General features: G+C 72.1%; 53 protein-coding genes, 1 tRNA gene and 2 riboswitches (2 of these 56 running past the window's edge). Of the genes, 26 read left to right on the forward strand and 28 right to left on the reverse strand.

Features of this window, described 5'->3' with window-relative positions; all coding sequences use genetic code 11:
- The 4 genes in view from hutI to ACFYYW_RS06350 are tightly spaced (at most 33 nt apart) and all read right to left on the reverse strand, a layout consistent with a single transcriptional unit that may run on beyond the window.
- A protein-coding gene (hutI, locus tag ACFYYW_RS06335; RefSeq protein ID WP_387645778.1) for an imidazolonepropionase crosses the window boundary here: on the reverse strand, positions 1-1,049 show its 5' portion. It extends 109 nt beyond the left edge of the window; only the first 1,049 of its 1,158 coding nucleotides appear in the window; its start codon is at positions 1,047-1,049; its stop codon lies off the left edge, out of view.
- A complete protein-coding gene (locus tag ACFYYW_RS06340; RefSeq protein ID WP_352326836.1) occupies positions 1,046-2,368 on the reverse strand; it encodes a formimidoylglutamate deiminase in 1,323 nt (440 codons plus the stop codon). Before ACFYYW_RS06340 ends, hutI begins: the two co-directional genes overlap by 4 nt.
- Complete coding sequence (locus ACFYYW_RS06345; protein ID WP_387645780.1) at positions 2,359-3,528, reverse strand: allantoate amidohydrolase; 1,170 nt, start codon at positions 3,526-3,528, stop codon at positions 2,359-2,361. Before ACFYYW_RS06345 ends, ACFYYW_RS06340 begins: the two co-directional genes overlap by 10 nt.
- 33 nt (positions 3,529-3,561) lie before the next feature.
- Positions 3,562-4,248, reverse strand: coding sequence for an SDR family oxidoreductase (locus tag ACFYYW_RS06350; RefSeq protein WP_387645783.1), 687 nt, complete (start codon positions 4,246-4,248; stop codon positions 3,562-3,564).
- 55 nt (positions 4,249-4,303) lie between these two features.
- Between ACFYYW_RS06350 and ACFYYW_RS06355 the strand changes: the two genes are divergently transcribed.
- Genes ACFYYW_RS06355 through ACFYYW_RS06365 form a run of 3 tightly spaced genes read left to right on the forward strand, consistent with a single transcriptional unit; the run spans position 4,304 to position 6,545 of the window.
- Complete coding sequence (locus ACFYYW_RS06355; protein WP_352326833.1) at positions 4,304-4,837, forward strand: PadR family transcriptional regulator; 534 nt, start codon at positions 4,304-4,306, stop codon at positions 4,835-4,837.
- An 8-nt stretch (positions 4,838-4,845) separates the two neighbouring features.
- Positions 4,846-5,799 carry an ATP-binding cassette domain-containing protein gene (locus tag ACFYYW_RS06360; RefSeq protein ID WP_387645785.1) on the forward strand — a complete coding sequence of 318 codons (954 nt, stop codon included), beginning with the start codon at positions 4,846-4,848 and terminating at the stop codon, positions 5,797-5,799.
- A complete protein-coding gene (locus tag ACFYYW_RS06365) occupies positions 5,796-6,545 on the forward strand; it encodes an ABC transporter permease (protein ID WP_387645788.1) in 750 nt (249 codons plus the stop codon). The genes ACFYYW_RS06360 and ACFYYW_RS06365 overlap by 4 nt, the downstream gene beginning before the upstream one ends.
- On the opposite strand, the gene ACFYYW_RS06370 is transcribed toward ACFYYW_RS06365, so the two are convergent.
- From ACFYYW_RS06370 to ACFYYW_RS06380, 3 genes are all read right to left on the reverse strand, one after another.
- Positions 6,525-7,358, reverse strand: a complete 834-nt coding sequence (locus ACFYYW_RS06370; protein WP_387645791.1) for a MurR/RpiR family transcriptional regulator — start codon at positions 7,356-7,358, stop codon at positions 6,525-6,527. The genes ACFYYW_RS06365 and ACFYYW_RS06370 overlap by 21 nt on opposite strands.
- A 68-nt stretch (positions 7,359-7,426) precedes the next feature.
- Entirely contained in the window at positions 7,427-9,076 is a 1,650-nt protein-coding gene (gene hutU, locus ACFYYW_RS06375) for a urocanate hydratase (RefSeq protein WP_387645794.1), read from the reverse strand.
- Positions 9,077-9,283: 207 nt separating this feature from the next.
- Positions 9,284-10,990 (reverse strand): ABC transporter ATP-binding protein, encoded by a 1,707-nt coding sequence (locus ACFYYW_RS06380; protein WP_352326828.1) that lies wholly within the window; start codon positions 10,988-10,990, stop codon positions 9,284-9,286.
- Between the two features lie 225 nt (positions 10,991-11,215).
- On the opposite strand from ACFYYW_RS06380, the gene ACFYYW_RS06385 reads away from it, so the two are divergent.
- Both ACFYYW_RS06385 and ACFYYW_RS06390 read left to right on the forward strand, forming a co-directional pair.
- A complete protein-coding gene (locus ACFYYW_RS06385; RefSeq protein ID WP_387645797.1) occupies positions 11,216-11,791 on the forward strand; it encodes a PadR family transcriptional regulator in 576 nt (191 codons plus the stop codon).
- Positions 11,788-12,597, forward strand: coding sequence for an SGNH/GDSL hydrolase family protein (locus ACFYYW_RS06390; protein WP_387645800.1), 810 nt, complete (start codon positions 11,788-11,790; stop codon positions 12,595-12,597). Before ACFYYW_RS06385 ends, ACFYYW_RS06390 begins: the two co-directional genes overlap by 4 nt.
- Here ACFYYW_RS06390 and ACFYYW_RS06395 read toward each other — a convergent pair.
- The 9 genes from ACFYYW_RS06395 to ACFYYW_RS06435 all read right to left on the reverse strand — a co-directional run bounded on the left by ACFYYW_RS06395 (position 12,564) and on the right by ACFYYW_RS06435 (position 22,278).
- Entirely contained in the window at positions 12,564-13,256 is a 693-nt protein-coding gene (locus tag ACFYYW_RS06395; protein WP_387645803.1) for a hypothetical protein, read from the reverse strand. The genes ACFYYW_RS06390 and ACFYYW_RS06395 overlap by 34 nt on opposite strands.
- Before the next feature lie 35 nt (positions 13,257-13,291).
- Entirely contained in the window at positions 13,292-14,059 is a 768-nt protein-coding gene (locus ACFYYW_RS06400; RefSeq protein ID WP_387645805.1) for a hypothetical protein, read from the reverse strand.
- A 58-nt stretch (positions 14,060-14,117) separates the two neighbouring features.
- Positions 14,118-14,888: a hypothetical protein gene (locus tag ACFYYW_RS06405; RefSeq protein ID WP_387645808.1), complete on the reverse strand. Its 771-nt coding sequence runs from the start codon at positions 14,886-14,888 to the stop codon at positions 14,118-14,120.
- A 4-nt stretch (positions 14,889-14,892) separates the two neighbouring features.
- Positions 14,893-16,974 carry a right-handed parallel beta-helix repeat-containing protein gene (locus tag ACFYYW_RS06410; RefSeq protein ID WP_387645811.1) on the reverse strand — a complete coding sequence of 694 codons (2,082 nt, stop codon included), beginning with the start codon at positions 16,972-16,974 and terminating at the stop codon, positions 14,893-14,895.
- 72 nt (positions 16,975-17,046) lie between these two features.
- Complete coding sequence (locus ACFYYW_RS06415) at positions 17,047-18,048, reverse strand: hydroxyacid dehydrogenase (RefSeq protein WP_387645815.1); 1,002 nt, start codon at positions 18,046-18,048, stop codon at positions 17,047-17,049.
- Positions 18,045-18,869, reverse strand: coding sequence for a carbohydrate ABC transporter permease (locus ACFYYW_RS06420; protein ID WP_352350487.1), 825 nt, complete (start codon positions 18,867-18,869; stop codon positions 18,045-18,047). The genes ACFYYW_RS06415 and ACFYYW_RS06420 overlap by 4 nt, the downstream gene beginning before the upstream one ends.
- A 5-nt stretch (positions 18,870-18,874) precedes the next feature.
- Positions 18,875-19,771, reverse strand: coding sequence for a sugar ABC transporter permease (locus tag ACFYYW_RS06425; RefSeq protein WP_352324984.1), 897 nt, complete (start codon positions 19,769-19,771; stop codon positions 18,875-18,877).
- Between the two features lie 54 nt (positions 19,772-19,825).
- On the reverse strand, positions 19,826-21,133 hold the full coding sequence (locus ACFYYW_RS06430; RefSeq protein ID WP_364420412.1) for an extracellular solute-binding protein: 1,308 nt from the start codon (positions 21,131-21,133) through the stop codon (positions 19,826-19,828).
- A gap of 107 nt (positions 21,134-21,240) precedes the next feature.
- Positions 21,241-22,278 carry a substrate-binding domain-containing protein gene (locus ACFYYW_RS06435; RefSeq protein ID WP_387645819.1) on the reverse strand — a complete coding sequence of 346 codons (1,038 nt, stop codon included), beginning with the start codon at positions 22,276-22,278 and terminating at the stop codon, positions 21,241-21,243.
- 123 nt (positions 22,279-22,401) lie between these two features.
- On the opposite strand from ACFYYW_RS06435, the gene ACFYYW_RS06440 reads away from it, so the two are divergent.
- On the forward strand, positions 22,402-24,339 hold the full coding sequence (locus ACFYYW_RS06440; protein ID WP_387645822.1) for a DUF2264 domain-containing protein: 1,938 nt from the start codon (positions 22,402-22,404) through the stop codon (positions 24,337-24,339).
- A gap of 15 nt (positions 24,340-24,354) precedes the next feature.
- Here ACFYYW_RS06440 and ACFYYW_RS06445 read toward each other — a convergent pair whose 3' ends face one another.
- On the reverse strand, positions 24,355-25,059 hold the full coding sequence (locus tag ACFYYW_RS06445; RefSeq protein WP_364420405.1) for an FCD domain-containing protein: 705 nt from the start codon (positions 25,057-25,059) through the stop codon (positions 24,355-24,357).
- 124 nt (positions 25,060-25,183) lie between these two features.
- Between ACFYYW_RS06445 and ACFYYW_RS06450 the strand changes: the two genes are divergently transcribed.
- From ACFYYW_RS06450 to ACFYYW_RS06500, 11 genes are all read left to right on the forward strand, one after another.
- Positions 25,184-26,554, forward strand: a complete 1,371-nt coding sequence (locus ACFYYW_RS06450; protein WP_387645826.1) for a glutamine synthetase family protein — start codon at positions 25,184-25,186, stop codon at positions 26,552-26,554.
- 9 nt (positions 26,555-26,563) lie between these two features.
- The gene (locus ACFYYW_RS06455; protein ID WP_387645828.1) at positions 26,564-27,907 is read left to right on the forward strand and encodes an aldehyde dehydrogenase family protein; all 1,344 of its coding nucleotides are present in this window, start codon (positions 26,564-26,566) and stop codon (positions 27,905-27,907) included.
- A 2-nt stretch (positions 27,908-27,909) separates the two neighbouring features.
- A complete protein-coding gene (locus ACFYYW_RS06460; RefSeq protein ID WP_387645831.1) occupies positions 27,910-28,674 on the forward strand; it encodes a 3-oxoacyl-ACP reductase in 765 nt (254 codons plus the stop codon).
- The gene (locus tag ACFYYW_RS06465; RefSeq protein ID WP_387645834.1) at positions 28,671-29,360 is read left to right on the forward strand and encodes a gamma-glutamyl-gamma-aminobutyrate hydrolase family protein; all 690 of its coding nucleotides are present in this window, start codon (positions 28,671-28,673) and stop codon (positions 29,358-29,360) included. The genes ACFYYW_RS06460 and ACFYYW_RS06465 overlap by 4 nt, the downstream gene beginning before the upstream one ends.
- 222 nt (positions 29,361-29,582) lie before the next feature.
- Complete coding sequence (locus tag ACFYYW_RS06470) at positions 29,583-31,877, forward strand: M4 family metallopeptidase (protein ID WP_387645837.1); 2,295 nt, start codon at positions 29,583-29,585, stop codon at positions 31,875-31,877.
- Between the two features lie 71 nt (positions 31,878-31,948).
- A complete protein-coding gene (locus tag ACFYYW_RS06475) occupies positions 31,949-33,322 on the forward strand; it encodes a M28 family peptidase (protein ID WP_352324998.1) in 1,374 nt (457 codons plus the stop codon).
- Between the two features lie 283 nt (positions 33,323-33,605).
- Positions 33,606-33,703, forward strand: a riboswitch (glycine riboswitch).
- Between the two features lie 20 nt (positions 33,704-33,723).
- A riboswitch (glycine riboswitch) is annotated at positions 33,724-33,823 on the forward strand.
- Between the two features lie 34 nt (positions 33,824-33,857).
- A complete protein-coding gene (gene gcvT / locus ACFYYW_RS06480) occupies positions 33,858-34,943 on the forward strand; it encodes a glycine cleavage system aminomethyltransferase GcvT (protein WP_352324994.1) in 1,086 nt (361 codons plus the stop codon).
- Positions 34,940-35,329 carry a glycine cleavage system protein GcvH gene (gcvH, locus tag ACFYYW_RS06485; RefSeq protein WP_352324995.1) on the forward strand — a complete coding sequence of 130 codons (390 nt, stop codon included), beginning with the start codon at positions 34,940-34,942 and terminating at the stop codon, positions 35,327-35,329. The genes gcvT and gcvH overlap by 4 nt, the downstream gene beginning before the upstream one ends.
- Positions 35,330-35,388: 59 nt before the next feature.
- Entirely contained in the window at positions 35,389-36,765 is a 1,377-nt protein-coding gene (locus ACFYYW_RS06490; RefSeq protein WP_387645841.1) for an L-serine ammonia-lyase, read from the forward strand.
- Positions 36,766-36,814: 49 nt separating this feature from the next.
- Positions 36,815-37,075 (forward strand): type II toxin-antitoxin system Phd/YefM family antitoxin, encoded by a 261-nt coding sequence (locus tag ACFYYW_RS06495; protein WP_387645844.1) that lies wholly within the window; start codon positions 36,815-36,817, stop codon positions 37,073-37,075.
- A complete protein-coding gene (locus tag ACFYYW_RS06500; RefSeq protein ID WP_387645847.1) occupies positions 37,072-37,329 on the forward strand; it encodes a Txe/YoeB family addiction module toxin in 258 nt (85 codons plus the stop codon). The genes ACFYYW_RS06495 and ACFYYW_RS06500 overlap by 4 nt, the downstream gene beginning before the upstream one ends.
- 367 nt (positions 37,330-37,696) lie before the next feature.
- On the opposite strand, the gene ACFYYW_RS06505 is transcribed toward ACFYYW_RS06500, so the two are convergent.
- Both ACFYYW_RS06505 and ACFYYW_RS06510 read right to left on the reverse strand, forming a co-directional pair.
- The gene (locus ACFYYW_RS06505; RefSeq protein WP_352329704.1) at positions 37,697-38,209 is read right to left on the reverse strand and encodes a hypothetical protein; all 513 of its coding nucleotides are present in this window, start codon (positions 38,207-38,209) and stop codon (positions 37,697-37,699) included.
- Positions 38,209-38,790, reverse strand: a complete 582-nt coding sequence (locus ACFYYW_RS06510) for a DUF6286 domain-containing protein (RefSeq protein WP_352329702.1) — start codon at positions 38,788-38,790, stop codon at positions 38,209-38,211. Before ACFYYW_RS06510 ends, ACFYYW_RS06505 begins: the two co-directional genes overlap by 1 nt.
- A gap of 185 nt (positions 38,791-38,975) precedes the next feature.
- Between ACFYYW_RS06510 and ACFYYW_RS06515 the strand changes: the two genes are divergently transcribed.
- Positions 38,976-40,169: an amino acid deaminase/aldolase gene (locus tag ACFYYW_RS06515; protein WP_387645851.1), complete on the forward strand. Its 1,194-nt coding sequence runs from the start codon at positions 38,976-38,978 to the stop codon at positions 40,167-40,169.
- Positions 40,170-40,188: 19 nt separating this feature from the next.
- On the opposite strand, the gene ACFYYW_RS06520 is transcribed toward ACFYYW_RS06515, so the two are convergent.
- Entirely contained in the window at positions 40,189-40,521 is a 333-nt protein-coding gene (locus tag ACFYYW_RS06520; protein WP_189648887.1) for a DUF3618 domain-containing protein, read from the reverse strand.
- A 151-nt stretch (positions 40,522-40,672) separates the two neighbouring features.
- On the opposite strand from ACFYYW_RS06520, the gene bcp reads away from it, so the two are divergent.
- The 6 genes from bcp (at position 40,673) to ACFYYW_RS06550 (ending at position 46,747) form a co-directional block, all read left to right on the forward strand.
- Entirely contained in the window at positions 40,673-41,146 is a 474-nt protein-coding gene (gene bcp / locus ACFYYW_RS06525) for a thioredoxin-dependent thiol peroxidase (RefSeq protein WP_352350148.1), read from the forward strand.
- A 104-nt stretch (positions 41,147-41,250) separates the two neighbouring features.
- Positions 41,251-41,333 (forward strand) — tRNA-Leu (locus ACFYYW_RS06530).
- 243 nt (positions 41,334-41,576) lie between these two features.
- Entirely contained in the window at positions 41,577-42,746 is a 1,170-nt protein-coding gene (locus ACFYYW_RS06535) for a sensor histidine kinase (protein WP_387645856.1), read from the forward strand.
- Positions 42,746-43,396, forward strand: a complete 651-nt coding sequence (locus tag ACFYYW_RS06540) for a response regulator transcription factor (RefSeq protein ID WP_352350144.1) — start codon at positions 42,746-42,748, stop codon at positions 43,394-43,396. The genes ACFYYW_RS06535 and ACFYYW_RS06540 overlap by 1 nt, the downstream gene beginning before the upstream one ends.
- Positions 43,397-43,503: 107 nt before the next feature.
- Complete coding sequence (locus ACFYYW_RS06545) at positions 43,504-44,256, forward strand: ABC transporter ATP-binding protein (protein ID WP_352326179.1); 753 nt, start codon at positions 43,504-43,506, stop codon at positions 44,254-44,256.
- 1 nt (position 44,257) lies between these two features.
- Positions 44,258-46,747, forward strand: coding sequence for an ABC transporter permease (locus ACFYYW_RS06550; RefSeq protein ID WP_387645860.1), 2,490 nt, complete (start codon positions 44,258-44,260; stop codon positions 46,745-46,747).
- Between the two features lie 284 nt (positions 46,748-47,031).
- On the opposite strand, the gene ACFYYW_RS06555 is transcribed toward ACFYYW_RS06550, so the two are convergent.
- The 5 genes from ACFYYW_RS06555 to rph all read right to left on the reverse strand — a co-directional run bounded on the left by ACFYYW_RS06555 (position 47,032) and on the right by rph (position 52,456).
- Complete coding sequence (locus ACFYYW_RS06555) at positions 47,032-47,301, reverse strand: hypothetical protein (protein ID WP_352326181.1); 270 nt, start codon at positions 47,299-47,301, stop codon at positions 47,032-47,034.
- The gene (locus ACFYYW_RS06560; RefSeq protein WP_387645863.1) at positions 47,298-49,214 is read right to left on the reverse strand and encodes a toxin glutamine deamidase domain-containing protein; all 1,917 of its coding nucleotides are present in this window, start codon (positions 49,212-49,214) and stop codon (positions 47,298-47,300) included. Before ACFYYW_RS06560 ends, ACFYYW_RS06555 begins: the two co-directional genes overlap by 4 nt.
- 119 nt (positions 49,215-49,333) lie before the next feature.
- Positions 49,334-51,103: a molybdopterin-dependent oxidoreductase gene (locus ACFYYW_RS06565; RefSeq protein ID WP_387645866.1), complete on the reverse strand. Its 1,770-nt coding sequence runs from the start codon at positions 51,101-51,103 to the stop codon at positions 49,334-49,336.
- 46 nt (positions 51,104-51,149) lie between these two features.
- Complete coding sequence (gene rdgB, locus ACFYYW_RS06570) at positions 51,150-51,740, reverse strand: RdgB/HAM1 family non-canonical purine NTP pyrophosphatase (RefSeq protein ID WP_352326185.1); 591 nt, start codon at positions 51,738-51,740, stop codon at positions 51,150-51,152.
- A complete protein-coding gene (gene rph / locus ACFYYW_RS06575) occupies positions 51,737-52,456 on the reverse strand; it encodes a ribonuclease PH (protein WP_352326186.1) in 720 nt (239 codons plus the stop codon). Before rph ends, rdgB begins: the two co-directional genes overlap by 4 nt.
- A gap of 68 nt (positions 52,457-52,524) precedes the next feature.
- Between rph and ACFYYW_RS06580 the strand changes: the two genes are divergently transcribed.
- Positions 52,525-53,763 carry an MFS transporter gene (locus ACFYYW_RS06580; protein ID WP_352326188.1) on the forward strand — a complete coding sequence of 413 codons (1,239 nt, stop codon included), beginning with the start codon at positions 52,525-52,527 and terminating at the stop codon, positions 53,761-53,763.
- Here ACFYYW_RS06580 and ACFYYW_RS06585 read toward each other — a convergent pair.
- The 3 genes from ACFYYW_RS06585 to ACFYYW_RS06595 form a co-directional block, all read right to left on the reverse strand.
- The gene (locus tag ACFYYW_RS06585) at positions 53,748-54,500 is read right to left on the reverse strand and encodes an MBL fold metallo-hydrolase (protein WP_387645870.1); all 753 of its coding nucleotides are present in this window, start codon (positions 54,498-54,500) and stop codon (positions 53,748-53,750) included. The genes ACFYYW_RS06580 and ACFYYW_RS06585 overlap by 16 nt on opposite strands.
- The gene (murI, locus tag ACFYYW_RS06590; protein WP_387645872.1) at positions 54,497-55,321 is read right to left on the reverse strand and encodes a glutamate racemase; all 825 of its coding nucleotides are present in this window, start codon (positions 55,319-55,321) and stop codon (positions 54,497-54,499) included. The genes ACFYYW_RS06585 and murI overlap by 4 nt, the downstream gene beginning before the upstream one ends.
- Positions 55,322-55,406: 85 nt before the next feature.
- The gene (locus tag ACFYYW_RS06595) at positions 55,407-56,198 is read right to left on the reverse strand and encodes a thioesterase family protein (protein WP_364324666.1); all 792 of its coding nucleotides are present in this window, start codon (positions 56,196-56,198) and stop codon (positions 55,407-55,409) included.
- 137 nt (positions 56,199-56,335) lie between these two features.
- On the opposite strand from ACFYYW_RS06595, the gene ACFYYW_RS06600 reads away from it, so the two are divergent.
- Positions 56,336-56,368: the 5' portion of a hypothetical protein gene (locus ACFYYW_RS06600; RefSeq protein ID WP_352326193.1), read on the forward strand. It continues 294 nt past the right edge of the window; 33 of the gene's 327 nt are visible here — the first part of the coding sequence; it begins with the start codon at positions 56,336-56,338; its stop codon lies off the right edge, out of view.

A 56,368-nucleotide genomic window follows, 5' to 3' on the forward strand; every position in this document is an offset into this window, starting at 1 on the left:
TCCGCGCGGGCTCCCTGACGCAGCCACCCCACGTCCGTGCGGCGCAGCGCGCGGGCCCCGCCGTACGTGGCCGCCCGCACCGCCTCCAGCGGCGTCATCCCCATCTCGCGCACCGCCAGAGCCACGCAGAACGGCATCGAGGAGGTGAACGACGAGCCCGGGTTGCAGTCGGTGGCCAGCGCGACCGTGACGCCCGCGTCGATGAGCCGCCGCGCGTCGGGATAGGGCGAGCGGGTGGAGAACTCGGCCCCCGGCAGCAGCGTCGCCACCGTCCCGCTCGAGGCGAGGGCGTCGACGTCGGCCGCCGACAGGTGGGTGCAGTGGTCGGCCGAGGCCGCGCCCAGCTCGCAGGCGATGCGCACGCCGGGCCCCTCGGTGAGCTGGTTGGCGTGCACCCGGGGCTGGAGCCCGGCCTTGATCCCGGCGTTCAGGATCTCCCTGGTCTGGTCGCCGTCGAACGCGCCACGCTCGCAGAAGACGTCGACCCATTTGGCGTACGGGGCGCAGGCGTCGAGCATCTCGCCCGTCACCAGCCGGACGTAGTCGTCGGCGTCGGCACCCTCGGGGACGACGTGCGCCCCCAGGTAGGTGGTCTCGTCGGTGAGGGTGGTGGCGATCTCCAGCGAGCGGCGCTCGTGCTCGGCGGAGAGCCCGTAGCCGCTCTTGATCTCCACGGTGGTGGTGCCCTGGGCGAGCATCTCCGCCACCAGGGCGCGGGCGTGCGTGGCCAGGTCGGCGTCGCTGGCCGCGCGGGTGGCGGCGACGGTCGTCCTGATGCCCCCGCCGGTGTACGGCTGCCCGGACATGCGGGCCTGGAACTCGGCCGTACGGTCGCCGGCGAACACCAGGTGGGCGTGGCTGTCCACGAACCCGGGCAGCACGGCGCGGCCCCCGGCGGCCACGCGCTCGTCGGCGGCGGGCGCCTGGAAGGCGGGGCCGACCCAGGCCACCAGGCCGTCCTCGACGACCAGCGCCGCGTCGGCGATCTCCTCGCGCTCGGGGTCGCCGGTGTAGAGCAGCCCGATCCCGTCGATCAGCGTGGTGGTCATCGCACCTTTCCTATCGCCTCGGAGAGCATGTGCCCGACGTCGCCCAGCTCGTGGCGGCCCTGCGCGACCACCCTGCGGCCGCCGGAGACCACCGAGTGCACGTCGGAGGCCGTCGCCGCGAACACCACGGCCTCCAGCCCGCCGATGCCCGCCGTGCGCACCGAGTCGAGCCGGACCGACACCAGGTCGGCCCACGCACCCGGGATGAGCCGGCCGGCGTCGGCGAAGCCGAGCGAGGTGTGCCCGGCGCCGGTGGCGGCGGTGAGCAGGTCGGCGGCGCTCCAGTGGCCGCGCCGCTCGCTGGTCAGCCGCTCGTCGAGCTCGACCGCGCGGGCCTCCTCGAACAGGTCGATCACGGCGTGGCCGTCGGAGCCGAGCGTGATCGGGGTGCCGCGGTCGGCCGCTGCCCTGGCCGGGCCGACGCCGTCGGCGAGGTCGCGCTCGGTCGTGGGGCACATGCAGATGTACGTGCCGGACTGGCCGAGCAGCTCCACGTCGGAGTCGGTCAGGTGGGTGGCGTGCACCGCGGTCGAGCGCGGGCCCAGCACGCCGCGCTCGTGCAGGATCTGGACCGGCGTGGCGGCGTACGTCTCGGCGCAGGCGGCGTTCTCGGCGCGCTGCTCGGAGACGTGCGCGTGCAGCGGGGCGCCGTGCCGGTGGGAGAACTCGGCCACCACCGGCATCTGGTCGGGCGGCACCGCGCGCACGGAGTGGACGGCGGCCCCGATCTCGACGTCGTGCTGCCCCTCGTAGGCGGCGGCCAGCTCGTCGGCCCTGGCCGCCCAGCCGTCGGCGCTGCCGTCGCTGAAGCGCAGCTGGGTGCCCGACAGCGGCACGCCGATGCCGCCGGACAGGTAGCAGGTGTCGAGCAGCGTGATGCGCAGCCCGGCCTCGCGCGCGGCCTGGACGAGCGCGTGGCTCATCACGTTCCTGTCCTCGTACGGGCGGCCGCCGGGGCCGTGGTGCAGGTAGTGGAACTCGCCCACGCAGGTCACCCCGGCCAGCGCCATCTCGGCGTAGACGGCCCTGGCGAGCTGGAAGTAGGTGTCGGGGTCGAGCTTGCCCGCGACCTCGTACATCTGGTCGCGCCAGGTCCAGAAGTCGCCCTTGCCGCGCTGGGTGGCGCCGCGCAGGGCCCGGTGGAAGGCGTGGGAATGGGCGTTGGCCAGGCCGGGGATGGTCAGGCCCGGCAGCCGCTCGGCCGAGCCCGGCTCACCCCGCCCGATCCGGGCGATCCGGGCGCCCTCGACCTCGATGAGCACGCCGTGGGCGACCCCGTCGGGCAACCAGGCCTGCTCGCACCAGTAGGTCAGCGACACAGATCCTCCAGCACGTCCGCGAGTGCCACCACTCCCGCATGGCAGTCTGCCTGGTCGGCGTGCTCCTCGGGGGAATGGGACACGCCGGTGGGGTTGCGTACGAACAACATCGCGCTCGGGACGCCCGCCGTGGCCAGGATTCCGGCGTCGTGGCCGGCTCCGGTCGGCAGGATCGGCGCGGGCGTGTCGCCGCCGGCCACGCGGGCCAGCCGGTCCCTCAGCGCCGCGCCGAAGGCGACCTCGGGGGTCCACGACTCCTCGCGCACGTCGGCGCCGGCCGCCGCGGACAGCTCCTCGACCAGGGCGCGCACCGCGGGCTCCGCCGGGCCTCGGGCGTCCAGCCAGGCCGTGACCAGGCCGGGGACGGCGTTGGCGTTGCCGGGCGAGACGCGGGTCTTGCCGACCGTGGCCACCACGTCGTGCCGCTCGGCGGCCTCGCGGGCGGCCAGCACCAGGCGGGCGAAGGGCAGCATCGGGTCGTCGCGGTCGGCCAGCCGGGTGGTGCCCGCGTGGTCGGCCCTGCCGTGGAAGTCGAACCGCCACCGGCCGTGCGGCCAGATGGCGCTGGCCACGCCCACCGGGCGGCCCTCGTGCACCAGGCCGCGGCCCTGCTCGACGTGGAGCTCGACGAACGTGCCGACGGTGGCCAGGGTCTCGGCGTCGTGGCCGACGTCCGCCGGCTTGCGGCCGGCCCGCGCCATGACGTCGGCCAGCGTGTCGCCGTCGTCGTCGGTGAGCGCGAGCGCGCGCTCGGGCGTGAGCGCGCCGGTGAGCAGCCGGGAGCCCATGCACGGCACGCCGAACCTGGCCCCCTCCTCGTCGGTGAAGCAGGCGACGCCGATCGGCCGGCCCGGCGTGACCTGACGCTCGCGCAGCAGGTCGAGGGCGGCGAAGGCGGACACCACGCCGAGCGGGCCGTCGTAGGCGCCGCCGTGGCGCACGGAGTCGAGGTGGCTGCCGGTGACCACGCCGGGCCGCCGCGACGGGTCGCCCCACCAGGCCCAGAGGTTGCCGTTGCGGTCTTCCCGCAGGTCGAGCCCGCGGCGCGCGGCCTCGCCCGCGAACCACCCGCGTAGCTCCATGTCGGCGGCCGACCAGGCGTCTCTCACGTATCCGCCGGAGCGGGGATCTCGTCCTATGTGCGCGAGTGGTTCAAGCATGGGTCCACTGTAGTGAATGGATCCATTCAGATGTCAGTTGGCCGGGCCCGCGCTCGGTCTGATGGTCAGTTCGGTGAGGTGGGCGTCGGGTCCGGCGTTGATCGTGGCGAGCACGGCCCGCGCGACGCTCTCCGGGGTGAGGTACTTGTCCGGTTCGTACGCGCCGCCCTCCTGGGCGCGTACGCCGCGCTGCATGTCGGTGGCCACCCGGCCCGGGTAGACGGTGGTGACCCGCAGCTCGGGCTCCTCCAGGCGCAGCGCGTCGGCGAAGGCGCGCAGGGCGAACTTGCTGGCGGCGTACGAGGCCCAGTCGGGGTTGGCCCGCTGCCCCGCGCCGGAGTTCACGCAGACGACGTGCCCCCGGGCGCGGCGCAGCGCGGGCAGCAGCAGCCGGGTCAGCTCGGCGACCGCGACGACGTTGAGCTCCATGGTCGTGCGCCAGTTGGCGGCGGGCTGGTCGGCGATCCGGCCGAGCAGCGCGATCCCGGCGCTGTGCACGAGCACGTCGAGCCGCTCGACGCCGCTGACGTCGGCCTCGGTGAGCCGGGTCAGCTCGACGGGCCAGGGCCGCGCGTCGGGCAGTTCGGCGGCCAGCGCGGCGAGCGCGGACTCGTCCCTGCCGCCGAGGATGACGTGATGCGTGGGGCCCAGCGCCCGCGCCACGGCCTCGCCCACACCACGGGAAGCGCCGGTGACCAGCGCAGTCGGTCGTTCAGTCATGGAGCCGAGTTTATGACCTTGACGGTTATACAAATTTGAGTACAAACTTGAGCACATGTCGGCGTCCACGCGCATCCTGATCCTCGGTTCCCTGCTCGACGGCCCCATGAACGGCTACGGCGTACGCCGCCGGCTGGAGATGATGGGGGCCGACACCTGGGCCAACGTCGCCTTCGGCTCGATCTACCACGGCCTGGGCAAGATGGCCGACGAGGGGCTGCTCGCGGTCGTCGAGGCCGGCAAGGGCGGCAAGGTCGTCTACGAGCTGACCGAGGCCGGCCGCTACGAGTTCCACCGGCTGCTCATGCACAGCTGGTCCGAGGTGAGACCCGTCGTCGACCCCTTCCAGGTCGCGCTGACGTTCATGCACCGGATGAAAAAGCAGGAGATTCTCGACGCTCTGCATGGCAGGATTCGGCAACTGCGACTGAACATCGAGACCATCGACCACGCGTACGGCACCAAGCAGCGCTACGGCGAGCCCCGCCACCTCGACGAGAACCTCCGCCTGACCCAAGCCATGCTCCAGGCCCAGCTCGACTGGGTCGAAGGCGCGATCGGCCGGGTCGAGAAGGACGAACTGCCCTGAGGAGAAAAATGATCATTGAGGCACGTGAGTTACGCAAGACGTTCACCACCAGGAGCCGCAAGGGCTCGCAGACCGTCGAGGCCGTGCGCGGCATACACCTCGACGTCGAGAAGGGCGAGATCTTCGGCGTGCTCGGCCCCAACGGCGCCGGCAAGACCACGACGATCCGCATGCTGGCCACGCTGATCACGCCCGACTCCGGCACCGCGGTCGTCGCCGGCCACGACCTGCGCACGGAGCCCGAGGGCGTGCGCCGCCGGCTCGGCTACGTCAGCCAGGCGGGCGGCGTGGAGGACACCACGAGCGCCCGCGCCCAGATCATGATGGCCGCGAAGATCCACGGCGTGGCCGACCCGAGGCAGGCCACGGCCGACGTGCTCGACCGCTTCGACCTCGCCGACCTCGCCGACCGGCCCGGCCGCACGCTCTCCGGCGGCCAGAAGCGGCGGGTGGCCATCGCGCTGGGGCTGGTGCACGCCCCGCCGCTGCTCTTCCTCGACGAGCCCACCACCGGCCTCGACCCGCAGAACCGGGCGAACCTCTGGGACCGCATCAGGCAGCTCCGCGAGGCCGGCACGAGCGTGCTGCTCAGCACCCACTACCTCGACGAGGCCGACGCGCTCTGCGACCGGCTGGTGATCGTCGACCACGGGCGCATCGTGGCCGAGGGCACGCCCGGCGAGCTCAAGCGCGAGGTCTCCGGCGACGTCGTCACGCTGCGGATGGCCGAGCCCGAGCGGGCCGCCGAGGCGCTCAGGCCCCTGGCCCGCGAGGTCCGCCTGGACGAGGACGCCTTGCGCGTCTACGTCGACGACGGCGAGCACACGCTGCCCGCGCTGCTGCGCGTCCTTGAGGAGCAGGGCATCGGCCTGCGCTCGATCGCGCTCGACCGCTCCACCCTCGACGACGTCTTCCTGGCAAAGACCGGCCGGTCCCTGCGCGACACCGGAGCCGCCGCATGATCCGCCACATCGCCCTGTTCACCGGCTACGAGCTGAAGAAGTCCTTCAGCAACCCGATCTGGCCGCTGTTCGGCATCCTGCAGCCGGTGCTCTACCTGCTGATGTTCGCGCCGCTGCTCAAGGACCTGACGCCGGGCCACAGCACGGTCGACGCCCTGCGCATGTTCACGCCCGCGTCGATGATGATGATCGCCGTGTTCGGCTCGCTGTTCTCCGGGTTCGGCCTGATCGCCGAGCTGCGCAACGGCTCGCTCGAACGGTACGCCGTCAGCCCCGCCTGGCGGCCGGCCATCGTGCTCGGGCGGGTGGCCAAGGACATGGTCGTGCTGGTGTGCCAGGCGGTCCTGGTGCTGGTCGTGGCCGTGGCCATGGGCGTGCGGATCGGCGGCGTCGAGCTGGTGCTGGTGCTGGCGCTCATGGCGGCCACCGGGCTGTTCGCGTCCGGGTTGTCGCAGGGGCTGGCGCTGACCGTGCGCGACGAGAACGGCATGTCGCAGACGCTCAACCTGTTCATGTTGCCGATCATGCTGCTGGCCGGGCTGTTCATCCCGATCTCGTTCGCGCCCGGCTGGATGCGGGCGATCGCGCCGGTCAACCCGCTCTACCACGCGGTCGAGGCCGGGCGGGCGCTGTTCGCCGGGCGGCTCGGCGACTCGTCGATCCCGATCGCGTTCGCGCTGTTCATCGTGCTCGCGGTGCTCACGACGCTGTGGTCGATGCGGTCGCTACGCAGGATCGCCGGGTAGGAACGTGCCGGCCTCGTCGGTCATCCGCTCGTACTCCTCCAGCCTGGCCCTGGTACGCAGCGGCGCGGCGTCGGCCATGGCCTCGACCAGGGCCATGGCCAGGGCCAGAGGGGCCGCGTGGGAGTCGAACACCAGGCGGTCCCCGACCGGGCCGTCGAGCACGACCTCGGCCGGGAAGTCCGGCCTGTCGGTGATGGCGGCGACGCGCAGGCCGAGCTTCCCGGCGTACTCCAGCGCCTGCACGACCTCGGCCGGATAACGCGGGAGCACCACCGCCACCACCCACTCCGCGCCCGCCCGCCGCGCCGCGTGCAGCCCCTCGACCAGCTCCGAGCCGCCGTGGGTGAGCAGCCGCACGTCGGGGTGGATGCGCCTGGCGTAGTAGGCGAAGGTGGTGGCCAGGCCGCAGGAGACCCGCAGGCCCAGCACCGGCAGCGGCTCGGTGGCGGCGAGCTGCTCGCCCAGCTCCTTGAGCGGGAGGGCGGCCAGCCGGTCGCGGACCACGGCGAGGTTGCGGATCTCGCTGTCGATCGCGTTGCGCAGCAGGCTCTCCTGGGGCGCGACCACGCCGCCGCCGAGCACCAGCGGGCGCAGCGCCTGGCGCAGCTCGGGATAGCCGGCGAAGCCGAGCACCATGGCGAACCTGGTCACCGACGGCTGGCTGACCCCGGCCCGCTCGGCCAGCTCGACGCTGGACAGGAAGATCGCCTCGTCGAGGTGCTCGCCCAGGTAATGGGCGATCCTGCGCTGCACCGGCGACAACCTCCGGCCGTCGAGCAGCACGCCGAGCCCACCGTGATATCCGTCAGCCACGCCACCTCCAACACTTCGCCACCGGCATTCTCATCCCCCGCGCCGCGCGGGGGACGGCGACGGCGGCGTCAGGACTCGCGCATGGGGATGCGCACGCCACGGGCCTCGGCCACCTCGGCGGCCTCCTCGTAACCCGCGTCGACGTGCCGCATCACGCCGGTGCCCGGGTCGTTGGTGAGCACGCGGTTGAGCTTCTCCCCGGCCAGCGCGGTGCCGTCGGCGACCGTGACCTGCCCGGCGTGGATGGACCGCCCGATCCCCACGCCGCCGCCGTGATGGATGGACACCCAGGCCGCGCCGGAGGCGGTGTTGAGCATGGCGTTGAGCAGCGGCCAGTCGGCGATGGCGTCCGAGCCGTCGGCCATGGCCTCGGTCTCCCGGTACGGCGAGGCCACCGACCCGCTGTCCAGGTGGTCGCGGCCGATCACGATCGGCGCCTGGAGCTCGCCCGAGGCCACCATGTCGTTGAACCGCTCGCCGGCGACGTTGCGCTCGCCGTAGCCGAGCCAGCAGATGCGCGCGGGCAGCCCCTGGAAGTGCACCTTCTCGCCGGCCTGCGCGATCCACCTGGCCAGCGGCTCGTTGTCGGGGAACAGCTCCAGGATCGCGCGGTCGGTCGCGGCGATGTCGGCCGGGTCGCCGCTCAGCGCGGCCCACCGGAACGGCCCCTTGCCCTCGCAGAACAGCGGCCTGATGTACGCCGGCACGAACCCGGGGAAGTCGAAGGCCCGCGTGTACCCCGCCAGCTGGGCCTCCCCGCGGATGGAGTTGCCGTAGTCGAACACCTCGGCCCCGGCGTCCTTGAAGCCGACCATGGCCTCGACGTGCCGGGCCATCGACGTGCGCGCCCGCTCGGTGAAGCCGGCCGGGTCCTTGTCGCGTTCGGCGCCCATGTCCTCGAAGGCGACGCCGACCGGCAGGTACATCAGCGGGTCGTGCGCGGAGGTCTGGTCGGTGACGATGTCGATCTCGGCGCCCGCGGCCAGCAGCTCGGGCAGGGCCTCGGCGGCGTTGGCCACGACGCCGATGGACAGCGGGCGGCGCGCGTCGCGGGCCTCGTAGGCCAGTCGCAGCGCCTCCTCCAGGGAGGCCGCCTGCACGTCGAGGTAGCGGTGCTCGATGCGGCGGGTGACCGAGCGGGGGTCGCAGTCGATGCAGATCGCGACGCCGCCGTTCATGGTGACGGCCAGCGGCTGGGCGCCGCCCATGCCGCCGAGGCCGGCCGTGAGGGTGATCGTGCCGGCCAGCGAGCCGCCGAACCGCTTGGCGGCGACCGCGGCGAACGTCTCGTACGTGCCCTGGAGGATGCCCTGGGTGCCGATGTAGATCCACGAACCGGCGGTCATCTGGCCGTACATGGTGAGGCCGGCCGCCTCCAGGCGGCGGAACTCCTCCCAGTTGGCCCAGTCGGGGACCAGGTTGGAGTTGGCGATGAGCACCCGGGGGGCCCACTCGTGGGTGCGGAAGACGCCCACCGGGCGGCCCGACTGGACCAGCAGCGTCTCGTCGCCCTCCAGCGTGGTCAGGGTCCTGACCATGGCGTCGAAGGAGGGCCAGTCGCGGGCGGCCCGGCCGGAGCCGCCGTAGACGACGAGCTGCTCGGGGTGCTCGGCGACCTCGGGGTCCAGGTTGTTCTGGAGCATGCGGAGCGCCGCCTCCTGCGGCCACCCCTTCGCGGTGATCGTGGTGCCTCGCGGTGCGCGCACGCTGCGGCTCATGGTGACCCTCCTGAATGAACACATTCACCTTTGTCACCCGAAGACTACGGTGGACCGCGTCCAGCGGTCCACCGCAGGCAGCAGGCAAAGCCTGCGCCTACGGTCCCCAAAGCGTTAAGCGGCCCACCGCAGGCGTCAGGCGAAGCCTGCGCCCACGGTCCCCGTCAGTGTCCAGCGGCCCACCGCTGGGTTGAACGTGAGGCTCCCCTAGCTCGTGAGGAACTGGGTGGCCGCCAGTTCGCGGTAGAGGTCGTCGCCCGCGACGAGTTCGGCGTGGGTGCCGACCGCCCGTACGCCGCCCGCCTCCATCACCACGATGCGGTCGGCGTTCGTCACGGTGGACAGCCGGTGGGCGATGACCAGCACGGTCGTCTCGGCCGCCACCTCGGCGATGACCTCGCGCAGCCGCAGCTCGTTGACCGCGTCGAGCTGGGACGTGGCCTCGTCGAGCAGCAGCAGCCTGGGCCTGCGCAGCAGCGCCCTGGCGATGGCGACCCGCTGCCGCTCGCCGCCGGACAGCAGCACGCCGCGGTGCCCCACGGCCGTGTCGAGCCCTTCGGGCAGCCGGGCGACCAGGTCGTCCAGCCGGGTGCGGGTGACGGCGCGGCGCAGCTCGTCCTCGGTGGCGTCCTGGGCGGCGAAGAGCAGGTTCTCGCGCAGCGTACCGGCCAGGACGGGGGCGTCCTGCTCGACGTAGCCGAGCGCGGCCCGCAGCTCGCCGAGCGGCCAGTCGCGGATGTCCCGGCCGCCGATGGAGATCAGGCCGTCCTGGTGCTCGTAGAAGCGTTCGAGCAGGGCGAACACCGTGGACTTGCCCGCGCCCGACGGCCCGACGAGCGCCGTGAGCCCGCCCGCGGGCACCTCGAAGGTGACGCCGTCGTGCACGGCGGGACGGTCGTCGCCGTACCGGAAGACGACGTTCTCGAACCGCAGGCCCACCGGCGTGCTCGCGGCCGGGACGGCGGCGCTGACCGGCTCGCCGGGCAGGTCCTCGATCTCCTTGATGCGCCGCATCGCGGCCAGCCCGTTCTGGAGCTGGACGGCGCCCTGCACGAGCTGCCCGATCGGCGGCACCAGGTAGAACAGGTAGAGCAGGAACGCGATCAGGGACGAGACCTCCAGCACGCCCGACGCCACCCGCGACCCGCCGACGGCCAGCACGCACAGGAAGGCGATCTGCACGGCCATCCAGGTCGCCACGCCGGCCAGCGACGTCCAGCCGGCCACCTGCAGCCCGCGGTCGCGGGCGCGCTCGGCCGCCTCCCCGACGACCGCGATCTCCCGCTCCTCCGCGCCGCTGGCCTTGACCGTCCGGTACGCCTGCAGCGCCCGGTCCAGCACGGCCCCCATCTCGCCGACGGCCTCCTGGGCCTGCGTCTGGGCCCGCTGGATGCGCGGCATGATGAGCGCGACCAGGCCGCCGATCACCACCACCACGAGCAGCGTGACCAGCAGCAGCACGCCGTCCATGGTGGCCATCATGACGATCGCGCCGACCAGCATGAACACCGCGCTGACCGACTCCACGATCCCGTTGGTCAGCACCGCGCGCAGCAGCGTCGTGTCACTCGTCACCCGCGACATCAGGTCGCCGGGCTTGAGCCGGTCGACGTCGGCGACCCTGAGCCGGAGCATCCGGTCGACGAGCCTGCGCCGGGCGCCCAGCACGACGCCCTCGCCGGTGCGTTCCATCAGGTAGTTGCCCCCGGCCGAGACGACGGCTCCGACGAGCACCGCCACGGTCAGTCCTAACAGCGGCGCGGCCAGCGACTGGTCCTCGCCGAAGGCGTCCACGACGTACTTGGCCAGCAGGGGCATCGCCAGCCCCGCCACCGAGCCGATCAACCCGAGCAGACCACCCGCGATCAGGACTTTCCGGTGCGGCTTGATGTAAGCCAGCAGCTCTTTGAGCACCCCAACTCCTCTCACGACATTTCTCGAAATTTCCCAACGAACGGCGCAGCGCGATCCGCACCGCCGCGCCAGGGTCAACTTAGATTGACGACCAAAGTATGTCAACTTTCATTGACGCCTCCTCCTTGAGAAGGAGGAGCACGGACGCTCACCGCCCCCTGGCACCCGGATCGGCGGCGGCCCTATAGTCATGTCCATGAGTAGTCATGTTCTTGAGCGTCGCTGATGGCGTTGCGGCATGCCGTGCTGGCGGCGCTGCTCGACGGCGAGTACAGCGGCTACCAGCTCACCAAGATCTTCGACGTGGGCGTCTCCAACTTCTGGTACGCCGCCCCCCAGCAGCTCTACGCCGAGCTGACCAGGCTGGAGGCCGACGGCCTGGTCACCGGCCGGGAGGTGGTCCAGCGCGGCCGTCCGAACAAGCGTCTGTTCTCGGTCACCCCGGCCGGCCTGGACGAGCTGGCCGCCTTCGCCGCCGCCCCGGCCAAACCGCTGCTGCTCCGCGACGACCTGGCCGTCAAGGTCCACGCCGCCGACCGGCTCGACCCGGCGACGCTGATCGCCCAGCTCCTCGACCGCGCCGGGGAGGCCGCCGCCAAGCTGGCGTTCTTCGAGAAGACCCTGCTGCGCCTGCGCGGCGACCGCGACGAGGAGTCGTTCCTGCGCGAGGGCGAGCGGGTCGGCCCCTACCTGTCCTGCCTGGCGGGCTGCCGCCTGGAGCGGGAGATGCGCGACTGGTGCCTGAGCACCGCCCGGACGCTCGGCGAGCGCGCCGCCCGCACCCCCGAGGAGAACCCGTGACCTTCACCCGTTACGTCGCGCTCGGCGACAGCCAGACCGAGGGCCTCGGCGACGGCGACGACGTCCTCGGCCACCGCGGCTGGGCCGACCGGCTCGCCGAGCACCTGGCCCGCGGCAATCCCGGCCTGCTCTACGCCAACCTCGCCGTGCGCGGCCGGGTGGCCGCCGAGATCCGCGCCGAGCAGCTTCCCGCCGCGCTGGAGCTCCGTCCCGACCTGGCCACGGTGATGGCGGGCATGAACGACGTCATCCGTCCCGGTTTCGACGCCGCCGCCGTCGCGGCCGACCTGGAGCACATGTTCGCGGCGCTGACCGGGGCCGGCGCGCGGGTGGTGACGGTGACGTTCCCCGACATCGGCCGCATCGCGCCGCTGGCCAGGCCGCTGCTGCCGCGGGTGCTCGACCTCAACGCCCGCGTCCGCGAGGCCGCCGCCCGGCACGGCGTGACGCTGGTGGACACCTTCCCCGACACGGCGGTGACCGACGCGCGGCTGTGGAGCCCCGACCGGCTGCACGCCAGCCCGGCGGGGCACGCCAGGTTCGCCGCGTCGGTGGCGTACGCGCTGGAGCTGCCCGGCAGCGACGACGGCTGGAACCTGCCGCTGCCCGTGCTGCCGCCGCCCGGCCGCCTGCGCACGGCGGCGGCCGAGGCCCGCTGGCTCGGCTCGTTCGCCGGGCCGTGGATCGCCCGGCGCCTGCGAGGCCGCTCGTCGGGCGACGGCCGGGCGTGCAAGCGCCCGGCGCTCGCGCCGGTGCTCCCGGGCCTGCCGGATCAGTCGACCTCGGGCAGGTCGGGGTCGTCGTAGTCGGCGTCGCCGTCGTCGGCCCTGCGCAGCTTGATGTCCTCGGCCCACTCCCGGGCGAAGGCGCGGATGTCGGCGATGTGCCGCTCGTCCAGGCCGTGGGCCTCGAAGCGTTCGTCGCTCATCAGCTCGACGAACTCCAGCCGCATGAGCAGCTCCTGCGGCGAGAAGTCGTCGAGGTGGACGGCGGCGAGGCGTTCGAGGTCGCGGAAGGAGAACACGTGCGCCGCCGAGGCCGCGTCGGCGACGTCGGCGGGCAGCCCCCGCTCGTGCAGGTCGCGCACCCGCAGCCCGATCACGTCCGCCGGGGCCGCCACCGGCACGCCGTCGCACACGACCGGGGGCTCGCGCAGCGCCTCGCGGGTGAGGACGATCTCGGCGTCGCGCCCGCTGGACGGGTCCGTGACGGCCAGGCGGGCCGCCCACGCGGTGCTCTCGGCGACCTCGGCGACCAGCCCGCCGGCGCGCAACGCGGCCACGACGTCGCCGGCCGCGGACGGCAGCGGCCGTTCGGCGGCGGTCACCAGGTCGAGGCCCTCGACCAGGCGGTCGGTGAAGCCGTGGGCCCGCAGGGCGTGGCCGCCCGCCAGCAGCAGCCCGTGCCGCTCGCCGGCCGGCGACAGGGCCCGCAGCAGGCGCTCGGGGAACGGCGGTAAGCGCATCAGAGCGCGACGGGGGACGCGAGCGGTGTCATGGGTCAAGTATGCCGACGGCCGCGCCGGCTGGAGGGCAGGTCGTGCCGCCCCGACAGGAACTCCTGGAACGCGATCTTGGCCCTGATGACCGGACGCCGCCAGCGTTCCTCACGGTGGACGGCGGTGGCCAGCTTGCGGGGCGAACGTCCGCCGCGGAAGAACCAGCGGGCCCACGGCGAGCCGGGACGGGCCAGGCGCACGGCGCCCACCACGAGCAGTAAAGGCAGGAACAGCCCCGCCATCCCGGTCCAGATCTTGCCCTTGAGCAGCGTGATCACCGCCAGCGCGAGGTTGGCCACGATCAGCGCCGCCGGGTTGACCGGCGTGCCGTAGTCCCAGGTCAGGGGGCGCAGGCCGATGAGCAGCAGGCCGGTCACGGCGACGGCGATGAAGACCGCGTCGACCGAGGTGCGCCCCTCCTCCTCCCAGTAGACGTCGTGCAGGTGCAGGATCAGCGCGAACTCGTCCAGCACGAGCGCGGAGCCGACGCCGAACACGCAGGCGGCGACCACCTGACCCACCTGCCCGACCTGCCCGGCGCCGTTGACGATGAGCCCGGTCACGCCTCCGATGAGCATGAGCACGACGCCGAACACGACGTGGTGGATGTGCATCTCGCCCACGTTGACGTTGCGGAACCAGCCGACCTTGGCCCTGATCAGGCGGACGTTGATGCGGGTGGCGATGAACGCCACGATGAGCGTGACGAAGTAACAGAACAGCGGCAGCCGTCCCGTGGTGACGATGTTGTTCTGGAACCAGTTCCCCATGACCTTAGAAGTCGATGGTACGAGCCGGAACAGCCTTGTATGTCCGCTGCGGGAGGGCTCATGAGGCGGCTCTCGCCTGGAGGGCCCGTTCGTAGCCCTCGATGACGAGCTGCCGCCTGATGGTGTCGCGTACCTGGTCGAAGGGCGGCGCGCCGGGGGCCGCGGTGCGGGCGTACCGGTCGCGCAGGCGGCGTTCCGACAGGTCGAGGGTGGCCGCGTGCAGCTTGCCGAGCGCCGAGTCCAGCTCGGCGGCCCGCACCTGCGCGTAGGTGTACTGGTCGTAGGAGGGCACGCCCGGGATCGGGCGGCCGGAGCGCGCGGCCTGCGCGCGGCGGGCGTTCTCGGCGGCCAGCTCGCGCTGGAAGCCCTGCTCGCTGACGTCGGCGAGCAGGCCCGCCTCGCGGGCCCAGATCCGCCGCGCCTTGTCCAGCACGGCGGCCCGCACCGCCCGCTCCCTGAGCCGCCGCGCCGGGGTGACGCCGTCGCGGGGACGGTCCCAGAAGCCGGGGCCGAGCCCCTGGGCGGCGAACTCGGAGATCACCTCGGCGCGCACGGTCTCGGCTGCCCTGAGCACCTCGGCCCCGCTCACCGGCTCCCCCTCGAACGTGACGACCGTGTCCCCGGGACGCATCCCGAGCACCTCCGCCACACCCGCGGACGCGGACCGCGCGGGCACTTCGCCCCCGGCCTGTCTCCCCGACACCGCGATGCCGAGGACGAGCACCCCGGCCAGGACGAACGCCGCCCACAGGACCCGCCCGCGCGCCGGGAACCCCGGACGCGGGCCGGACGCCCGGCGCGGCCGTCCGGTGGCCTGGGTGCTCGTCACGGCGTCAGCTCGCGATCTTCATGTCGAAGACGTGGAGCCCCGCGTTCGCCAGCGGGCTGCCCGCCGGGAAGGTCACCGTGGCGACCGTCCTGGACGCGTCGAGCGGCACCGCGTAGCCGAACACCGACACGCCCGACTCGCGCGTCTGCCCGGTGGCCGGGTTCTTGTAGCTGGTCTGCGTCATGTTGTGGTAGTCGGCGCGGGCCACGAGCACGCCACCGGCGGGCGCGGTCGCGTCCCACTGGTCGCCGAACCTGACGGTCCTGTCCTCGGTCGTCCCGTCGGTGTAGGTGACCTTGAACACGCCCTCGCGCGCCTTCAGGCCACCGGCTCCGAGCAGGACCAGCCTGGCGCCCTGCCCCGGCAGCGCGACCGTCTGCCCGGCGGCCTTGACGTTGTCGGTCATGCCGTACGGGCGCGGGTGCCAGACGAAGTCGGCGCCGAGCACGTTCACGGTCCGGCCCGGCGTCAGGCCGGCCTTCTCCAGCGCCTGGCCGGAGTAGCTGCGGCCGCTGGTGGAGAAGCCGCCGGCGTTGGGGTTGAGGTCGGAGCTGACCGCGACGTTGTTGTAGGCCTCCTCGACCGAGCCCGCCACGACCGGCGCGGTGGCCGGCCCGTTGTAGGCCCCGCGCGAGACCGTGCCGGCGACCTGGTTGCCGAAGTAGTCGCGGTCGCCGAGGCCGTCCACGACCGCGCCGGACGCGAGGGCGGGCGAGCCTTCGAGCAGCTTGTAGCCGTCCACGTCGGCGGCGCCGTCGGCGGTGCCGGGGGCGGCGAGCCCGGGGTCGGCCGTCACCGCGCGGGCGTCGCCCGCCGGTACGGCCACGCCGCCGTGGTAGACGTTGGAGTCGTATCCGATGCCGGGGGCCGAGGGCAGCGTCCCGGACGGCGCGTGGAAGATGTTGTTGACGATCTTCGAGTTCCCGGTCGGCACGGCCACGTCGAGCTTCTGCGACGGGCAGAAGAACGTGTTGTTGTACAGCCACAGCGGGCTCGCGTTGTCGCCGGAGGCGTTGCCCGCGATGCGGCAGTCGTCCTGGGCGATGTTGAACCGCAGAATGGCGGTGGCCTTGTAGTTGGGGAACTCGGTGCAGCTCTGGCAGCCGAGGTAGAAGCCGCCGGCGTTGTCGTGCGAGTAGTTGTACTGGTAGACGCACGAGCCCTTGATGCCGCCGTCGCAGTCCCAGGCGGTGGAGTCGAAGATGGTGGGCCGCTGCCGGGTCACCTCGTTGAACTGAAATACCGGGTCAACAGAGTTGATCGGCCACATTCCCGCGAAATTTCCGTCTACGTACGGGTATTTCCCGGCGCCGCCCTCGTCGAACAGGTTCTGCTCCACGAGCGGCCGGTCCGAGGCGTGCACCACGATGCCGTCGCCGCCGACCGCCCGGATGGTGTTGCGGGCGATGAGCACGTTCCGGTGGTAGTCGGTGCCCTTACGGCTGATCTTGATGCCGCCGCCGCCCGTGTCGTGCACGTAGTTGCCGGTGATCGTGATGCCGTCCAGGTAGCCGACCTTGCCCTCGGGCAGCGCCTGGATGCTGATGCCCGCCGAGTAGGCGAACCAGGAGCTGTTCGCCCCGGTCTTGTTGCCCCAGCCGGCGACGTCGGAGATCTCCAGGTCCCGCAGGACCAGCCCGGCCTTCGGCTCGGGGGTGGTGGAGTTGTACTGCACGCCGGTCCGCTTGGCCGTGGTGGCCGCCGGGTTGGTGACGTGCAGCTTCTCCAGCGTCACGTAGCTGTTGTCCACCAGGTGGACGGCCCACTCGCCGCCGTCGCCCTGGATGATCGGCTTGGGGCCCTCGCCGTAGGAGGTGAAGACGACGGGGTGGGCGGCCGTGCCGGAGCCGACGGGTTCGAGCCGGCCGGCGCAGACGGTCCCCGCCCTGAACTTGATCGTGTCCTTCTCGCGGAAGGTGATGGCGTTGACGTCCGCCAGGCTGTTCAGCGGCCCGGCGGCGTTGCGCCCCGAGCCGCCGTCCGGCGCCTGGCAGTCGACGAAGAAGTTCCGGGCGGCGGCCGCTTCCGCGGGGGTGGCGACCAGTCCGGCCGCCACGACCAGGGCCGCGACTAACTGAAGGCGCATGTTTCCTCTCCGGGGGTGTTTCAGGCGAACTCTGAGCAGTTCAGAGCGGTTCAGAGGGCTTCAGAGGGGGCTTCAGGCGGACCGGGACAGCGTGCCGGGCTCGACGCCGTGCTCGAAGGGCAGGCCCTGGGCGTGCCTGGCCAGCTCGTCGAGCGCGAGGTCGGCCATCCTGGCCAGCTCGCCGCCCAGCGAGCCGGCGACGTGCGGCGTGACGAGCACGTTCGGCAGGTCGTAGAGGGGCGACTCGGCGGGCAGGAACTCCGGCTCGGTGTGGTCCAGCACCGCGTACAGCCGTCCGGAGGTCAGCTCGGCGACGAGCGCGTCCTGGTCGACCAGGGCGGCCCTGGCCGTGTTGATCAGCGTGGCGCCGTCGCGCATGGCGGCCAGCCGGCCGGCGTCGATCAGGTGGCGGGTCTCGGGCAGGTCGGGCGCGTGCAGGCTGACCACGTCGGAGCGGGCGACCAGCTCGTCCAGCCCGACCCGGCGCGCCCCCAGGTCCTCCGTCAGGTACGGATCGCTGACCAGCACCTCGAAGTCGAACGGCCGCAGCAGCTCGATCACCCGCCGCCCGATCCTGGAGGCCCCGACGACGCCGACCACCCGCCGGTAGTTGCCGAAGCCGGGGAAGCGGGCGTCCCAGTCGTCGTTGGCCCGCCGCTCCCGGTAGGCGCGGGCGATGTCGATCACCCGCTTGTTGGCGAACAGGATCGCCGCGAGCGTGAACTCGGCCACCGGCTCGGCGTTGGCCGAGGCGGCCGAGGAGACCACGATGCCGCGCTCCCAGCAGGCGTCGGTGACGTGGTGCTTGACCGAGCCGGCCGCGTGCACGATCGCCCGCAGCCGGGGCGCGCGGGCCAGCACCTCGGCGGTCACCGGCGGGCACCCCCACGAGGTGAGCAGCACCTCGGCCTGCGACAGGTCGGCGTCGTCGAACGCGGCGACCTCGGCCCGGACGTCGGCCACCCGGGCCAGCCTGGCCCGCACCTCGCCGGTGAGCAGGCGCCCGGCGACCTCGGCGGCCATGGCGACGACCGTCACCGGCTTGTTCATGTTCTCCCCCGAGAGCTCGTTCACTTGACGCTGCCCGCCGTCATCCCGGCCTTCCAGAACCGCTGCAGGGACACGAACACCAGCAGCAGGGGCACCACGGACAGCAGCGACCCGGTGATCACGAGGCTGTGGAACTCGGGGAAGGCGTTGCCCTGCTTCTCCCAGCCGTACAGGCCGAGGCTGAGCGGGTAGAGCCGCTGGTCGCTCAGCATGACCAGGGGCAGGAAGAAGTTGTTCCAGATCGCGGTGAACTGGAACAGGAAGATCGTCACGTACGCCGGCAGCAGCATGGGCAGCGCCACGGACACGAACGTGCGCAGCTCGCCGGCCCCGTCGGACCTGGCCGCCTCCAGCACCTCGCCGGGCACGTACCCGGAGGACAGCACCCGCGCCAGGTAGACGCCGAACGGATGCACCAGCACCGGCACGAACACCGACCAGAACGTGTTCACCACGCCGACCTTGGAGGCCAGCAGGTAGAGCGGCACGGCGGTGGCGGTGGTCGGCACCAGCACGCCGAGCAGCACCAGCCCGAACATCTTCTCCTTGGCGAACCAGGAGTACTTGTCGAAGGCGTAACCGCACATCACGGTGACGAACGAGCTGACCGCCGCGCCGACGCCGGCGTACAGGACGCTGTTGAGGTACCAGCGGAAGAAGACGCCGTCGCCCTCCTGCGCGACCGCCCTGATGTTCTCGAACAGGTTGAAGCCGGCGAAGGAGAAGCCGGGCGTCGAGTACAGGTCGGACAGCGACTTGGTGGAGGCGAACAGCAGCCACGTCAGCGGCAGCAGCGTGTAGAGCGCGGAGATGATCAGCAGCACGTTGACCGTGGCGCGGGACATCCACTTCACCGGCGGTTCCCCCACTTCGTGACGGCGTAGGACAGCACGGCGGCGAGCAGCGCGAGCAGGATGGAGGCCGCGCCGGCCTGGCCGTAGTCGTTGTTGCCGAACGCCTCGTTGTAGGCGTACATGTTGGGCGTCCAGGTGCTGACGACGCCGTCGCTGACGTTGTCCAGCACCATCGGCTCGGTGAACAGCTGCAGCGAGCCGATGATCGTGAACAGCACGGTGGTGACCACGGCGCCGCGGATCAGCGGCACCTTGACCTGGAGGGCGACGCGCAGCGGGCCCGCGCCGTCCATCCTGGCCGCCTCGACGACCTCGGCCGGGATGGCCTGGAGCGCCGCGAAGTAGATGATCATGTTGTAGCCCACCCACTCCCACAGCGCGATGTTGACCACCGAGCCGAGCACGTGGTCGCCGCCGAGGAAGTCGACGTCGCCGAGCAGGTCCACGATGGGGCTGATGCCGGGCAGGTACAGGTAGAGCCAGATCAGCCCGGCGATCACGCCCGGCACGATGTGCGGCATGAACAGCGCGAGCTGGAAGAACTTGCCCAGCCTGGCCAGCCCGGAGTCCAGCAGCAGCGCCAGCGTGAGCGCGCCGCCGATCATCAGCGGGATGTACAGCACGCAGTAGCCGAGGATGACCAGGAAGCCGTCGGTGAAGGCGGAGTCCTTCAGCGTGTCCAGGTAGTTGCCGAGCCCGACGAACACGGTCTCCGCGCCGCCGAAGCCGAGCCCCGACGACTTCTCGCTGAACAGGCTGAGGTAGACCGCGTAGGCCAGCGGGGCCACGATCACGGCCGCGAACAGCGCGAAGAACGGCCCGACGAACAGCAGGATCGCCCCCCGCCGCCGCCACCCCTCGCCGCCGCGACCGCTTCCTACTGGAGGAGTCACAAGCTGCCTTTCGGTGGGTCGCGGCGGAGCCTGCGCTCCGCCGCGCGCGTCGTGCTACTGCTGGGCGACGTTGAGGCCGCGGCTCTTGATCTCGCCGACGGTGGCCGTCTGGGCGGCGTCCAGGACGCCGGGGATGGTGGTGCCGCCGCTGGAGACCTTGCCGAGGGCGTCCTTGAAGGTGGTCAGCGTCTGGACCATGCTCGGGCCCCACGTCCAGCCGGGCTGGATCGTCTTGTACGACTCCGCGAACAGCGCGTAGATGTCCTGGCCGCCGTAGAAGGAGGCGTCGAAGCTCTTGGCCGCGACCGGCACGAGGTCGGCGATGGCCGGGAAGCCGCTGGAGGTGCCCGAGGACAGGCGGGCGGTCCACGCCTCCTCCGAGCCGGTCAGCCACTTGACGACCTCGACGGCGGCCTTGGCGTTCTTCGACCCCTTGCTCACGCCGAACGTGGTGCCGCCGAGCATGCCGCTGGCCGGGGTGCCCCAGTTCGGGATCGGCGCGATGGCCCACTTGCCGGACTGGCCGGCGTGGTTGCCCTTCATGACGCCCGCGCCCCAGTTGGCGCCGACGTAGCCCCAGAGGGTGTCGTTCTCGAAGGCGGCGTTCCACTCCTGGCTGAAGGACGGCTGGACCTTCAGCAGGTCGTCCTTGATCAGGCCCTGCCAGTACTCGGCGACCTTCTTGCTGGGCTCGTCGTTGATCGTCACCTTCCAGGCGTCGCCCTCGGTGCCGAACCACTTGCCGCCCGCCTGCCACGACAGCGCGGCCAGCACGCTCGGGTCGTCGGGGAAGAAGGTGGCGATGCGGGACTTGCCGTCGGCCTTCTTGACCTTCTCGGCGGCGGCGCGGAAGTCGTCCCAGGTCTTGGGGACCTCGATCTTGTTCTTCTCGAACAGGTCCTTGCGGTAGAAGAACACCTGCGGCGCGGCGTCCATGGGCAGCGCCCACGCCTTGCCGCCCAGCTCGACCAGGCTGAAGACCTCGGCCGGGTACTTGGACTTGACGTCGGCCACGTCGGCCGAGATGTCCTGGAGGGCGCCCTGGTTCACGAAGTCGGGCAGCTGCGGGTACTCCACGGACATGACGTCGGGGGCGTTGCCGGCCTTGACGGCGTTGGAGAACTTGGCGTAGCCGCCCGCGTTGCCCGAGGGGATCTCCTCGTACTTGATCTGGACGTCCTTGTGTGACTTGTTGAAGGCGTCCACGACCTGCTGGGTGCCCTTCGCCCAGCCCCAGAAGGTGACCTCGGCGGGCTTGCCCGCCTCGCCCGCGGGCTGCGCCGGCTCCGTGCTGCCGCACGCGGCGGCGAGCAGGCTCATACCGGCCAGCAGTCCGGCAATGCCGGCGCTCTTGCGTCCCATCGATGGCTCCTCATCGCTTTCGATCGATAAGGCATCATTCGCTCATACTCGATCGGTTGTCTAGAGAGAGGCCACAAATCGATCAATAACGAAATGGATGCGTAACGTTACGGACGCGGCGCGACCGTGGATTCCCGGACCCTCAGCTCGGGCAGCAGCGCCACGTGCTGGGCAGGGCGCCGCGGGCCCTCCTGGATCCGGCTCACCAGCAGGTCGACGGCACAGCGGCCGACCGCGGCCTTGGGGGGCGCGACGGCCGTGAGCGGGGGGTCGCTGAGCGCCGCCACCTCGTCATCGTAGGCGACCAGCGACACCTCTTCGGGAATGCGCACCCCTGCCGTGCGCAGGTGCTGGACCAGCAGCAACGTGTCCTCGTCGTTGTGCACCAGCATGGCCGTGACCCCGCCCCTGATCGCCGCGACCACGTCGGCCACCTGCTCGCGCGAGGGCCCCTCCTGCGCGACGTCGAGGTGCACGGGCGCGGCCAGCCCCAGGTCGCGGACGGCGGCGAGGAACCCGTGCCGCACCCGGGGGGCCGTCGGACTGTCCCGCGAGACCATGGCCAGGCGCCGATGCCCGAGCTCGGCCAGGTGCCGCGCGCCGAGGAAGGCCCCGTGGGCGTGGTGGGAGGCCGCCGCGTCCAGCAGCGAGGCGGGCCCGCCCAGCTCGGCCCGCCGTTCGACGAGCACGGCCGGCACGCCCAGCTCGGCCAGCCAGCCCTCGTGCGAGGCGTCCGGCTGCCTGCTCGGGGTGAGCAGCAGGCCCTCGATGCCGGCCTCCACGAGCTGCCTGACCTGGGTGCGGTCCTCCTCGTCGTCGTAGCGCGAGACGCCGAGGACGAGCCGCGCGCCCAGCCGTTCCGCCTGCTCGCGGGCGCCCCTGATGACGGCCGGGTAGTAGTAGGTGGCCGAGGGCACCAGCATGCCGAGGGTGAGGGAGCGCTCCCTGGTGGCGGCGGGCGCGGACTCGGGCCGGGTGATGCCGCCGTGCACGCGGTTGACCAGGCCCTGGCCGGCCAGGTGCTCGACGTCCCTGCGCAGGGTGACCATCGAGACGTTGAGCCGGTCGACCAGCTCGGCCAGGCGTACGGAACCGCGCTCGCGCACCTCGCGCAGGATCAGTTCATGACGTTGTTCGGCGAACACCGCGACTCCTTCTGACTCGACCCTACGATCCTAGCGGGAAGTGCTTTCGTTTTTGAACGGATACTTTCGTTCGATCAGGATGCTAAGGTCCCGGCCGAGACCGGACGTCCCTTGGAGTGCCGCATGTTCCCGCTTCCGCCGGAGGATCGAACGCTCAGCCCGTACACCGGCTGGACCCGCGCCCATTGGGCGGCGGTGGCCGACGGGCTGCTGGCCGCGGTGGAACCGTACCGCTCCGCGGACGGCGCCGTGATCACGTTGCCGGGACGCGAGAGCTGGTCGCGCTGCGACGGCCTGGAGGGGTACGCGCGCACCTTCCTGCTGGCCGCCTTCCGGGTGGCCGGCGGCGGCCCCGAGGAGCTGCTGGCCCCGTACGCGCGCGGCCTGGAGTCCGGCCCCGGCGTCTGGCAGCCGATCGAGGACCGCACCCAGCCCATGGTCGAGGCGGCCTCGATCGCCCTGTCGCTCTGGCTGACCCGCGAGCGCCTGTGGGACCGCCTGTCCCCCGCCACCCGCGACCGCGTCGCCGCCTACCTGGCCGGGGCCCTGCGGCACGAGCCGGTGGACAACAACTGGTGGCTGTTCCCCGCCATGGTGGGCGGCTTCCTGTCGGCCGTCGGCCTGCACGCCGAGGAGGCCGGCGCGGCGGTGGAGCGCGGCCTGGCCCGCATCGAGCCCTGGTACGCCGGCGACGGCTGGTACGCCGACGGCGACAACCGCTCCTTCGACCACTACAACGGCTGGGCCATGCACCTCTACCCGGCCCTGCTGGCCCACCTGTCGGGCCAGGGCTCCCCCGGGCCCCGCCTGCGCCGCTTCCTGGAGAGCTACGCCCTCACCTTCGACCAGGACGGCCGCATGCTCTACCACGGCCGCTCCCTCACCTACCGCTTCGCCTCGGCGACCTCGCTCTTCGCCGGCGCCCTGCTGGACGCCACCCCGCTCTCCCCCGGCCAGACCCGCCGCATCGCCTCCGGCGTCCTGCGCCGGTTCCTCGACGAGGGCGCGCTCTCCCCCGAGGGGCTGCTCACGCTCGGCTGGCACGGCCCGCACGAGCCGTCGCTGCAGTCCTACTCCGGCTCGGCGTCGCCGTACTGGGCGTCGAAGGCGTTCCTCGGGCTGCTGCTGCCGGCCGGCCACCCGGTGTGGACGGCGCCCGAGGAGCCCGGCCCCACCGGCCTCGCCGCGCTGCCCGGCCCAGGACTGGTCGTCCAGCACACCGGCGACGTCGCCCGCCTGCTCAACCACGGCAGCCAGCACCACCCCGGCGACCCCCTGTACGACCGCTACGCCTACTCCACCCGCACCGCGCCGACCACGGGCGTCCCCGACAACCACTTCGGCGTGGTCGGCCCGGACGGCACGGTCGCCGGGCGCGGCACGATCACGCCGCGGGGTGCGGGCTCGGCGGGCGACCTGGCGTGGGCCGCGTCGGCGGGCGCCGGCGTGGAGAGCCTGAGCGTGGTCAGGGGGGCCGTCGAGGTGCGCGTCCATCGGGTCGCGCCGGGCTCGGCAGTGCGGCAGAGCGGCTGGGCGCTCGTCGCGGCCGCCGACCGGGGCGACCTGGCCTATACGACCGACCTGGTCGACCGTGCCTATCCGGCCGACCCGACCGACCCGGCCGACCCGGCCGACCCGGCCGACCCGGCCGACCCGGCCGACCCGGCCGACCCGGCCGACCCGGCCGACCCGGCCGACCCGGCCGACCCGGCCTACCTGGCCGACCCGGTCGGCGGGCCCGGCGCCCGGGTCCGGGACGGCGACGGGCTGGTCTCCGAGCTGGTCGCGGTGCGCGGCTACAGCCGGGCCCACGTCGCCGACGACCCCGAGGGCAGCGCCTTCGGAGCCCCGGCGGCCGTGCCCGTGCTGGAGGGGGTCGCGGCGGACGGCTGGGCGGTCAGCGCCGCCGTCCTGAGCAGCGCCCCGGCCGGCGCGGCGTCGGCGGCGGGCGACGACATCACGCCGAGCGTGCCGACGGCGGCGGTGACGGCTGACGAGATCACGCTGACCTGGCCCGACGGCACCCGCCACACCTTCCACGTCCGCGCCCCGGCCGCCTGACATCCCCGCCCACGCTCAGGCCAGGAAGGCGCGGAGGAGGGCTGCCGTGCCCTCCAGGTGCTCGGCCATGGCCCGGCGTGCCGCGTCCGGGTCGCCGGCCAGGATGGCGTCCACGATGGCCCGGTGCTGGGCGGCCGCGTGCTCGATGTTCACCTGGAGCATCGGGATCGCGTTCAGCAGGTCGCTCACCCGGGAGCGGGCGTCGGCGCACGTCGCCGCGAGCAGCGTCGAGCCGGTCAGCTCGGCGATCGACAGGTGGAAGGCCGTGTCCAGGCGCCGGTAGTCCTCCAGGGGCGCCGCGTCCAGCTCGGCGAGCCGGCGCAGCAGCACCTCCCGCTGGGCGGGGGCCGGCCCGGCCGCGGCCAGCACCTGCGCCGCCCCGCACTCGACCGCCAGCCGGAACGTCAGCGCGTCCGACAGCTCGGCCACGCCCATGTCGGCCACCGCCTGCCGCAGGTCGCCCGCGTCGGGCCGCGGCGGGACATAGGTGACGAACGCGCCGCCGTACCGGCCGCGCCGCACGTCGAGGTAGCCGGCGTCCTGAAGGGCGCGGATGGCCTCGCGCAGGGTGACCCTGCTGATGCCCAGCCGCACGGCGAGCTCGCGCTCGGGCGGCAGCTTGTCGCCGTACGCCACCACGCCCAGTTTGATCGCCTGGAGCAGCCGTTCCACGGTCTCCTCGAAGGCGTTTCCCGCCCTTACCGGGCGGAGCACTGTCATCAAACGCGCCGAATCGTCCAAGGTGTCCTCAGGTCTTGACAAGCGATCCCGGCATGCACATCAATGGTCTGAGACTAGCCCAATCAACGGGAAAGCGCTTCAGAGCAGATCGGAGCGACCTAGGGTGAGCGAACCAGCGGGCAACGGATTCCTGTCCGTCGAGGAACTGCGGGGCGAGGTCGCCTCCGGCCGGATCGACACGGTGCTGCTCGCCGTCGCCGACATGCAGGGCAGGTTGCAGGGCAAACGGCTCTCCGCCCGCTACTTCCTGGACGAGGTGCTGCACCACGGCTCCGAGGGCTGCAACTACCTGCTCGCCGTCGACGTGGACATGAACACCGTCTCCGGCTACGACATGTCCTCCTGGGACCGCGGCTACGGCGACTTCGCGATGAAGCCCGACCTGTCCACCCTGCGCCGGGTCCCCTGGCAGGACGGCACCGCCCTGGTCATGGCCGACCTGGCCTGGGAGGAGGGCGGCGAGGTCACCGCCTCGCCGCGGCAGATCCTGCGCCGCCAGCTCGCCCGTCTGGCCGAGCGGGGCCTGGCCGCGTACGTGGGCACCGAGCTGGAGTTCGTCGTCTACGACGACAGCTACGAGGACGCCTGGCGGCGCGCCTACCGCGACCTGACCCCCGCCAACCTCTACAACGTCGACTACTCCCTCCTCGGCACCGCCCGCGTCGAGCCGCTGCTGCGGCGCATCAGGCGCGACATGGAGGGCGCCGGCATGTACGTCGAGTCGGCCAAGGGCGAGTGCAACCTCGGCCAGCACGAGATCGCCTTCCGCTACGACGAGGCCCTGCGCACCTGCGACAACCACTCGATCTACAAGAACGGCGCCAAGGAGATCGCCGCCCAGGAGGGCCGCTCGATCACCTTCATGGCCAAGCCGAACCAGCGCGAGGGCAACTCCTGCCACATCCACATCTCACTGCGCGGCCTCGACGGCGGCCTGGCGATGGCGGGCGAGGGGCCGTACGGGCTCTCGCCGCTCGGCGCGCGCTTCATCGCCGGGCAGCTCGCCCGCATGCGCGAGCTCACCCTGCTGTACGCGCCCAACGTCAACTCCTACAAGCGTTACGTGCCCGGCAGTTTCGCGCCGACCGCCGTCAAGTGGGGCGTCGACAACCGCACCTGCTCCCTGCGGCTGGTGGGCCACGGGCCGTCGCTGCGGGTGGAGAACCGGGTGCCGGGCGGGGACGTCAACCCGTACCTGGCGGTGTCGGCGCTGATCGCGGCCGGGCTGGACGGCATCGACCGGGAGCTGCCGCTGGAGGACGCCTTCACGGGCAACGCCTACGACTCCGGCGCCGAGACCGTGCCCCACACGCTGCGGGACGCGCTCGCCCTGTTCGAGGGGTCGAAGCTGGCCAGGGAGGCGTTCGGCGACGACGTGGTCGAGCACTACGCGAACAACGCCCGCGTGGAGCTGGCCGCCTTCGACGCGGCGGTGACGGACTGGGAGCTGTTCCGTGGTTTCGAGCGAATGTGACGGTAGGGCATGAGGATCGTTAATCCGGCGACGGAAGAGGTCGTCGCCGAGGTCGAGCCGGCCGACGCGGCCGAGGTCGACCGGGCGGTGGAGCGGGCCGCGAAGGCGTACCGGAGCTGGCGGGAGGTGGCGCCGGGCGACCGGGCGCGGCTGCTGCGCCGCTTCGCCGACCTGGTGGACGCTCACGGCGAGGAGCTGGCCCGGCTGGAGCTGGACAACGCCGGGCACCCGATCGGCAACGCGCGCTGGGCGGCCGGGGCCGTCCGTGACGTGCTGCACTTCTACGCCGCCGCCCCCGAGCGCAACCACGGCAAGCAGATCCCGGTGCCCGGCGGCGTGGACGTCACGTTCCAGGAGCCGCTGGGCGTGGTGGGCGTCATCGTGCCGTGGAACTTCCCGATGCTGATCATGTCGTGGGGCGTCGCCCCGGCGCTGGCGGCGGGCAACACGGTGATCGTCAAGCCGGCGGAGTGGACTCCGCTCACGGCGCTGCGGCTGGCCGAGCTGGCCCTGGCGGCGGGCCTCCCCGAGGGGGTGCTCCAGGTGCTGCCCGGGGAAGGGGAGGTCGCGGGGGCCCGGCTGGTCGAGCACCCCGGCGTGGCCAAGATCGTGTTCACCGGCTCGACCGAGGTGGGCAAGGAGATCGCCGCGAAGGCGGCGGCGCAGGTCAAACGGGTGACGCTGGAGCTGGGCGGCAAGTCCGCGAACATCGTCTTCGCCGACTCAGATCTCGAAAAAGCAGCAAAAACCGCCCCTTATGCGGTCTTCGACAACTCCGGCCAGGACTGCTGCGCCCGCTCGCGCATCCTCGTCCAGGCCGAGGTGTACGACGAGTTCCTGGAACGCCTGTCGGCGGCGGTGCGCGGCGTCAAGGTGGGCGACCCGCTCGACGAGTCCACCGAGATGGGCCCGCTGATCAGCGCCGAGCACCTGGAACGCGTCCGCGGCTTCGTCGAGGGCACGCCCTACCTCCAGGGCGACTGCCCGCAGGGCAAGGGCTACTGGTTCCCGCCGACCGTGCTCACCTCCAAGGTCACCGACCGCGCCTTCACCGAGGAGATCTTCGGCCCGGTCGTGTCGGTGGTGCCGTTCACCGACGAGGCCGAGGCCGTGCGCATCGCCAACGACACCCCGTACGGGCTGAGCGGGTCCATCTGGACGCGCGACGTCGGGCGGGCGCTGCGGGTGGCCCGCGCGGTGGAGTCGGGCGCCCTGTCGGTGAACTCGCACTCCTCGGTGCGCTACTGGACCCCGTTCGGCGGCTTCAAGCAGTCCGGCCTCGGCCGGGAGCTCGGCCCGGACGCCTTGACGGCCTTCACCGAGACCAAGAACGTCTTCATTTCCTGGGAGTGACAGTGCAGCGTTTGCAGGACCGGGTGACCGTCATCACCGGCGCGGGCAGCGGCATCGGGCTGGCCACGGCGCGCAGGTTCGCGCAGGAGGGCGCGAAGGTCGTCTGCGTCGACATCGACGAGGAGGCCGGGGCCAAGGCCGCGGGCGAGGTCGGCGGCCTCTTCGTCAAGGCCGACGTGACCAGCGAGGACGACGTCGTCCGGATGTTCGCCACGGCCCACGAGACCTACGGCAGCGTGGACGTCGCCTTCAACAACGCCGGCATCTCGCCGCCCGACGACGACTCGATCCTGGAGACCGGCCTGGACGCCTGGCGCCGCGTCCAGGAGGTGAACCTGACCAGCGTGTACCTGTGCTGCAAGCACGCCATCCCGTACATGCGGCGGCAGGGCAAGGGGGCGATCATCAACACCGCGTCGTTCGTGGCGGTGATGGGGTCGGCCACGTCGCAGATCTCGTACACGGCCTCCAAGGGCGGCGTGCTGGCGATGTCGCGCGAGCTGGGCGTGCAGTTCGCTCGCGAGGGCATCCGGGTCAACGCGCTGTGCCCCGGGCCGGTGAACACGCCGCTGCTGCAGGAGCTGTTCGCCAAGGACCCCGAGCGGGCCCAGCGGCGGCTGGTGCACGTCCCGGTGGGCCGCTTCGCCGAGGCGTCGGAGATCGCCGCCGCCGTGGCGTTCCTGGCCAGCGACGACGCCTCCTTCATCACGGGGGCCGAGTTCCTGGTGGACGGCGGCATCTCCGGCGCGTACGTGACGCCGCTGTGACCCGTCCGGTCATCGGCGTCACGACGTACGTCGAGCCCGCCCGGTTCACCGTGTGGGACCTGCCCGTCGCGCTGCTGCCGTACATGTACGTCGAGAAGATCGTCCAGGCCGGCGGGCAGCCCGTGCTGCTGCCGCCGGCCGGCGATCCCGCCCAGGTCGTGGGGCGGCTCGACGGTCTCGTCCTGGCCGGCGGCGGCGACGTCGACCCGGCCAGGTACGGCCGGGCGGCGCACGAGTGCACCGGCTACGTCCGGGAGTTCCGGGACGAGGCCGAGTTCGCCCTCCTGGCGGCGGCCCTGGAGGCCGGGCTGCCGTTCCTGGGCATCTGCCGCGGGCTGCAGGTGCTCAACGTGCTGCTCGGCGGCACCCTGCACCAGCACCTGCCCGACGTGACCGGGCACACCGGCCACTCCCCCGCGCCCGGCGAGTTCGGCCACCTGCCGGTCACGCCCGTGCCCGGCAGCTGCCTGGCCGAGGTGCTCGGCACGGACCCGGTGGCGGTCCCGCACTACCACCACCAGGCGATCGACCGGCTCGCCCCCGGGCTCACGGTCACCGCCACGGCCGGCGACGGGACGATCGAGGCGGTGGAGCTCGACTCCGGCGGCTTCGCGGCAGCGGTCCAGTGGCACCCGGAGGCGGGCGAGGGACTGACGCTCTTCGAGGCGTTCACCGCGGCCTGCTGAGACCGTTACTGGAAAGCTTCTTTACCTTTTCTACGCCCTAAAATCCCGCGAAATCCCAGCTCAGAGGGCCATATCACCACGTTATAGGAAATTTGTTGGGTACCGGGTCGCGCCATCCCGGTGTCACCCTGTGTTCATCCCCAGCCGGCCGGGGCTCTTCCACTCCACACCCCCCTGAGGAGCCAGAGAGTGAACCCCAAACTCAGGTTGGGGGCTGCCGCAATGCTCGCGCTAGCCCTGACCACCAGCTCGCTGGTGGGCGCCACGAGCGCCACAGCCCAAGCGTCGCAGGTGGCCGATCCTCCCAGCCCCGACGAGCGCAGGAACGCGATCGCCACCGCACACAACGCGATCCTGGCCGACTCGGCGGCATTGCTGGCATCCGAGCAGGACACGTTCACGCTGACGTCGACCGTCGAAGGCGTCCGCGGCCTGCAGTACCTGACCTACGCCCGTAAGCACGCGGGCCTGCCCGTCTACGGCGGCGACGTGGTCGTCGCCACGGACGCCTCCGGCGCGGTGGTCGACACGGTCGCCACCGGGCAGCGCACGAAGATCGGGATCGGCACGAAGGCGAAGGTCACCGCGGCCCAGGCCGCCGTGACGGCCAGGGCCAAGGTGGCCAGGGTCGAGACCGTCGCCACGCCGGTGCTGTCCGTGCACGCCACCACGACGACCCCGCGGCTGGCCTGGGAGGTGCTCGTCACCGGCGCCAACGCCACCGGTCACGAGACCAAGCTCCACGTCTACGTGGACGCCCTGACCGGCAAGGTCATCGACGACTGGGACGAGGTGCGCGACGGCACCGGCAACAGCTACTACGTCGGCACCGTCACCATCGACACCAGCCCGTCGTACACGATGCGCGACCCCCGCAGGAGCGGTGTGGCATGCGGCGGCCAGAACGGCACGCCGTACACGAAGACCACCGACACCTGGGGCAACGGCTCCGGCACGAACCTGGAGACCGCCTGCGTCGACGCCCTGTACGCCGCGCAGCGGGAATGGGACATGCTGAGCGCCTGGCTCGGCCGCAACGGCATCAACGGCCAGGGCGGCGGCTACCCGGCCCGCGTCGGCCTGGCCGACGTCAACGCCTACTGGAACGGCCAGTACGGCTCCTTCGGCCACAACTCCGCCAACTCCCAGCAGCTCACGTCGATGGACGTGGTCGGCCACGAGTTCGGCCACGGCATCTTCCAGTTCACCAGCGGCGGCTCGGGCAGCGGCAACGAGACCGGCGGCATGAACGAGTCCACCGGCGACATCTTCGGCGCGCTCACCGAGGCGTACGCCAACAACCCGAACGACCCGCCGGACTACCTGGTCGGCGAGGAGGTCAACCTCTCGGGGTCCGGGCCGATCCGCAACATGTACAACCCGTCGGCCCTCGGCCACCCGAACTGCTACAGCGCCTCCATCCCCAACACCGAGGTGCACGCGGCGGCCGGCCCGCAGAACCACTGGTTCTACCTGGTGGCCGAGGGCACCAACCCCTCGGGCAAGCCCGCCAGCACCCGCTGCGACAACGGCGCCGCTATCACCGGCATCGGCATCCGCAAGGCCGGTGAGGTGTTCATGTCCGCGCTGAACACGAAGACCCAGCCGTGGACGCACGCCAAGGCCAGGGTCGCCACCCTCCAGGCCGCCAAGACCCTGTACCCGGGCAGCTGCACCGAGTTCAACGTGGTCAAGAACGCCTGGGACGGCGTCAGCGTACGGGCCCAGTCCGGCGAGCCGACCTGCACCCAGGGCAGCAACGACTTCTCGGTCAACCTGAACCCCGCCTCCGGCAGCGTCACTCCCGGCCAGAGCACCACGACCACGGTGAGCACCACCGTGACCGGCGGCTCGGCGCAGTCGATCACCCTGCGGACCGGCACCCTGCCGGCCGGCGTGACCGCCTCGTTCAGCCCGGCCACCATCACCGCGGGGCAGAGCTCGACGCTGACGATCACCACCTCGGCGAGCAGCCCGCAGGGCACCCACTCGATCGCCATCACGGCCGACGGCGCCGACGTGGACCGCCAGGCCACCTACAACCTGCAGATCGGGCAGAGCTCGCCGAACGACTACTCCTTCGGCGTGACCCCGTCGTCGGCCTCGGTGCAGGCCGGTCAGTCGGCCACCGCCACGGTCAGCACGCAGGTCACCGCCGGCCAGGCGCAGAGCATCGCCCTGTCGGCGAGCAACGTGCCCGCGGGCGTGACGGTCAGCTTCAGCCCGTCCACGATCACCGCCGGGCAGTCGTCCACGGTGACGTTCGCGACCACGAGCGGCGTGACGCCCAGCACGTACACGATCAGCCTGAACGCCGACGGCGCGAGCGCCGACCACTCGGCCTCCTTCAGCCTGACGGTGGGCGGCGGCCAGGGCACCACGTGGCAGACGTACACGGCCTACACGGCCGGACAGACCGTCACCTACCAGGGCACCAGCTACCGCTGCCTGCAGGCGCACACCAGCCTGCCGGGCTGGGAGCCGCCCAACACCCCTGCCCTCTGGCAGCCGGTCTAAGTCGCACGACCTGGGCGGCCACGCCGGGGTGGCCGCCCAACCCCCTTGAGGAGCCACAGAACGTGAACGCCATGCTCAGGCTGGGCGCCGCGGCCACCGCCGCGTTGGCCCTGACCCTCACCACGCCGGCCGGACCGGCCGGCGCCGCCGCCGACCCCGCGCCCGACATCCCCGTCGCGAACGTGACGGCGCATCTGAGCCAGTTGCAGTCCATCGCCACGAGCAACGGCGGCAACCGCGCCTCGGGCAGGCCGGGCTTCACCGCCTCGATGAACTACATCAAGGGCAAGCTGGACGCGGCCGGCTTCACCACCCGCGTGCAGAACTTCAGCGGCGGCAGCAACCTGATCGCCGACTGGCCGGGCGGCCCGGCCAACCAGACCGTGATGCTCGGCGCCCACCTCGACAGCGTCGCGGCCGGCCCCGGGATCAACGACAACGGCTCCGGCTCGGCCGCGCTCCTGGAGAACGCCCTCACCCTCGCCGCCCGCAAGCCCACCCTCACCAAGCACGTGCGGTTCGGCTGGTGGGGCGCCGAGGAGGCGGGCATGGTCGGGTCCAGGTACTACGTGCAGAACGGCGGCGCGAGCGGCGTCGAGGTGTACCTGAACTTCGACATGATCGCCTCGACCAACGCCGGCTACTTCGTCTACGACGACGACGCGGCGATCCAGCGCACCTTCAACGACTACTTCGCCACCATCGGCCTGCAGACCGAGGGCGACAGGGAGGGCGACGGCCGCAGCGACCACGCCTCGTTCAAGAGCGCGGGCGTCCGGGTCGGCGGCCTGGCCACGGGGGCCGGGGCGGTCAAGAGCTCGGCCCAGGCCGCCAAGTGGGGCGGCTCGGCCGGGCAGGCGTTCGACCGCTGCTACCACAGCGCCTGCGACAGCTACCCGAGCGCCATCAACACCACGGCGCTCGACCGCAACTCCGACGCCATCGCGTACGCCATATGGAAGCTCGCCGTGGGCACCAGCACGCCCACGGAGAACGACTACTCGATCTCGGTGACCCCGTCGTCGGCATCGGTCCAGGCCGGTCAGTCGGCTACCGCGGCGGTCAGTACCCAGGTCACGTCCGGCCAGGCGCAGAGCGTCGCGCTCTCCGCCGGGAACGTGCCGAGCGGGGTCACCGTCTCCTTCAGCCCGTCCACGGTGCAGGCGGGCCAGTCGTCCACCGTCACGATCGCCACCACCAGCGGCGTCGCGGCGGGGACGTACACCATAGGGATCAACGGCGACGGGACGACGGCGGACCACTCCGCGTCCTTCACCCTGACCGTCGGAGGGGACGGCCAGGGCACCACCTGGACGGCCTACAAGTCGTACACGGCCGGAGACGTCGTCACCTACCAGGGGGTCAGCTACCGCTGCCTCCAGGCGCACACCAGCCTGCCGGGCTGGGAGCCGCCGAACGTGCCCGCCCTCTGGGCACGGGCCTGATCCGGCCTGACCTCAGGGTCTGATCCTCGGACCTGATCCACGGGCCTGATCCACGGGCCCGAGCCCCGCGCGGGCCGATCACCGCCGGCCCGCCCCGAGCTGCCGCGTGCGAGCTGACCTGCCATGACCGGCTCGCGCGCGGCCACCAACGCGGCCGCGACCCCGCCTCTCCGGGGCCGCGGCCGCTTTTCGCTGTGTGCGGGATGTCGCGGATGCGGCGGATGGCGGAGGGCGAAGCGCGACAACACCCCCATGACGGCACTAGGCTGACGGACATCACCGGCGAAACCGTGCGGGAGAGCACCCTGACAGCCGGTCAGGGTCCCTGAAGGAGCAAGCCCTCCCCGCGAACCTCTCAAGGCAAAGGACCGCGCGGCAGCCCTGTAAGGCGTTCTTACGGGGAGGTGACCTCTGGAAAGCAGGCCCTCGGGGCCTCGCCGAAGGTGAAAGTCCGGCAAAACTCGGGCGAAGCTCTCAGGCATCCATGACAGAGGGGGAGGATGCTGGCATCCAATCCTGTCCTGAGGTGCGACAAATGTCCCGACCTACGCCGCTACGAGACGTCCACGAGGCCCTAGGCGCCACGCTGACCGACTTCGCCGGATGGCTCATGCCGCTCCGGTACGGCAGCGAGTCGGCGGAGCACAAAGCCGTCCGCGAGGCGGCCGGGCTGTTCGACCTCTCGCACATGGGCGAGATCTTCCTGACCGGTCCGCAGGCCGCAGAGGCCCTCGACTACGCGCTGGTCGGTCACCTGTCGGCGCTCGCGCCCGGCCGGGCCAGGTACACGATGATCGTGGACGAGCGCGGCGGGGTGCTCGACGACCTCATCGTCTACCGGCTGGCGGACGAGGAGTTCATGGTGGTGGCCAACGCCTCGAACTCCGACAAGGTCGCGGATGAGCTGAAAAATCGTACTAAGTCGTATGACGTGGCGGTCGATGACCGCTCCCAGCAGTACGCCCTCATCGCGATCCAGGGCCCGAAGGCCCAGGAGATCCTGGCCACGCTCACCGACGCCGACCTCGACAATCTCAAGTACTACGCGGGCCTGCCCGGCGTGGTCGACGGCCGCCAGGCGCTCATCGCCCGCACCGGCTACACCGGCGAGGACGGCTTCGAGCTGTTCGTCGCCAACCAGGACGCCGTGCCGCTCTGGCGCGCCCTGGAGGCCGCGGGCGAGCCGCACGGGCTGCGGGCCGCCGGTCTGTCCAGCCGCGACACCCTCAGGCTGGAGGCCGGCATGCCGCTCTACGGCAACGAGCTGAGCTCCGACCTGACCCCGTTCGACGCGGGGCTGGGCAGAGTGGTGAAATTCGACAAGCCCGGTGACTTCGTCGGCAGGGCGGCACTGGAGGCGGTCAAGGACGACCAGCCCCGCCGCCGCCTCGTCGGCCTGGTCGCCCAGGGCCGCCGGGTGCCGCGTCACGGCTACCCGGTCACCCGCGACGGCGCCGTCGTCGGCGAGGTCACCAGCGGTGCGCCCTCCCAGACCCTGGGCAAGCCCATCGCGATGGCCTACGTGGACGCCGGGGCCGACACAGGTCTGGCCGTGGACATCCGGGGCAGCCATGAACCTATGGACCTGGTCGAGCTGCCCTTCTACAGGAGGAACAAGTGAGCAACATCCCTGACGACCTGAACTACACCAAGGAGCACGAGTGGGTGTCGGGCGTGGACGACGGCATCACCGTGACCGTCGGCATCACGGCCTTCGCCGCCGAGGCTCTTGGTGACGTCGTCTTCGTGCAGCTCCCCGAGGTCGGTTCGACCGTCGAGGCGGGTGACTCGGTCGGCGAGGTGGAGTCCACCAAGTCGGTGAGCGAGATCTACGCGCCGGTCGGCGGCGAGATCGTCGAGGTGAACTCGGCCGTGGCCGACGACCCGTCGCTGGCCAACAGCGACCCGTACGGCGACGGCTGGATGTTCCGCGTCCGCATGGAGGGCGACGCGGAGGACCTGCTGTCCGCCGAGGAGTACACGGCGCTCACCTCAGGCGAGTCCTGACATCAACGCCGGGGCCCGCGGCGGGCCCCGGCACTTCCTGAACTGAAGGGCGCCCATCAATGGCGATCAGCGTCTTCGACCTCTTCAAGATCGGCATCGGACCGTCCAGCTCCCACACGGGCGGCCCGATGGCCGCCGCGCACAAGTTCGCCCGCGGGCTGCACGACGACGGCCTGCTCCCCCGCGTGGCCCGCGTCGAGGTCATCCTGTACGGCTCGCTCGGCCTGACCGGCAAGGGCCACGGCAGCGACAAGGCGGTGCTGCTCGGCCTGTCCGGTGAGAAGCCGGAGCTGGTCGACGTCGACTCCGTCGACGCCCGCCTGGCCGAGATGCGCGCCTCGGGCACGGTCAAGCTCTACGGCGAGCACGAGATCCCCTTCGTCGTGGGCCAGGACCTCGTCTTCGAGCGCAAGATCTCCCTGCCCGAGCACCCCAACGGCATGCGCTTCACCGCCCGCGACGAGCAGGGCGGGACCGTGCGCGAGAAGGTCTACTTCTCCGTGGGCGGCGGCTTCGTCGTGGACGAGAAGGCCACCGGCGCCGACCGCATCAAGCCCGACGACACCGTCCTGCCCTACCCGTTCGCCTCGGGCGAGGAGCTGCTCAAGCACTGCTCGAACACCGGCCTGTCGATCTCCGCCCTGATGCTGGAGAACGAGAAGGCGTTCGGGCGCACCGAGGAGGAGATCCGCGCGGGCATCCTCAACCTGTGGCGCGTGATGTCGGAGTGCGTGCGGCGTGGCATCAGCAAGGAGGGCGTGCTGCCCGGCGGCCTGAAGGTCAAGCGCCGGGCCAACCAGCTCCACCGGCGGCTGCAGGCCGAGTCGGCCGAGAAGGACCCGCTGCAGGCGATGGACTGGGTGGCGCTGTTCGCCCTGGCCGTCAACGAGGAGAACGCCGCCGGCGGCCGCATCGTCACCGCCCCCACCAACGGCGCCGCGGGCATCATCCCGGCCGTGCTGACGTACTACACCAAGTTCGTCCCGAGCGCCGACGACGACGGCGTGGTGCGTTTCCTGCTCACGGCGGCCGCGATCGGCGTGCTGTTCAAGGAGAACGCCTCGATCTCCGGCGCCGAGGTCGGCTGCCAGGGCGAGGTGGGCTCGGCCTGCTCGATGGCCTCGGCCGGGCTGACCGAGGTCATGGGCGGCACCCCCGAGCAGGTGGAGAACGCCGCCGAGATCGGCATCGAGCACAACCTGGGGCTGACCTGCGACCCGATCGGCGGCCTGGTGCAGATCCCGTGCATCGAGCGCAACGCGGTGGCCTCCAACAAGGCCATCACCGCCGCCAGGATCGCCCTGCGCGGCGACGGCCGCCACTACGTGGCTCTGGACAAGGCCATCAAGACCATGCGCGACACCGGCCGCGACATGCTCGACAAGTACAAGGAGACCTCCCGCGGCGGCCTGGCCGTCAACGTCATCGAGTGCTGACCCCCCTCCGAGTGGTACCGTGAAGTTGTACCACTCGGAGGAGGCGATCATGTCCATCACCGCCAGCGAAGCTCGCCGTCGTCTGTTCCCCCTCATCGAAGAGGTCAACAACGACCGCACCGCCGTGGAGATCGTCTCCAAGAGCGGCAGCGCCTACCTGGTGGCCGCCGATGAGTACGAAGCACTGCAGGAGACGGCCTACCTGCTACGTTCCCCGGCCAACGCCCGCCGGCTGATCGAGTCCTATCAGGAAGCGGCCCAAGGGCGTCATGAGCGGCACGAGTTGCTGGGCGACGAGGCTGCTCGGTGAAGGTGGCGTTCACCAGCCAAGGCTGGGAGGACTACGTCCATTGGCAGACGGCTGACCGGCAGGTGCTCACGCGCATCAACCGGCTCGTCGAGGATGTCCTGCGCGATCCCTACGAGGGCATCGGCAAGCCCGGGCCGCTCAAGTACGCGTTGGCGGGCGCCTGGTCCCGGCGCATCACCGACGAGCATCGCCTGGTGTACCTGGTCGCACACGACGAGATCGTCGTCCTGCAGGCTCGCTACCACTACGAGTAGACCCGCCCGGCCCCCTCCGCAGGAGAGGGCCGGGGAGCCAGGTGTCAGGCGGACGAGCGGCAGATGACCGTGGTGGTGTGGCTGTTCACGCAGATCAGGCCGACCGCGGGGCTGAGGGCCTGGGCCAGCAGGCCGGGCAGGTGGTCCCCCACGCACTGCATCTGGCCGTCTTCCCCGATCCTGCAGGGGATCAGCGGGAAGCCGTCGCCCGTCGCCGCGTGGGCGGCGGGCGCGGCGAGGGCGAGGGCGAGGGTTGCGGCGGCGAACGCGCCGATGATGCGGTGAATGACGACCTCCCGATCGGATTCGACGACGAAGGCGCCGAGTCGCGCCTTCTTCCTTCAGCTACGAGCAGCCGGTTGACGGGTCAGCGGCGCTCGGCCGGTTGGCGGCGGACGTGGACGCGGACGACCGCCGGCGTCTCGTCGTCGCGTACCTCGCGGCGGATGCGGCCGACGATGTCCTGGTCGAGCTTGGTCACCACGGCGCCGACGTCCGCGTCGGAGGGGCAGGTCAGGGCGACGCGCAGGCCGTTGTCGGCGACCCGTACGGCTGCCCGGCCCAGGCCGTCCACGCCCTTGAGGCCCACGCACAGCATGGCCGTGCCGGTGCCGCTGGCCGCGCCCCGGCGGCCCCAGCCCAGGCTGAGCAGCAGCCAGCGCACGGCGAGCATGGCCAGGATCAGCATGGCGAAGGCCAGCAGCCACAACGTCCAGGGGTCGGCGGCCAGCGTGCGGGCGAACTCGGCGGGCAGCACCTTGGCGTTGCGCGGCAGGTCGAAGAGCAGGCCGCGGCCGCGCAGCCAGCCGTAGCCGCCCACGCCCAGCAGGGCGAGCCCGACCAGCGCCAGGCCGACGCGGTTGCCCGTGTACTGCCGCATCACACGCCCTTCCTGCGCAGCCGGACGACGACCTCGCCGGTGCCGAGCGTGCCGACGCCGGCCAGCCGGTCGCCGACCGCCGTGCCGACCTGCCGGAGCATCGCGCCCGAGCTCTCCGGCCCGGTCACGACGGTGACCTCGATGGTGCGCCGGCGCAGCCGTACCCGGGCCCGGTCCACGCCGTTGACCTTCTGGGCGGCCGCGCGCAGGGTGCGGCGCAGCCCGGCGCGGGTGATGCCGATGACGATCAGCGGGTCGGACGTCTCGACCGGGACCGTCCTGGACCGTCCCGGCACGATCGCGAGCAGCAGCATCAGCAGCCCGGCCGCGGCGGTGAGCAGCGCGGCCGAGGAGACCTGCGGCCACGTCCGCGCGCCGGCCAGCTCGACCGCCTCGTTCACCGGGACCCAGCCCAGCGGCTTGCCGAGCAGCGACGTCACCACCTCGGCGGTCGTCGCGCCGAGCATGGCGGCCAGCACGAGCGCGACGAGGGCGCCGGGCAGCGTGCGCGCCGGTCTGAGCGCCCTTCTCGCCCTGCGCAGCCCGGTGTGGTGCTGGGCGGTGATGGCTGCGGGCACCATCTGCTGAAGCGTGGTCATCACAACGACAGACGTACATGGGTGCGCGGGGGCCGCGACCGCGCCCTCGCCGCCCATTTGCCCGATCATTACGGCCGCACCAAGGAAAGCGAACCTCTCCCGCGCTCCACCGATGAATATGAACCCCACTCATATTCATTCGCCCGATATGCCGTTACCCTGCTGACATGGATGACCGCCGGCGCTACGACCGCGCCACCGCCGCGCTCGAACCGCCCTTCGCGATCCTCGACCTGGCGGCCATGCGGGCCAACGCGGCCGACCTGGTGCGCCGCGCCGCCGGCAAGCCGATCCGGGTGGCGAGCAAGTCCGTGCGCAGCCGCGCGGTCCTCGAACGCATCCTGGCCATGGACGGCTTCCGCGGCATCATGGCCTTCACCCTCCCCGAGGCCCTGTGGCTGGCCGGTCAGGGCTTCACCGACATCCTGGTCGCCTACCCCACGGCCGACCGGCACGCGCTCGCCGCCCTGGCCGCCGACCCGCGGGCCGCCGCCGAGATCGCGATCACCGTCGACTCCCGCGAGCAGCTCGACTTCGTCGACAAGGCCGTGTCGGGCGTGCATCCCAGGGCCGAGCTGCGGCTCTCCCTCGACCTGGACGCCGGCTACGTCGCCCTCGGCGGCAGGTTCCGGGCCGGCGCGCTCCGCTCCCCCGTGCGCGAGCCCCATGAGGCCGCCGACCTGGCCACGGCCATCGCCAAGCGGCCGGGGCTGCGCCTGGTGGGGCTCATGGCCTACGAGGCGCAGATCGCCGGGGTCGGCGACGCCCCGCCGGGCAACGCCGCCTTCGCCCGCGTCGTCCGGGTCATGCAGGCCCGTTCGGCCCGCGAGCTGGTCGTCCGCCGCGGCCGCGTCGTGAACGCCGTGCGCCAGGTCGCCGACCTGGAGTTCGTCAACGGCGGCGGCACCGGCTCGATCGAGACGACGGTCAGGGAGAAGGCGATCACCGAGGTCGCCGCCGGATCGGGCTTCTTCCACCCGCGGCTGTTCGACTTCTACCGGCGTTTCACCGGGCGTCCGGCGGCCCTGTTCGCGCTGCCGGTCGTCCGGCGTCCCGGGCCGGACACGGTGACGGTGCTGGGCGGCGGCTACCTCGCCTCCGGCCCTCCCGGGCCGAGCCGGCTGCCCCAGCCGTACCTGCCCGCCGGCCTGCGGTACGCGCAGGACGAGGGCGCCGGTGAGGTGCAGACCCCGCTGCTGGGCCAGGCGGCCCAGGAGCTGCGGGTCGGGGACCGGGTGTGGTTCAGGCACGCCAAGGCGGGCGAGATGTGCGAGCGCTTCGACACCCTCCACCTCGTGGACGGCGACACCCTCGCCGAGTCGGTGCCGACGTACCGGGGCGAGGGCCGCACGTTCCTGTGACCCCGGCCCCGGCACCCGGTCAGCGCCGGCGGCGCCTGCGCCGGAACAGCACGATCGCGGCGCCGACGACCAGCACCGCGCCGACGCCGATGAGCACCGGCGCCAGGTTGGGCTGCTCGTCCTCCCACACCCCTTCGGGCTTGTCGCCGTAGTCGACCGGGCGGGCGGTCACCCCGAGGGCGTCCCCCACGGACGCCACGAAGTGGCCCGCCCGGCTCTTGACATCGGCGACCGTACGCTCGGCGACCCGCTTGGGGCTCACCCGGTCGGCGATGGCGTCGACCGTCTGCGCCAACTCCGCGCGCGTGCGCGCGATCCGCCGCTCCAACTCGTCGGGATCGGTGTCAGCCATGGCTCTCCTTTCGACCGTACGCGTGGTCGCGCCCGCTACGTTGTCCGTCGCGAGCTCCGTCCGTTCTGGTCGTGATCAGTCTGTCAGGTCGGCGTGCCGTACGGCACAGCGGCCGGGCCGGTAGGTTTGCCGGAGGAACTCAGGAGGGCCCATGACAGAGACCAAGCTCGCGCCCGGCGACGCCGCGCCCGAGTTCACGCTACCCACCGCCGACGGCGGCACCGTCTCCCTCGACAGCCTGCGCGGCAAGAGGGTGATCCTCTATTTCTACCCCGCCGCCATGACGCCCGGCTGCACCAAACAGGCCTGCGACTTCCGCGACAACCTCAGCCAGCTGACCGGCGAGGGTTTCGTCGTCCTCGGCGTGTCGAAGGACAAGCCGGAGAAGCTGGCCAAGTTCGTCGCCCGCGACGCCCTGACCTTCCCCTTGTTGTCGGACCCGGAGCTCGCCGTCCACCAGGCGTACGGCGCGTACGGCCCGAAGAAGCTCTACGGCAAGGAGATGATCGGCGTGATCCGCTCGACGTTCGTCATCGACGCCGACGGCAAGATCGAGCAGGCGCTCTACAACGTGAAGGCCACCGGCCACGTGGCCTCGCTCAAGAAGAAGCTCGGCCTGGCCTGACCCCGGCTCGCGGGCCCCGCGCGCGAGGGGCCCGCGGTCGTCGCGGAAGGCTGCCCGGCCACGGCCGGAGCGCTAAGCTGTTCCCAGCCCGCCTCGGCGGGATCGCGGGCGTGGCGAAATGGCATACGCGGCAGGTTTAGGTCCTGTTGGTGGAGACACTGTGGGGGTTCGAGTCCCCCCGCCCGCACACGCAGCGGCTGCGCGGGGCGCACCGTCCGGGGGGCCGGGTCGCGCGGTGCTTCCTCTTCACCGCGCGACCCGCGTCTCGATCATGATCCGCCATCACGATCTCCCTTTACTCGCCCGCGAGGGGCGCTCCCGTGTACCACCATGCCTGGTCCCCCGTAAGACCCATGTAAGACCTGGGTCGTAGGCGGACTTCCCCCTCCAGACGGACAAACTCCCGGCGTGGCTTACATATCGTGATGATGTGTTCGGCAGGGTACGGGCGTGGTCGAGGCGCCACGGCGGGCTGGTGAGCGTCCTGCGGGTCGCCCCCCTCGCCGTCTTCAGCTTGCTTCTGGCGATCCCCTACGCCTCGCTCACCCCGGCGGGGGGCAGCCGGTACCTGGGCGTGGCGGGATATGTCGCGCTCTCGGTGCTGCTGATCGCGCCGCTGCTGTGGCGGCGCAGGCCGCTGGCCGCGTACGCGGTGATCTCGCTGGCCTCCTTCGGGCAGTGGCTGGCCCACGTCGACCCGCTGCCCGCCAACCTCGCGGTCATGGTGGCGCTGTGGACGGTCGCCTCCGAGTGCGCGTTCCGCTGGGCGCTGGCCGCCGGGCTGGTGGCCGAGCTGGGGATCTTCCTGGCGCTGGTGAACTGGTCCGTCGCCACCTTCGGCATGTTCTTCAGCGGCTCGATCTTCGTCGTCACCATCTGGCTGGCCGGCCTGTACGCCAACACCCGCCGGCGCTACCTCGAAGGGCTGGAGGAACGCGCCGAGCGGGCCGAGCGCGAACGCGACCAGCAGGCCAGGATGGCCGCCGCGGCCGAGCGCACGAGGATCGCCAGGGAGCTGCACGACGTGGTGGCGCACAATGTGAGCGTGATGGTGGTGCAGGCCGACGGCGCGGGCTTCGCCCTCGACAGCGACCCCGAGCAGGCCCGGCTGGCCGTACGGAACATCTCCAAGACCGGGCGGGCGGCCCTGGCCGAGATGCGCAGGATGGTCGGCGTTCTGCGCGAGAACGAGGACGACGACACCGACTACACCCCGCAACCCGGCCTGGGCCAGCTCGAAGAGCTGGTACGCGGCGCCGGCGTGCCGGCCAGCCTGCGGATCGGCGGCGTGCCCGGCGACCTTCCCGAAGGGCAGCAGCTCGCCGTCTACCGCATCGTCCAGGAGGCGCTGACGAACACGCTCAAGCACGGCGGCCCGCACGTCCACGCGCGGGTCGAGATCGACTACGGCGGGCCCGAGCTGGTCGTCCGGGTGACCGACGACGGCCGGGGCGCCGCCGCGCCGCGCAGCCCCGACGGGCATGGCCTGATCGGCATGCGCGAACGCGTCGGCATGTACGGCGGCGCCGTCTCGGCCGGTCCTCTGACCGGCGGCGGCTTCCAGGTGCTGGCCCGCCTCCCGACGGCCAGGGCGGCGTGATGATCAGGGTGATGCTGGTCGACGACCAGGAGCTGCTGCGGGCCGGGTTCAGGATGGTGCTCGGTGCCCAGCCCGACATCGACGTGGTGGCCGAGGCCGCCGACGGCGTCACGGCCCTGGAGCTGCTGGACCGCGTCGAGGTGGACGTCGTGCTCATGGACGTCCGCATGCCGCGCATGGACGGCGTCGAGGCGACCAGGCGCATCGACGGGCCGAAGGTGCTGATCCTGACCACGTTCGACCTCGACGAGTACGCCCTGGCCGCGATCAAGGCGGGCGCGGCCGGGTTCCTGCTGAAGGACGTGCCGCCCGCCGACCTGGTCAACGCCATCAGGCAGGTGCACGCGGGCGACGCCGTGGTCTCGCCGCGCACGCTGCGCCGGATGCTGGACCGCTTCGCCGCCCAGTTGCCGGTGGAGGAGCTGCCGGCGGCGACCGAGCTGACCCCGCGCGAGCGGGAGGTGCTGCTCATGGTGGCCCGCGGCCTGTCGAACATGGAGATCGCGAACCGCCTGGAGGTCGCCGAGGCCACGGTCAAGACGCATCTGGGCCGGGTGCTGGCCAAGCTGGGGCTGCGGGACCGGGCCCAGGTGGTCGTGTACGCGTACGAGGCGGGGCTCGTCGTGCCCTCGCATCGGCCGAAAGGCTGACGGGGGTCGTCTGAGGTCCTACACGAAGTCCCTCCTCAGGGCCCACAAGTACTGAAATTTCCACTCCTACCGTTGGTCGTGACGAAAAATTGCGACAAGGAGTGAAAGTGACCCTCACCGAGTCCTGGCGCGCGGCCCCGCCCGCGGTGGTGGCCAAGGCCCTGACCAAGGTGTACGGCCAGGGCGACGCCCAGGTCCACGCCCTTCGCGGCGTGGACGTGGCCTTCGCCACCGGCGCCTTCACGGCGATCATGGGCCCTTCCGGCTCCGGGAAGTCCACGCTCATGCACTGCCTGGCCGGCCTGGACACCGCCACCTCGGGCACGGTGCACATCGGCGACGTCGAGCTGACCGGTCTGGCCGACCGGCAGCTCACGCTGCTGCGCCGGGAGCGGATCGGCTTCATCTTCCAGGCGTTCAACCTGCTGCCCACGCTGACCGCCGAGCAGAACATCAGGCTGCCCCTGGACATCGCCGCCCGGCAGGCGGACGAGGAGCTGTTCGCCCGGGTCATCGACACCGTCGGGCTGCGGAACCGGCTCGGGCACCGGCCGGCCGAGCTGTCCGGCGGCCAGCAGCAGCGCGTGGCCGTGGCCAGGGCCCTGATCAGCAAGCCGCAGGTGATCTTCGCCGACGAGCCCACGGGCAACCTGGACTCGCGCAGCGGCTCGGAGATCCTGTCCTTCCTGCGCACCTCGGTCCGCGAGCTCGGCCAGACCATCGTCATGGTCACCCACGACCCGGTCGCGGCGGCCTACGCCGACCGGGTGGTGTTCCTGCGCGACGGCGAGCTGGTCACCGAGATCACCTCGCCGTCGCCGCAGGCCGTCCTGGACACGCTCGTGAAGCTGGAGGGCTGAGGTGCTGAAGACGGCGCTGGCCGGGCTGCGCGCGCACAAGCTCAGGCTGCTGCTCACCTCGCTGGCGATCACGCTCGGGGTGGGCTTCATCGCGGGCACGTTCGTGCTGAACGACACCATCCAGGCGGGCTTCTCCCAGCGCGTCACCGCCGCCGCCGACAAGGTGGACGTGGCCGTCCTGCCCAAGGAGCGCGACGGCGTGCTGCCGGAGAAGGCCCTGGAACGGGTGCGCGCCCTCGCCGGCGTGACCGAGGCGCAGGGCCTGATCCGCGACCCCGCGCCGCTGCTCGGCAAGGACGGCAGGGCGGTCGGCAGCAGCCCGACCACGGCCCTGTCCATCGTCCCCGGCCCGCTGGACCGCACCTCGATCGTCGCGGGCACCGGCCCGGGCACCGACGACCAGGCGGCCGTGCTGGACAAGAACACCGCGAAGTCGCAGGGCCTGCGGCTCGGCGACACGATCACCGTGCTCGACCGCAAGCAGGCCCGCCACCAGTTCCGGCTGGTCGGCCTGCTCGACCCCGGGGTGGACCAGGAGCTCTCCTTCACCGGCGCGCTCGGCTTCACCGCGGCCACCGCGCAGCGCATGACCGGCGCCAAGGGCTACCGCGAGATCGACGTCGCCGGCTCGGCCCCCGGGCTCAAGCAGGCCGTGGCCGCGGCGCTCGGCGACGGGTACGAGGTCAAGTCCGGCGCGGAGCTGGCCGACGACCTGGCGGCCTCGGCCGGGCTGTCGATGCGCACGCTGACCATCGGCCTGCTGCTGTTCGGGGCGGTGGCGATGATGGTGGCCGCGCTGGTCATCTACAACACCTTCACCATCCTGGTCGCGCAGCGCACCCGGGAGATGGCGCTGCTGCGCTGCATCGGCGCGACCCGCGGGCAGGTGTTCGGCTCGATCGTGCTGGAGTCGATCGCGGTCGGGCTGCTCGCCTCCGCGCTCGGCCTGCTCACCGGGTACGGGCTCGCCGTGCTCGCCCTGACGCTGCTGGCCGCGTTCGACGCCCCCATGCCCACGGACGCCGCGGTCGCGCTGACGCCGGCCACCATCGGGATCGGCCTGGCCGTCGGCCTGGTGGTCACCCTGTTCGCGGCCCTGCTGCCCGCGCGGGCGGCCACCCGTGTGCCGCCGGTCGCGGCGCTGCGCGCCCAGCCGGAGGAGCAGGTCTTCCGCACCAGCCTGCTGCGCTCGGTGTTCGCGGGGCTGTTCCTGCTGGCCGGGGCGGGTCTGACCGCGTTCGGCGTGGCGGGAATGCCGGCGGGCGAGACGAGCACGCTGTTCGTCGTGATGGCCGGCGGCGCGCTGGTCTTCCTGGCCGTGCTGATCCTCGGGCCGGTGCTGGTCGGGCCGCTGAGCGCGGTGGTGGGCTGGGTCCCGGCCAAGCTGTTCGGCGTGCCCGGACGCCTGGCCCTGGACAACTCCGCCCGCAACCCCCGGCGCGCGGCGACCACCACGGTCGCGCTCACCATCGGCGTCACGCTGATGACGCTGATCTCGGTGCTCAGCGCCTCCACCCGGCTGACCGTGTGGAACAAGCTCGACGAGCAGTTCCCGGTCGACTACATGCTGGCCGGCCAGGTGCAGGACAGCGGGGTGCCCAGGTCGGTGGCCGAGAAGCTGCGCGGCCGGCCCGAGCTGGCCTCGGTGCTGCAGATCCGCGAGACCCCCGGCAAGGTGGGCGACCGGCGCTTCGACATCGGCACCTACCACGGGACCGTCACGCCGGAGGTGCTGTCCGGCTCGATGGCGGGCCTTTCGGCCGGGCAGGTCGCGCTGCTCGACTACGCGGCCTCCGCCCTGGGCGTCAAGGTCGGCGACACGGTCACGGTGAGGACCGAGCTGGCCGGGTCGGTGCCGTTGAAGGTGGTCGCTGTCCTCGCCGGGACGAACTCCACCCTGCCGCCGCTCACCGTCGCCGAGCGGCCGTTCGACACCTACTACGACCGGGTGCCCGACTCCCGCGTGATGATCAACATCCGCGACGGCGTCGCGACCGACCAGGCCCGCCAGGTGGTCAGGGCCGCGATCGCGGCCCATCCCACCGTCCAGATGGCCAGCTCGACCGAGGTGCGCGGGCAATTCGACGAGACCCTGGACATGCTGCTCATGATCGTGACCGGGCTGCTCGGGCTGGCGATCCTGATCTCGCTGCTGGGCATCGCCAACACCCTGTCGTTGTCGGTGCACGAGCGCACCAGGGAGTCGGCGCTGCTGCGGGCGCTCGGGCTGACCCGGCCGCAGCTGCGGCGGATGCTCTCGGTCGAGGCGCTGCTGCTCGGCCTGATCGGGGCGCTGGTCGGCGTGGTGCTCGGCGCCGTGTTCGGCTGGGCCGCGGTACGGGCGATGCTGCCGGGGGCGGTCTTCTCCGCGCCGCTCGGGCAGATCGCGCTGTTCGTGGTGCTCTCGGGGCTGGCGGGCGTGCTGGCCGCCGTGGTGCCGGCCCGGCGGGCGGCCAGGGCGTCGATCGTCGGCTCGCTGGCTACCGGTTAATCCCTGATAAAAGCGAATAAAAGCGAAAAATCAGGATAGAGGGTACGCGCAGGGGCTGCGCGGCCTCATGGGACAGGTGTCGTGGGGGACGCCGAGGCCGCGCGGCCACGAACGTGCCCGCAGGTCCGGCGTCCTATGGGGGCGGCCACGGACATGCCGGGCGCCTTCCGGGGCGACGGCCAGGTACGTGCCGGCAGGCGGGCCCCCTAGGGGGGAGGCCACGTGCGCGACGACAGGTCGGGCGCCCTATGGGGGCGGCGCCCGGCCTTCCGTGCGTCATGCGGTCAGCGCGGGGTGCGGCCGGGCCAGAGCTCGGCGACGGTCTCCGGATCCAGCAGCGGCCGCACCACGACCTCCCCGGACGACTTGTCGATCACGATGCACGCCCCGCCGATCGTGTCCGGCAGGGTGGTGGGGTCGTCGGGGTCGAGCTCCCGGATCCAGGCGACGTACCCGTCGTGGAAGCCGTACAGGCCTACCGACAGCGGCTCGTCCGGCGGGCGCGTCCCGTTGACGTACTCCTCCGCCAGCGCCCTGGCCTGGTCCATGTTCATCGCGGCCGCCCCTGCCGGTCGAGGATCATGCAGAACACCCCCGTCACCGTCGCGTACGGCGGCTCGACCGACATGTGCCCGCGCTGGGCGTCGATCCAGATCACCTCGCTGCCGGAGTTGACCGCGTTCCAGACGTGCGACCCGCCGCCCGGCCAGCGCACCACGATGACCGCGCTCGCGCCGTGCCCGGCCTCCAGCAGCCGCCGGGCGATCATGGGATAGGCGTGCCGCCCCTGGCCCGCGTACTGGAACCGCTGGCCGGTCCACCGCTCGATCCGGGCCGCTCCGCCCCTCTCGCCGGTGAGCAGCGGCCGGCCGATCCCGTCGTACTCGGGGAGCCGGGGGGCGGCGGTGGCGGGCTCGCCGTGCCAGGTGGACAACACGGCCAGGGCGCAGTCGGCGGCGTTGGAGGCCCGGAAGGGGTCGTCCGCCGGGCCGCCGCCGTTGATCAGCCGGACCCAGGTGCCGCGCGGGTCGGGGAACCGGGCGCCGGGCTCCAGCGCCTGCCTCAGCTCCCGTTCCACCTGCGGGTCGGGCTGTGCCAGCCCGCCGGGCAGCCCGTACGGCCGGCTGTCGGCCAGCCTCGGCGGCCGCCGCTCGCCCTCGAACCAGTCGACGGCGGCACGGTTCCTCGCCCGGTCGATCCGGGCCTCCAGCGGGTGGCGTCCGTCCGCGCCGCGGACCCCGTCCCGTTCCCCGAACTCCAGCCGTCGCATCCCGCTGACCGCCGCCCCGAAACCGAGCGTCACCGCGCCCCCGGGTCTCTCCGGCCCACCGGCCGGGCCCCCTGGGAACTCCCTCGGCTCCCGAGCGTCCGGCCCGGCCCCAGGCGAGCTGCCCTTGTCCGGACGGACCTCACTCAGGCTCCCCTTGTCCGGACCTGCCGCACGCAGGCTCCCCTCGTCGGGACCGGACGCACGTAGGCTCTCCTTGTCGGGACCGGACGCACGTAGGCTCCCCTTGTCGGGACCGGACGCACGCAGGCCCCCCTCGTCCGAACCGGCCGCACGCAGATTCCCCTCGTCCGGACCGGACGCACGCAGGCTTCCCGTGTCCGGGGCCCGGAGGGTGCTCCCGCGTGCCGGGCCCGCTTGCGGGGCGGTTCCGTTCAGGCCGATCTCGCGCGGGGCGGCCTGCGTGAGCGCGGTTCCGTGCGGATCGCGGGCCGGGTGAGCCGTCGTGCGCGAGGCCTCCCGCTCCCGGAGCTGCCAGTCGTCGGGCGCGGCAGGACGCCCCTCAGGGGGGCCGGACGTGCCGGTGTGCGCCTTCGCGGCGTTCGGCACGTCGGCGATCGGCGTTTCTGCGGCGATCTGCCCGCCGGTCGCCGCGCCAACACCACCGCCGCCGCCACCGGCGTCGGAGCCGGAGCCGGAGCCGGAGCCGGAGCCGGAGCCGGAAGCGGAGCCGGGCGGCTCGGCGGGAGGCGGCGCCGGGCCGTCCGGCACGCCCGTCGGCGCCTTCCGGTCGATCGGCGGGCCGGGACGTACGTCCTCCCGTTCGTCCGGGAGGGCGGCGGCGAGGCGGTTGACGGTGTTCAGGCTGAACGTCAGGCCGTACGGCGTGTCGGTGCGGGCCGGGGCCGGGCGGGTGGCGAGACCGGTGAGCACGTCGAGAGCGGAGGCCACACCTGCGGCGGGGGCTGCGGCGGGCTGGGGGGATGGCTGGGAAGGGGCAGGGGCCCGCGTACGGAGGCCGGGCGGCGGCGGCTCCTCGTCGCGGACGCTGGAGGCGGCGGGCGTTAAGGGGGCCGAGCCCTCACGGGAGGAGGGCGCCTCGGTCGTGGCGGGCTCTTCGCCAGGGACGTCCTCGGCGGCGCGTTCGTAGTCGAGCCACCGGACCCCCTCCCCCACCACCGGGTTGTACTGCCCCTCCGGAAGGACCCCTCGGACGCTCGACTTGCGTTCGCGGACCACGTCCTGCCTCCTGTCCTGCTTGGACGACCGATCGTAGGGCCGCCGTCGCGTCCGAGAGGGGGAAGTGGGGAAGATTATCCGTCTGGGGGAACGGCTTTACCTGCGCAAACGTTCGCGAATCAGGCCACCTGGACGGTCACGGCCGGCCACCCGCTGGCGCCGTCGGGCGCGGGCGGCGCCTGCCGTTCGGTCTGGGTGCGACCCGCCGCGTCCGTGGCCCGCGCCTCGATCGTGTGCTCCCCGGGCGTGGCGTCCCAGTCGAGCGCCCACTGCCGCCAGGTGTCGGGCCCCGGCACGGCGGCCAGCCGCGCCTGCCGCCACTCGCCGCGATCGACCCGCACCTCGACGGCGTCCACGCCGGTGTGCTGGGCCCACGCCACCCCGGCGATGGTCGTGCGCCCGGCCTTCAGCGAGGCGCCGCTCTTCGGGACGTCGATGCGCGACTCGGTCTTGATCGGCCCCTTGGCGGCCCACCCGCGTGGCGTCCAGTACGCCTGGTCCCGGTCGAACCGGGTCACCTTCACGTCCACCACCCACTTGGTGGCCGACACGTACCCGTACAGGCCGGGCACGACCTGGCGCACGGGGAAACCGTGCTCGAACGGCAGCGCCTCGCCGTTCATGGCGACGGCGAAGAGGGCGTCGCGGCCGTCCATCACGACGTCCACGGGTGTGCCGCAGGTGAAGCCGTCGTCGGAGGTGGACAGCAGCATGTCGGCGCCCGGCTGGAGCCCGGCACGGCGCAGCAGGTCGGCCATGCGTACGCCCAGCCAGCGGGCGTTGCCGACGTACGGGCCGCCGACCTCGTTGGAGACGCAGGTGAGGGTGATGTCGGCCTCGGTGAGCGGCAGGTTCAGCAGCTCGGCGTAGGTGATCTCGACTGGTCTGTCCACCATGCCGTGGATGCGAAGCTTCCAGGCGCGCGGGTCCACCTGGGGGACGACGAGCGCCGTATCAACCCTATAGAAGTCCTGATTTTTCGTGATGAAGGAGGACAGGCCGGGGATGCGGAAGTCCGTACCGGCGGGCAGGGGCCGGGCGGGCGTCGCCGGCCTGGGCAGCGCCAGGTTCCCCCGCGTCGCGGCCAGCTCCCGCCGCCCGCCGAGCTGCCGGCCCAGCGCGGCCGACGCCCCCGCCACCACGATCCCGCCCGCCACCCCGGTGATCAGCCGCCGCCGGTCGAAGCCCCGTTCCCCCGCCCCGGCCCGCATCACAGCAGGCCGCTCCACAGCCCCCGCACCATCCGCACCGACCTCGGAGCCCGCCCCGCTGCCCCGGCCGGCACCGCCGACCTTGGAGCCCGCCCCGCTGCCCCCGCCGGCACCGCCGACCCCGGAAACCGTGCCCTCACCGCCGCCCCCAGGCGCCGCCTCGCCACCGGCCTCACCGGCCGCGAGCGTGCCGCCGGCCTCGGGGGCCTCCGGAGCCGCCACGGCCGTACCGCGACCGCCGCCCGCGCGCCGCAGCAGCCACCCCAGCGCCAGCCCCCCGCACAACACCCCGGCAACCGTGGGCAGCACGTCCGCCGCCCCCGCCCCCGGACGGGTGAGCACCGCGGCCACCCCCACCACCCCGAACAGGGCCAGCCCCGCGTACCCGTACGCGAGCCGCCGCCGCGCCAGCACCCCGATGACGGCCGCGATCCCGGCGAGCACCACGAGCACGCCCCCGACGAGGACGGTCTTGTCGTTCTCCCCGAACGTGTTGATCGCGAAGTCCTTCACCGGCGCCGGCGTCAGGTCGACGGCGGCGTCCCCCACCGCGACCACCGGGAAGGTCTCAGGACCGGCGAACCCGGCGACGAGCTGCGCGATCCCCAGCGCCAGCGCGCCCGCCGTGAGCCCCGCCAGGGCGCCGGCCCAGGCGGGCATGGTCTCGTTCTTCTGCACGGTACGACGTTACGTCGCCCGCGGTCAGCAGGTTCTTACGCGGTGGTTACGAGCCGACGATGTCGCGCACGATCGGCGCCAGCGCGCGGAAGGCGCGGCCCCGGTGGCTGATGGCGTCCTTCTCGTCGGGAGACAGCTCGGCGGTGGTGCGGTCGTGGCCGAGCGGGACCAGGATCGGGTCGTAGCCGAAGCCGTTGGTGCCCCGCGGGGTGGTGATCAGGTGGCCGGGCAGCGTGCCCTCCACCACCCGGTGCTCCCCGGACGGCAGCGCGAGCGCCGCGGCGCAGGCGAAGTGCGCCGACAGCTTCTCGGCGGGCACGTCGGAGAGCTGGGCGAGCAGCAGGTCGAGGTTGGCCTGGTCGTCGCCGTGGCGGCCGGACCAGCGGGCCGAGAAGACGCCGGGCATGCCGTTGAGCACGTCGACGCAGAGCCCGGAGTCGTCGGCCACGGCCGGCAGCCCGGAACCCTTGGCGACGGCGTGCGCCTTGAGCAGGGCGTTCTCCTCGAAGGTGACGCCGGTCTCGGCGACCTCGCCGATCTCGGGGAACTCCTCCAGGCCGACGATCTCGAACCCGGCGAGGATGCGCCGCAGCTCCGCGATCTTGCCCGGGTTGCGGGTGGCGAGCACGATCTTCATGCGCCCAGCGCCTCCTGCTGGATCAGGGTGAGCTCCTCGCACCCAGCGGCGGCCAGGTCGAGCAGCTGGTCGAGGGCCGCGCGGTCGAAGGGCACGCCCTCGGCGGTGCCCTGCACCTCGACGAAGGCGCCCTCGCCGGTCATCACGACGTTCATGTCGGTCTCGGCGGCGACGTCTTCGGTGTAGCACAGGTCGAGCATGGGGACCGAGCCGACGACCCCGACGGAGACGGCCGCGACCGAGCCGATCAGCGGGTCTCCGGGGCACATCTTGCGCGCCTTCATCCAGGCGACGGCGTCGGCCAGCGCTACATAGGCGCCGGTGATCGCGGCGGTCCTGGTGCCGCCGTCGGCCTGCAGAACGTCGCAGTCGAGCACAATGGAGTTTTCGCCCAGCGCCTTGTAATCGACGCACGCGCGAAGTGATCTTCCGATCAACCGGGAAATCTCGTGCGTGCGCCCGCCGATTTTGCCGCGGACCGATTCCCGATCATTACGGGTATTGGTCGCCCGCGGCAGCATCGCGTATTCGGCCGTGACCCAGCCCTGCCCGCTGCCCCTGCGCCAGCGCGGCACGCTGTCCTGCACCGACGCCGCGCACAGCACCCTCGTGCCGCCGAACTCGACGAGGACCGAACCCTCGGCATGCGCCAGCCACTGCCGGGTGATGGTGATGGGGCGTAGCTGGTCGGGGTTGCGGCCATCCTGTCGGGACATGCAGATCACCCTATCTCCGCGGCACGACACTCTTGACCAAATGTGTCCGACACATGGATCCTTACGCAATGACAACGGGGGTGTTGCGAAACCCTGACTTCCTCCGGTTCCTGACGTCGCACGTGGGGAACGAACTGGGAGCGAATATCTCGCGCGTGGCCCTCCCGCTGGTGGCGGTCGTCACGCTGCACGCGCAGCCGGCCCAGGTGGCTCTGCTGTCCGCGCTGCAGACCGCCGCGTTCCTCGTCCTCGGCCTGCCCGCGGGGGTGTGGGTCGACCGGATGCGCCGGCGCCGCGTGATGATGGTCACCGATCTGGCCAGGTTCGTGCTGCTGGCGAGCATTCCGCTGGCGGCGCAACTGGGCGTGCTGTCGATCGGGATGATGTTCGCGGTCGCCTTCCTGGCGGGTGCGGCGCAGGTGTTCAACGACGTCGCGGACCAGACGTACCTGCCCAGCCTGGTGAGCGCGCGGCAGCTCGGCGACGGCAACTCCAAGCTGGAGGTGGTGCGCTCCGGCGGCTTCCTGGCCGGGCCGGGCGTCGGCGGCCTGCTGGTGCAGCTCGTCGGCGCGCCGTTCACGATGCTCGCCACCGCGCTGGGCTCGCTGACGTCGGCGCTGTTCCTCAGCAGCATCAAGACCCCGGACAAGCCGCCGGCGACGGGCGAGCCCGAGCCGTTGCTGCGCGGCATCGGCGTGGGCCTGCGCTACGTGTGGCGCGACCGCCTGCTGCGCATGTTCGCCGCGTCCTCGGTGATGGCGAACCTGACGGTCGGCGCCGTGCTCGGCCTGTCGGTGTTGTTCCTGGCCGAGGAGGTGGGCCTGGCGCCGGCTCTCATCGGCGTGCTGCTCATGTCCGGCGGGTTCGGCGGCGTGGCCGCGGGCCTGCTCGGCGCGCTCCTGGCCAGGAAGGTCGGCACGGCCAGGATCACCTGGCTCTCCCTCACCGTGCCGGCGCCCTTCGCCCTGCTGCTGCCGATGACCCAGGCCGACTGGCGGGTGGCGTTCTTCGCCGTCACCTCGGTCGCGTTGTCGTGGAGCTCGACGCTGGGCACGGTCGGTCAGGTCACCTATCGGCAGACGACGGTCCCCGAGCAGCTGCTGGGCCGGGTCAACGCCTCGTTCCGGTCGTTGACGTGGGCCTCGGTCCCGCTGGGCGCGCTGCTCGGCGGGATCGTCGCCCAGCAGTTCGGCGTGCGGACGGCCTTGTGGGTGTTCATGATCGGCCGGGTCGTGTCGTTCGTGCCGCTGCTGTTCTCGCCGCTGCCCCGATTACGCGACTTCGACGACGCTCAGGCCAGGTCGTAGACCGCGCCGCTGCGGGCCAGCTCGATCGGCCCGGCGTAGCCGCCCCTCGACGCGTCCTGCAGCACTCTGGCGTTGTCGTTCCACGGCACCAGATGGGTGAGCACGAGCTTGCCCGCGTTGGCCTTGGCCGCGTGCTCGGCCGCCTGACGCCCGGTCAGGTGCAGGTCGGGCGGCAGGTCGGGCCCCTCGACGAACGAAGCCTCGCACAACAAGAGGTCGGCCCCCGCGGCCAGCTTGACCAGCTCCGCCGACTCCCCGGTGTCCCCCGAGTACGCCACGCAGACGTCGTCGCTGGCCACCCGGAACCCGTACGCCTCGACCGGATGGTTCACCAGGCCGGCGGTGACGATGAACGGCCCCACCTCGAACGAGCCGGGCGACAGCGGCGTGAAGTCGAAGGCGGTCTCCAGGCCGGGCTCGTCCGGCATCCCGTACGCGGCCGCGAGCCGGGCCGGCGCCCCCTCCGGCGCGTAGACCGGCACGGGCGGGTACGGCGCGTCGGGCCCGTACGTGCGGGCCACGTGGTAACCGCAGACGTCGAGGCAGTGGTCGGCGTGCAGATGGGACAGGCAGATGGCGTCCACGTCGTAGAGGCCGATGTGGCGCTGGAGCGCGCCGAGCGACCCGTTGCCGAGGTCGAGCAGCATCCTGAACCCCTCGGCCTCGACGAGGTAGCAGGACGCTGGGCTGTCGGGGCCGGGGTAGCTGCCCGAGCAGCCGACGATGGTCACCTTCATGTGGGCCTCCCGCTAAAGGTAGTACCCCCCACTGGCGCGACTTCGACCACGTCGATCTCCGGGCCCAGGAACCGCCTGCCGAGGCGGGCGAAGAGCTGGGAGTCGCCGGTGGCGCGGAAGCGGTGCCGGGGGGTGGCCTCGCCTCCCGCCGCCAGTCCGCGGTCGTGCAGGATCCGGTAGACGTCCTTGGCCGTCTCGTCGGCGCTGGAGACCAGCGTGACCCCGTCGCCGACGACGTAGGAGATCGCGCCGGTGAGCAGCGGGTAGTGGGTGCAGCCGAGGATGAGCGTGTCGCAGCCGGCCGCCCTGATCGGCTCCAGGTAGTCGCGCAGGACGTCGATGAGCTCCTTGCTCATCGTCTCCCCGCGCTCGACGTACTCCACCAGCCGGGGCGCGGCCACGCCGGTGAGCTGCACGTCGGGGGCCGCGGTGAAGGCGTCGTGGTAGGCCAGCGACGTGATGGTGGCCTGGGTGGCGATCACGCCGACCCGGCCGGTGCGGGTGGCGCGCACCGCGCGCCTGGTGGCGGGCTGGATCACCTCGACGACCGGCACGTCGTAGCGCTCGCGGGCGTCGCGCAGGACGGCGGCGCTGGCGCTGTTGCACGCGATGACGAGCATCTTGACGTCCTGCTCGACGAGGTGGTCCATCACCTCGAGGGCGTAGGCGCGCAGCTCCGCGATGGGTTTCGGCCCGTACGGCTGGCGGGCCGTGTCGGCCACGTAGGTGATCGACTCGTGGGGCAGCTGGTCGATGATCGCGCGCGCGACCGTCAGGCCGCCCACCCCGCTGTCGAAGATCCCAATACTCTCGTCCGGCACGTTCTAGAGGGTAGGCGACCTGCTCGATCAACACCGCGTAAGAATGCTCACACCTGATGAAGGCGCGACTGTCGTGTTGCTCACATCAGCCCCTGCCGACCCTGGCGAGCTGGCGCGACTGGGCCACGAGCCGGCCCGCGGAGTCCCAGACCTCGACCTCCTCGTCGAACCAGCCGTCCGAAATGAGCCGGCCGCTGCCGATCAGGGTGAGCCAGCCGGGGGCGGGCAGGGCGCGCAGGTGCCAGGTGAGCTCGACGGTGGGCGCCCAGCCGCGGGCGCCGGCGGAGAACACCACGGGCGGCAGCGCGTCCACGGCCAGGGCCAGCACGTACGGGTCGGCGTCCTGCGGCTCGGCCATCCTGAAGTACGCCCGCGACTCCGGCCGGCCCGTCGGCTCGCCGGCCAGCCAGGCGATGGTGGGCGGGTCGAAGCGCATGTCCATCTGGGCGTTGAGGGTCATGTTGTTCTCGGGCTTGGGGTCGGGCAGCTTGACGCACTCCTCGACGGACGGCATGACGACCGAGGGCGCGTCGGTGTAGACGGGGTCGGCGCCGGTCAGGGTGGCGGTGGTGATCAGGCTCTCGATCTGCGGCACGCCGTCCTGGACGAGGGTGGCCCTGGCGAAGGCGGCCGTGCGGCCCGACTTCAGCGGCTCGACCCGGACCTGGGCGGGGCCGGCGACCGGTGACTTGAGGAACTGCGAGGTGGTGCTCACCGGGTGCTCGAACGGCGAGGCGTCCACGGCGGCGCGCAGGACCACGGCCATCAGGTAGCCGCCGTTGAGCGGGCCGCCGATGGAGTATCCGGGGTCGAGGCACACGTCATAGGTGGTCTCGTCGACCCTGATCGCCTGTGTGGCCTCGTCGAACTTGGTCATCCCGCCCTGCCTTCACCGTACGGAACTATATTCTAGTAGTCCCCCCACTCTACGCGGGGCTGCCGCGTTCGCACCACGCCGTTCCCAGATCAGCGCGCCTACCTGCGGAAACACCATCCGGATGGGACAGTTCGATCATGGCAACTGTCACCGAACTCATCGGTCAGTCG

Origin of the sequence: Nonomuraea sp. NPDC001831, assembly GCF_042892035.1 — a bacterium.
Classification (GTDB): Bacteria; Actinomycetota; Actinomycetes; order Streptosporangiales; family Streptosporangiaceae; genus Nonomuraea.

Coding starts and splice junctions, on each gene's coding strand:
- ACFYYW_RS06430 (WP_364420412.1), bottom strand. CDS start 21,133: ATGGGACGCAAGAGCGCCGGCATTGCCGGACTGCTGGCCGGTATGAGC.
- gcvT (WP_352324994.1), top strand. CDS start 33,858: ATGTCCCGACCTACGCCGCTACGAGACGTCCACGAGGCCCTAGGCGCC.
- ACFYYW_RS06420 (WP_352350487.1), bottom strand. CDS start 18,869: ATGTCCCGCGCCACGGTCAACGTGCTGCTGATCATCTCCGCGCTCTAC.
- ACFYYW_RS06555 (WP_352326181.1), bottom strand. CDS start 47,301: ATGAACATGGACCAGGCCAGGGCGCTGGCGGAGGAGTACGTCAACGGG.
- ACFYYW_RS06595 (WP_364324666.1), bottom strand. CDS start 56,198: ATGACCAAGTTCGACGAGGCCACACAGGCGATCAGGGTCGACGAGACC.
- hutU (WP_387645794.1), bottom strand. CDS start 9,076: ATGAGCCGCAGCGTGCGCGCACCGCGAGGCACCACGATCACCGCGAAG.
- ACFYYW_RS06445 (WP_364420405.1), bottom strand. CDS start 25,059: ATGACAGTGCTCCGCCCGGTAAGGGCGGGAAACGCCTTCGAGGAGACC.
- rdgB (WP_352326185.1), bottom strand. CDS start 51,740: ATGAAGATCGTGCTCGCCACCCGCAACCCGGGCAAGATCGCGGAGCTG.
- ACFYYW_RS06360 (WP_387645785.1), top strand. CDS start 4,846: ATGATCATTGAGGCACGTGAGTTACGCAAGACGTTCACCACCAGGAGC.
- ACFYYW_RS06580 (WP_352326188.1), top strand. CDS start 52,525: ATGACAACGGGGGTGTTGCGAAACCCTGACTTCCTCCGGTTCCTGACG.
- ACFYYW_RS06490 (WP_387645841.1), top strand. CDS start 35,389: ATGGCGATCAGCGTCTTCGACCTCTTCAAGATCGGCATCGGACCGTCC.
- ACFYYW_RS06505 (WP_352329704.1), bottom strand. CDS start 38,209: ATGCGGCAGTACACGGGCAACCGCGTCGGCCTGGCGCTGGTCGGGCTC.
- ACFYYW_RS06355 (WP_352326833.1), top strand. CDS start 4,304: ATGTCGGCGTCCACGCGCATCCTGATCCTCGGTTCCCTGCTCGACGGC.
- ACFYYW_RS06470 (WP_387645837.1), top strand. CDS start 29,583: ATGCTCGCGCTAGCCCTGACCACCAGCTCGCTGGTGGGCGCCACGAGC.
- rph (WP_352326186.1), bottom strand. CDS start 52,456: ATGTCCCGACAGGATGGCCGCAACCCCGACCAGCTACGCCCCATCACC.
- ACFYYW_RS06385 (WP_387645797.1), top strand. CDS start 11,216: ATGGCGTTGCGGCATGCCGTGCTGGCGGCGCTGCTCGACGGCGAGTAC.
- bcp (WP_352350148.1), top strand. CDS start 40,673: ATGACAGAGACCAAGCTCGCGCCCGGCGACGCCGCGCCCGAGTTCACG.
- ACFYYW_RS06520 (WP_189648887.1), bottom strand. CDS start 40,521: ATGGCTGACACCGATCCCGACGAGTTGGAGCGGCGGATCGCGCGCACG.
- ACFYYW_RS06410 (WP_387645811.1), bottom strand. CDS start 16,974: ATGCGCCTTCAGTTAGTCGCGGCCCTGGTCGTGGCGGCCGGACTGGTC.
- ACFYYW_RS06585 (WP_387645870.1), bottom strand. CDS start 54,500: ATGAAGGTGACCATCGTCGGCTGCTCGGGCAGCTACCCCGGCCCCGAC.
- ACFYYW_RS06510 (WP_352329702.1), bottom strand. CDS start 38,790: ATGGTGCCCGCAGCCATCACCGCCCAGCACCACACCGGGCTGCGCAGG.
- ACFYYW_RS06475 (WP_352324998.1), top strand. CDS start 31,949: ATGCTCAGGCTGGGCGCCGCGGCCACCGCCGCGTTGGCCCTGACCCTC.
- ACFYYW_RS06400 (WP_387645805.1), bottom strand. CDS start 14,059: ATGGGGAACTGGTTCCAGAACAACATCGTCACCACGGGACGGCTGCCG.
- ACFYYW_RS06345 (WP_387645780.1), bottom strand. CDS start 3,528: ATGCTTGAACCACTCGCGCACATAGGACGAGATCCCCGCTCCGGCGGA.
- ACFYYW_RS06395 (WP_387645803.1), bottom strand. CDS start 13,256: ATGCGCTTACCGCCGTTCCCCGAGCGCCTGCTGCGGGCCCTGTCGCCG.
- ACFYYW_RS06350 (WP_387645783.1), bottom strand. CDS start 4,248: ATGACTGAACGACCGACTGCGCTGGTCACCGGCGCTTCCCGTGGTGTG.
- ACFYYW_RS06365 (WP_387645788.1), top strand. CDS start 5,796: ATGATCCGCCACATCGCCCTGTTCACCGGCTACGAGCTGAAGAAGTCC.
- ACFYYW_RS06540 (WP_352350144.1), top strand. CDS start 42,746: ATGATCAGGGTGATGCTGGTCGACGACCAGGAGCTGCTGCGGGCCGGG.
- ACFYYW_RS06440 (WP_387645822.1), top strand. CDS start 22,402: ATGTTCCCGCTTCCGCCGGAGGATCGAACGCTCAGCCCGTACACCGGC.
- ACFYYW_RS06515 (WP_387645851.1), top strand. CDS start 38,976: ATGGATGACCGCCGGCGCTACGACCGCGCCACCGCCGCGCTCGAACCG.
- ACFYYW_RS06495 (WP_387645844.1), top strand. CDS start 36,815: ATGTCCATCACCGCCAGCGAAGCTCGCCGTCGTCTGTTCCCCCTCATC.
- ACFYYW_RS06455 (WP_387645828.1), top strand. CDS start 26,564: ATGAGGATCGTTAATCCGGCGACGGAAGAGGTCGTCGCCGAGGTCGAG.